Genomic DNA, 57,671 nt, shown 5'->3' with positions numbered 1-57,671 from the left:
CGGGTTCAGACTTAGATGATACTATTGATATTCTAGAAGACGTTGGAAATAAAGGAGAAACTAAATGGATAAAACTCAAATTTCGAAAGACATTAGAGGTGCGATAAAAAGTGGCCAAACGGATACGGTAAGAGATTTACTCGAGAAAGAACCAGAAATGTTAACATGGGTAACTCCCTTTGGTACATGGTTACATATCGCAGCAGCTCATGGGCATGTAGAAATAATAGAATATCTTATTAATGCCGGGATCGATACTAATGCACAGGGTGGAACTTTTTCTACAAATGCCCTTGAAAGAGCAGCTACAAAAGGGCATTTAGATATTGCCGAATATCTCATTAAACAGAATGTTGAGATAGATACTAGTGAACCAGATAGAAATCCACTGTTTGCTGCAATATATGGTGGTCATTTTGAGATTGTTAAATTGTTAGTTGAGAATAATATAGATATATCTATAAAATACTCTGGTGACAACATGAAAGATATGGATGCTTATACATTTGCCATTGAAAGAGGGCAAACAGAAATTGCTGAGTATTTAAAGGAGAAAATGGATCTAAAGCGGTCTTCAAGTGAGTGTATGAAAAATTAATGAAAGCCAAAAGGGTGTAATAGTCAAAATTAGGCGGAAAACTGGATAGCACACATTTGTGCTGCATCAGGTTTAAGAGGAGGGTTTTGAATTTTTGGGTAACAATTATAAAGATCAAATAGAAAATAAATTAAACACCTTAAATATTAAAAAACAAGCAGTCTTTACTTTAAGTTGGAGAGAAAATCTGATTAAGAAAATAGAAACTATGTATGATATTAACATTCCAAAAGATTATAGGGAGTTTCTTCTTAACTATGATGAAACTTTTTTTGAAAATGAGGTAACATATAAACCGATTGAGACATCACCTTGGACAACTAAGGAGGGTACTCAAGTATTTGAAGGTTTTTATGGATTATCTAGTGAAAATAATTTATTCGACCAAATCGAAAGTTATTTAAATCGGATGCCAGATTGTATGATTCCAATTGGAAAAAGCCCGGGAGGAAATTTAATTTGCATAGGAGTAAAGGAAAGCTTCATGGGTAAAGTTTACTTCTGGGACCATAAAAATGAACGTGAAGCTAAAATAATGGTAAGAATAGAAGTTGCTTCAGGTGATGTTAACTCATATTGGGAAAATATACATCTTTTATCGGAAACATTCTTAGGTTTTTTAAGTGGATTAGAAATAATTAATGAAACTGAGAATATTGATGTTGATGAAGTAGAGCTGTGGCTAGATGATGAATTATTAGATGATTAAATTGTTCGCATTAAATTGGTTAACAGTATTATTATGTTTACCTTTTCGCTGGATAGCACCAACCATATAATTGAAAGGACTTTTAAAAATTCAAGATTAGTAGGTGATTTTGGTGAAATATTCAGCTTTACAGGAATTTATTAAGCGGTATGGAAAAGATGATGATTTTACAGGTGGAGTAAGTGATGAAAAAGTTAGAGAAACTGAACTAAAACTACAGGTCTCATTACCGGAAAGTTACAAGTGGTTTTTAAGAAACTATGGTTTTGGTGGACTCTTTGGAGTGAGAATAATTGGATATGGTTATACGGGTCCAGCAGTAGTAGATGCTACCAGAGGTCATCAAAAGTATTATGATTTAATAGATGGACTTGTGGTTATAGAAGATATTGATGAATTTGCCTATTGCCTCGATACTAATAAAATGAAAAATGGAGAATGTCCAGTTATTATGTGGGATAACCAAGAGGGATATGGTTTTACCGCAGCTGATAATTTCCCAGACTATTTGATCGAAAGTCTTGAAGAGGCAAAAGAAAACTGGGATGAAGATGAAGAAGATTGGTGAAAAATGGTATAAATAGGTTGTTGATCTAGCTTTGTTATAAAGTAAGAAATGAACTGAGAGATTACTAGGAGAGATATAATGCGATTTAAATATGAAGAACTTAGTTCCGCACCATTACTAATCAATTCGATTTATGAAGGTGGTTCCAAAAGGAATCCCGCTGCGGATGATCCGCTAACAAAATTATTTAAAGTTGAAGGATATATAAAAAGTGTCGGAAATAGAGGGGGATTCAGGAAATCAAACAAAGAAATTGATGGAAAGTCTACAAGTGAAATAGCGTATGTTGTAATTTTCACTACAGGAAAAGAAGAGGAATGGCCTGATACATTTTATGAAGAAACAGGAACTTTTATTTATTATGGGGATAATCGAGTCCCAGGAGATTATCTGAAGACTAAACAAAATGGAAACATGCTCCTTAAAGATATCTTTGAAAAAGCCTACAGTTCTCCTGAATCAAGGAAAGATATCCCTCCTATATTCGTTTTTAAATCTACAGGTGTTGGTTTTAATGTGGAATTTTTAGGAGTAGCAGTCCCTGGAATCAAAGGAAAGGCACTTAGTGATGTACTTGAATTAACCACGGGTGGAGAAGGAACGAATCAGTTCCAAAATTATAAAGCGCATTTCACCATGATAAACATTGGACCAGAAGGTGTGAGTAGAAAGTGGTTAGCGGAATTAAAAGGAAAAAATATAAGCACTAATCATTATGCACCGAAGGAATGGAATAATTTCATTGAAAATGGACCTGAACGTTTAACTCCTTTAGATAGTAAGAATAAGAAAACAATCGATAATACGTACGATGTTACATTGCCAAGTGAAAAGCAATATCTTCGTAAAGTAAGATTGACGCAAGGAAAATTTCGGGAAAATTTACTGAATAATTCTCCTGTATGTAAAGTATGCGGAATGAACATGCCACAATTATTGATTGCAAGTCATATAAAGCCGTGGAGATACTGCAACGATTATGAACGCATAGATTCTCATAACGGCCTCCTATTATGCCCTACCCACGATGCTGCGTTTGATGGTGGATATATAAGCTTTGATGATGAGGGAAACATGGTTATTTCTCATCTAGTAAGCAGTTTGAATAGTGAGTTGCTAAGACTGAATATCGACAATAAAATCGAACTCGATCCAATGCAATTGGAATATATGAAATGGCACAGAGACGAAGTATTTAAGAAGAAATAAAATAGGAAATCTTCTATAAGCTTATATAGGTATTTCAACTGTATCCAATCTATTTTTTCTATTAGTCAGTAATCTTGTATATGTTTTCTCATCTTGCCCTTTTATATAAGGAAAGTTCACGTGTTTTTTAATAGCATCTATATCCTTTGACCAAGCCCCCTCTTAAATAAGAAGGGGTTATTTGTCCATAATAAATGTTAAAAATGAGTTTGGAAATTAAAACGCTATTGTGTCACCTTGCTTTTGAAGGACTAAAAGTTCACGTCAACTATAATTGGTGGTTAGAAGTAAAAAATGACTACTATAAATAAGCCTTTAGACATATTGGTTGAAGCTATGAAACATTTATTTCTAATTGGGAAGAAGTATTATTTTAAAAAAAGTATTAAGTATCTGATAAAAAAATTTTCTTATATTGATGTTCGGTATAAAAGCAATAGGATGTTTTATTGAAATTTTAAGGGTTTGCTTACAATTATCTACTTTTTTGCTATAATGATAAATGGAAAAATAGGAAAAAATGACTAAAGAAGGTGAAAGTTTTGGCTGGACTATTTATTTCTACCTTTATGAGAAAAAAGAAAGGCAGCAATGCGGAAGAAATCGTATGGGATGCCCTTAAAGCTGCTTTCAATGATAGAGAATGTATAGGTTATTGGAACTATCCCATCTTCTCGGACGATTTCTCTGGAAGGAAGGAACCAGACGTCTTGCTGTTAGATAAGAAATTAGGGGTAACGATTATCGAAGTAAAAGGAATCACGATTGATCAAATCGTTGGAATACAAGGACATAAATGGATTTATCAAAATTTTTATACGGAAGAAGGAAATCCGTACCAGCAGGCTGAAGATCAAATGCATAGTTTGATGGATTGGGTTAATGAAAAAGAAGGATTAGCGAACAAGCTTTCAAAGAGGATTTTGGTATCCCTTCCATATATAACTAAGGAAGAGTGGGCGGAACGTGGCTTTAATCGTCTTCCAAGCAATCCCCCCATCTTATTCAAGGAGGACCTTTCCAATGAGAAAGGCCTACTCGAGAAAGTAACATCTGCTTTCCTTTACCGGACCGGCATCCCACTAAAGGATAACGAATGGACGGGCCTAACGGAATTGATTCATGGAGAGAAGTTACCTGGGAGTCCTGAGGTGGAGGAGGGACCGAAATATTCACTTTTATACATCGCTTCCACAGAGATGAAGCTCCTTCAGGATATGCGATTATTTGAACCGCTTTTAGAAAAAGGAGTTAAAGTGATTATTCTTTCTTGTTTTAAAAAGAAATCAGAATGGTTCCCTAGCCCGTTCTATCAAAAATTCGAAAAAACACTTTTGTTTCAATATGTCTCGTCCGATGATCCTTATGAATTGGAAGAACCAATTAAGGTTGTCGATGGAATCGGAGTTGATGAGGCATTTATGAGTGAGTGGCTGGATAAATTTCCACACTTTAATAAAGGACAATATAAGGTTGAGCATTCACCAGTAGAGGCAAATTTAGCCATTTCTGCTGGTGCGGGTACAGGGAAAACCACGGTCATGATACAGCGTATCATGTATTTACTTGCGATGGTTCCAGGGGTTTCCCTGAAGGATATTGTGATGATTACTTTTACGAGAGAGTCTGCTCAGGAGATGAAGCATCGCTTGAAGCAAGAATTGGTACTCAGGCAACAGGTAACTAGACAGCCAAGATACCTGCAGTATGCTGAGGAACTGCGAGAAATGAACATCAGCACCATACATTCATTTGCGAAGTCGCTGATTCAGGAACTTGGTTTCATCCATGGTTTTGGTCGCAATGTACAGCTTAAAGGCTATAAGGTCAAACGTAGGGAAATCATCAGTGCGATTTTAAATGAATTTGTAGCTGGCAGACCTATTGAAAAGCTGGGGCTTGGAAATTTCCAACATTATGAACTTGTGAAAATCGTGGAGTCTTTCTGGGATGAAATGGAAAGAAAAGGGCTTAGTGAAAAACAAATTTCCGGCTTGGAGTGGCGGGAGGGCGACTTCCCAGATGAACCTTTTGAAAAGCTAAATGACCTGTTTACTTATGCATTCCCACGTTGTGAAGAAATCTTTAATCAAGTGAAAAAGCGTGAAAACGCTATTACAATCGGCGATCTTGTGCGGAAAATTAATGAAATCAGTTCGGAAAATCCTGAAACGCTAAAAGAACTACCATATCAGTTTAAATACTTGTTTGTTGATGAATTTCAGGACAGCGATGATGTTCAAATCAAGCTTGTTGCCCAAATTAATAAGATGATCAAAGCAAAATTATTTGTTGTTGGAGACATCAAACAGTCAATCTATCGTTTCAGGGGGGCGGATTATACGGCTTTTACTCAACTGAAGGAAAATGTTGACGAACCATTCATCGATGAACCGCTTCGAATCAATTACCGGACCTCCAAGACACTGTTGGAAAAACTGCATCGCTATTTTAAAAATTGGGGTAAGCGAGGCGAGTTGACATACAAAGAAAAAGATCACTTGATTGGAAATGAAGATTCGACCTTTGGAATGAATGAATTCCGTGTGAGAAAGTACAATAAATGGGCTGATGAGCTAAAAGGCAAAGTACTGAATGAAGTGGAGAATGCTCAAGAGCTCATAAAAAATCAGATACATGAATCAAAGCAAAGGAAGATTTCTTTGCTTGTTAGGACGAACAACCAAGCGAAGCGTGTATATGAATGGCTGGATGAGCACGGCATTGCAGCGGAAATGAATGTAGGAGGGACCTTTTATAATAGCGAGGCGGTTAAGGACTTTTATCGTTTAGTAGGCGCTCTACTCTATCCGAATGATGCGAAAAGTGTACTGAATGCATTGGCCACTCCATTCTTTAAAAACGAGGTGCTGGTAGACGAATTGGTGCAATTCAAGGGGGATAATAATCAAATCCTAAGGTATTTACGAGAGAATACTTGGTTTCAAAAAGATTTTGAAATCCATGTCCAGCAATTAAGGGTCAAGCCTGTATTTGCAGTGATTCGGAATTTCATGACCCCGGATGTTTTTCAGACTCTATATTCTAAAAAACTCGTATTATTCGAGGGAATGCCATCAGAGAGAGAAAGAGAGAAGGCGAAATTTGATGTTCGGAAATATCAATCCAACCTGAATCATTTGATGAATCTGCTTCACCAGCAATTTGACAGTACGAATGCGACACTTTACGCTCTTCACTCGTGGCTGGGAATCAACATAAAAAGCAATCGTGAAGAAGATGAACCTCGCGTCGAAACTATGGACGCAAAGGACGTAGTCGAAATCGTCACCGTGCACAAATCAAAAGGTTTGGAATATCATACGGTCATTATGCCTTTCACAGAGCAACCTTTCCATTTTGAATGGGATGAAATTTTATTTGATGATGAAAAGAAAACGGTCGGCTGGTTTGTGAAGAATCATAAACTTGAAAACAGTTTTTATGAGGGTTTTAATGATGCTGAAACAATGGAAATTGTCAAAGAGGAAACGCGATTGCTATATGTCGCGATGACAAGGTCCCGGGAAAGACTGGTTATTTTCCTACCAAGTAAACAAATGGATGATACCTGGTCCATGCAATTGGACATGGGGTATTAGGAGGGGAGTTCAGCTAAGTATGAATTGTAAAGTGATGACCTATAGCAATCCTAAAAAACTTGATCAATTTGATGGTTTTAAGCCCTATACCGATGTCCTTCATGTATGTGCAACCAAAAACATGAGGGATGGGGTGTATGAAAGATATCAAAAAGATCAGGACGAGCCGTTTATCACAGCACCTATTGTGAGTTCAATTCAATTGATTGAGTGTTTGCTAGGCGATTGGTACAGCTCTGAAGTTAAACTTAAACAATATTTACATCTATCAGATATCATCCAAAATGAAGGTATATTAGAAGGCAACTACCTTTCATCCTTTCGGCGCAATCAAATCGAGGTGCTTGAAACCATAAGAATGATGGAATTATCAGGAGTGACACCTGCTGATTTAGACTCAAAAGAGCTCATACTTTCGCCGAAGGAGGAAGTATTTTTAACTATTTGGAGAAATTTTGAAAAGAACGCATCCATCAAGGAAGTAAGAAAGCTTTCTACTTTTGGTCTGAAGAGCACATTAAATAATCGTTGGAACAAAATTATCAAAGAGATAATTGAGAATTCCTATACAGAGGATGAGACCGTTTTTAATAAGATTAACCATTCGGTCAGTTATGAAAGGATTGTCCTGCATGGATTCTACTTTATGACACCAGAACAGCAACGAGTATTTTCATTATTAAAAAATGCCGGAGTGAACATCGTCTTTTTGAATCTTTATGATGACCGTTATCCAGAAACGTTTTCTTTTATTGGAAAATTCATAAATGGTAGACATGGCTGGATAGATAAAAACCAGTGGGAAATTGAGAAGTGCACGAGACTAGAAAGAACCATAGCCGATAAGTTCATAAGTGATTTTGATGGAGAACTAGTCGAAAACTATCAAAAACCGGAATATTTAAAGGTCAAGGATTTTCAGGATTTCTATGACTTCCTTCAAGATTATGAAAGCAATCTTGAAAAATCAAAAACCGAGGTTCATAAAACATATCTTGCTCCAAATGCAGATTCCTTGAATGATCGTTTACAGGAATATTATCCAGAGCTATTCAAAGCTAAAAGGCATTTTCTTGGGTTTCCGATTGGGCAGTATCTTTATCAACTCCATCAAATGTGGAGTGAGGAAGAGGAGAGCCTTATTTTGACGGAGAATGGTCTCTTTGAATGCTTTGCCTCGGGGTGGTTGCATGATAAGGAAACGAGGAACAATGCGAAGGATTACACAAAGGTTCTTCAAGATGTACTTCCATTTTTCAAAGGGTGCGTAACAAAAGAATCATGGACTAAAAGAGTAAAACATTTGCTCACTATACTTGAAAATGTTGTTCCAATATTTCAACAGGAAGAAGATGATTCTTTTCAAAAAAGGATGTCTAGTCCATTTGCGATGTTTTCCCAGTTTGCAACAGCAAAAGAGGATGTTCTTCAAATATCGCGTTTTATAGACTTGATTCTTAAAGTTTCGGACGACCTGTTTGGCGCTGGAAATAAGAGGATATCACTTTCTGATCATTTTACGAAACTTCGTCAATTGCTCGAAGCATCCAATCCGTACCTTGAGCATGAAATTTCAAATGAAGAAAGAGTCTTGATTGCTCAGCTTAGGAAAACACTACAAACAACTCCCGATATCGGAGCTTTTCATGTCAATGATATTAGTACTGCTATTAGTCTGTATTTATCGGGGCATTTAAAAAAGGATCATCAAGATGAAGAGTTAATTCGGCCTTTCATTGAAATTGATGGGGAAGCTTTCAAGAAAAATGGTATCACTCATGTGACAGGACTTGATGAAAACAGTCTTCCTTATTCTGAGTTCAAACTTCCATGGCCATTAAGTGACCAGGTCTTTCATGATGTCGCTAAAAGAAATATCCCCCTGTCTTTTCTGGTTTTACGGAATGACTGTGTGAAGGAGATTACGAGATACTTGGTTTATAATCTTCTTCAATTCTCTGAGAAACTTGAATTGTCGTGGATGGTTCAATTGGAGGATAAAAAGAACCTGGATAAGGCTATCTATTTGAGCCAGCTGAACTTGGAACCAAACAGTGAGGATGTAGTTATGCAAGATGAATTGCTTGATGTAAAGTTTGAGAGGGAAATCACGAAGCAGGAGTTGGATTCCTTTTTGGCTTATCCGATTGATGCTTTAGCAGAATTCATGTTCTGCCCGCGGAGATTTTATTATAGTTATTTATCAGGCAGTTCCGGGCCATTTCAAAATGAATTTGTCCATGAATTTCTTTTTGGCAACCTCTTGAAATCAATCGGTGCTTTGTTGCCGAATCTCAGTGATGAAAAAATCAAGGAAGAAGTGTTTAAATTTTTCCCATATTGGGATGAATTCAAATTGAATTTGATTGCCGAAGGAAATCTAAAGTACCGTTATTGGGCGAAAAAGAACTATGGGGGATATACGCCATACGGAATAGAAGAAAAGTTTAGTGATTTGCGCAAGTTGTTTCTCTTTCCTGTTCTTCAAAATAGTAAGGCTGACGAAGAAAGCAAAGCGGTTGCAGCCGAAATCGGACATCTTTATAACCAGCCTGGCATCGTCATTCCAACTTTGAGAACGGAATTCGAAAGACAACTGCAAGAATTTCCAATCCAAATGGAAGCAACCCCGAGTGGTAAATGCCGCTATTGCCCGCATACCCAAATTTGTCCTGAGGCATTTCATCCAATCGATGATGCAGAAAGGAAGCGGACTAAATGACGACCACAATATGGGGAATCCTGGCCAAAGAGTGGCGTATTCGTAAACAGAAAATCGATAGAGCAAAGCTTGAAGAGAATCTCGGTGAAAATCTGGCCATCGTAAAAAAAACAATAGAAAAAAGCAATCCCGTCCCGTCTGCATTGGACGATATCTATGCAGATGATGAAGATGATGATGAAGATTGGTAAAAAGGGAGAGAAGATCATGACTGCAGTTGCAATCGAACACCAGTTAACGGATAAACAGGAGGAAGTCGTCAATTATGAAGGCGAGGAATTATTACTAAAGGGGATCGCCGGGAGCGGTAAAACAACTGTGCTACTTAGGAAAGCACGGAAAATGATTGAAAAGGATCCATCCGTTAGGATTGGCCTTTTTACCTATAATAAAACGTTAAGTCAATATGCTAAGAAGATTGCTGAGCAAATTGGACCGAATAATTTATTTGTCTATACCTTTCATGGCTGGGCATATGGAGCATTGCGTGATGCATTGAAAAGAAGTAGGTTGATTGTTACAAGCACAAGAGATCAAAAGGAATACTTGAAAAATGCCATGGCTATTATTAGAAAGGAATCCAAGCATCGTTTTGTCATTGAAGAGAAATTCGGTGAATTCTTAGGCGAGGAGATTTCATGGATTAAAGGGAAAGGGATTAAGAATCTAATAGAATACCAAACTGTATCACGTGCCGGACGAGGCAGTTCAATTAGGGTGACGAAACTGGATCGAAAGGTTATTTATGGTATTTTCGAAGAGTACGAGAGGGTGAAGAGAAACGCAAGAAAAATGGATTATGATGACTTTGCGTTGACGTTACTGGAAAATAAGGAAAAGATAAAGGATACATTTAAGTTTGATCAAGTCATGATTGATGAAGGTCAGGATTTACAACAAGTACAGCTGATGCTGTTACGGTCCATTGCCAAAAAAGGATTTGTTGTTGCCGCGGATAAGGGGCAGAAGATTTACAAGACGTCTTTTTCATGGAAAGAAATTGGTATTAATATACTTGGAGGAAGAACGAAAATTTTACAAAACTCCTTCCGGTCGACGAAACAGATTATTCAAATGGCTCATAGTCTGCAATTACATGATTCTATTGTCAAGGACGAGGAATATGTTGCCACAATTTTACCGGAATACACCGGTCCTGTGCCAGATGTATTTCAATGTGATTCAAAAGAAAAACAAGATGCCGCAATTGTAACCACAATAAAAACCTTTTTGCAGGAGAATCCTGATAAAACTATTGGAGTTCTTTCAAGGGGCTGGAAAAGTATCAATAGGCTTTACTATGGATTGCAAGCTGAATCGATTCCACATGAGTTTATTAAAAAGGAACAAGGTGATGTCCATACTCCCGGGGTTAAACTTACAACTTTCCACTCCGCAAAGGGTTTGGAATTTGATTACGTTATTATCTTAGATTTATTTGAGGATAATGGTGATAAAGAACTTCAGGATGAGGAATACATGGAAGTCGAACGCCGTCTTCTCTATGTATCGATTACACGTGCCAAAACGTATTTACAGCTCTATTATTATGACCAACCCTCCTCACTGCTGAAGGAGATTGATTCTAATTTATACATAAAGCATAAAATTTAAGGAACTAATAGGTTGGACTGGGATAATAAGGAATCATGATTCTTTCTTTTATAAGCAATGCCCCGGAAACTTGCCGGGGTTTTATGTTTGGATAAAAGACAGAAATGATTAGTATACAAATGAATCTATGACATATTTAAATAATCCTTTTTATCCCAGATAAATCTTCAATAAAAATTGCTTACAAATTAAACCTTGAACAGTTTTGCAAAACGTATGGATAAAAAAGAGAAAAATGAGAAATCCTCATCACTCCATTTTTTTAAAACATTTTCTGTATGAACTTTTACTTGTTTTTAAAGCGATTTGTAAAAGAAATGAATTTTAGTCTATCTATATTATGAAACCCAATGGATGTACAATTTATCCAAGAGTTGAGAACTATTTAAATTGCTTAATGATATCTACTCCTTTCGAAATATGAATAAGAAATAGTAAATATCATTTCTTATTGAACTAATTGTGCGTGTGCTTAAATTTCTTTAAAGCCGCTTTTACTTTATTATACTGAGGGAGTACAAGAGTTTGGTTCAACAATTGGCCAATTTATTAATGAAAATGTTGTTATTTTTAAAACTGAAATGGTACATTAAGATTAGCAAACCACATTTTGGACTTTCAATTAAAGTCGTGCAAAAGTTCTTTTTTTCACAGGCGATCAAGTCCTTATCACGGACGCTTATTTATTGGCATCATATAGTGCCTTTGATACGAGATGCTTGTATAATTTAGATAAAAAGAAATGAAAAGAGAACCATTAAATCAGGATGTTTAAAGGTTAATCATCAAATTTTTGGCAGTGTAAAAGATAAATAAACTGATGAAAATAAATGGAAATAGGAGAAGAAAATGAAACTGAAGATTCATTCCCATAATTTCGCTGAGAATATTCTATCTCAAGAGCCATTTAAACAAACATACGATGAGCTAATGAATATTTGCAAACAAGCCCCAATTCCTATATATAAAAATAAATCCGCGAATCAAAAGAAACTGGATGTAATTCAACAAATTATAGATTCATATTTAAATCTAAGACTAAAATCCGATGGCTGGAACCATGATGAGCATTTTCCTGTAAATGATAAGGAATATTTAACGATTGACTATAAAAAAAATGTTTCAAAAGAGGAACAAGACTATAATATTCATCTTGAAGTTGAATTTGGAAACGTAGCCAGCACTTATCGGAACTATTTTAAACTCCAATTTTTAAATTATAAAAAAAGTAATAATATTGGTGTGTTAATATTACCAACGGAAAGTTTGTCAAAGCGCATAGACAGTGGAATTGCAACCTATGAAAAAACTGTGGGTGAACTGGAATCGGCTAATGGTATTTTTAATTTCCCGATTTTAGTGATAGGTTTAGACTATAATGAAGATGATGAACTACCACTGAATACAGGTGAGCTTACATTGAAAGAACTCCAAAGCAAATCCAATATTAAGCATGAAATGTTTGTTAGGGATTTTATTAAGAATATTAAAGCATGAATAATTAATGGATGAGGTCATGCTAATTAAATAGTGGAAAATTATGGCGACTGACCTTTGGTTGGTTGCTTTTTTTTGTCTTAATCAAAAATTGGGTATACATTAAAGCATTTATTCTTGAATTATTCAAATGGAATTCGTATGACAAATTAATCTGGATTGTACAACAAACTTAAACTTTGGAAAACAAATGGATTATTACTCTAGGACCATTGTAAACCGTTTGCTATAATTAAACATGAAACTATAAGTATATAGTTTCATGTTTAATTTTTTCAAGGTAGAAAATGATCAGTGTTCATTTTTTGAATATATATTTTTATAGGCTTTTAAAAAATCTATAGACATACTGAGGTGTTTTAGTAATTGCAGAATAATAATTTTGGATTTTTAGAGGGGAAGTTTCCGAAATTAGCGGAAATTGGTCGGCAGATTGAAGATGTCTTTTATAATGATCCACAAACGGTTTTAATAAAAGGAAGAATATTTTCTGAAGAGCTATTGAAAGAAATTGCTAAGCAACATGAAGAGATTGAAAATATAAGCTACTTAAAATTGGTGGAACGGATCCAGCTTCTAGAGAAAGAGGAGATTTTAACAAAGGATATTGCAAGATCCTTCGATACAATTCGTTATTTAGGGAATAAAGGAACACATGAATTCATTGATAATGATTTGGAAAATGCCTTCAAGATGCATAAACGGTTGTTTGAAGTATCAGTTTGGTTCATGGAACTATATGGGGATTATTCATTTGTTGCACAAAAATATAAATATCCTCAACCGAAGAGTGATTTGGATATATTTAGTGAACTTGAGGAAAAGACCTCAAGCTTAGAGAAAAAATTGGAATTAATATTGACAGCATCCAAAGCTGCTGCTGCGACAGTTGAAACTGAGAGCGAAGTCCCTGTAAATCGGGAAAGTACGCCACAGCCTAATCTCGTATATGAGAAAGAAATAAGTGACCAATTTGAATTCACTCTTAAAGAAGGAGAAAGTTATTTACTTAAAGAGCTATCGAAACTTAAGGAGTCTTCGCAAGAGGCCATCGAGAATTCAAATCAATTTAGTGGTTTTAAAGAATATTTACATGTGAAAAGGTCGATTCAAGATGATTTGGAGCAGGCATTGAATAGGTCAGTAAGTAGGAATCAGGCTCAGTTGATTTTCTTGTGTGGAAGTGTTGGTGATGGAAAATCCCATTTGCTGGCATATTTGAAAAATAAATATCCTGACTTGGTAAATCAGTTCATGATTCATAACGATGCCACCGAGAGTTTTGATCCGCAAAAGAGTTCTTTGGATACATTGGCTGAAATTTTGAAGCCTTTCAGTGATGAAAAAATTGAAGGTGCCCAAGATAAATTGATTTTGGCCATTAATCTGGGAGTCCTGAATAACTTCATGGAATCAACTTATGCGTTGGAAAACTTCAAAATATTATCTGAATTCATTAAAGCGGCCAATGTCTTTGAAACTTCAACCATTACGGAAAACAAAGAGAATGACAACTTTCATTTAATCAGTTTTAGCGATTATCAACCCTTTGAATTAACGGCAAGTGAATCTGTTTCGGAATATTATTCAACCCTTTTAGAGCGTTTAGTGAATAACACGGAGGAAAATCCTTTCTACCGCGCGTACTTAAGGGATAAGGAAAGGATAAAAGGTTTCTTTATCACTAACTATGAATTACTGATGTTGCCGGAAATTAGGAAAGGAATAGTGGATTTGCTAATTCAGGCTATCATCAAGCATAAAATGATCATTTCAACACGATCTTTACTCAATTTCATTCATGATATCATGGTGCCGGCTAATCAGGAAGTGGATTATATTAATTCTGATGCTGTTCAAAAGACGGAAGGTCTACTTCCTTACCTTCTTTTCGAAGGAAAGGATCGCTCTCATTTGTTGTCAGTGATTTCAGCATTGGACCCAATTCATAAGCGTACGGATGTAGTCGATCAAATATTGATTGAATTGAATAATTCATTGGATATCAAGGATACCTTTCATAAGTATATTGACCTGTCTTCCCTTGGAGATTGGGCAAAGGAAATAGAGGGTGTTGGAGCATTCCATGAATTAACGGATGCCTCTCGTCATCTGTATAATAAGGCGTTAATCCGCTTGGCCTATTTTTTATCCAATGAAGTCAAGAAGGTCTTTGTGGACAGCGACTACAAGGAATATCTTTCATATTTATATCATTTTAATATAGGGGATAGGAATGGTTTGAGAAGGATAACGAATTTATTGAAAGAATCCATTTTCCTTTGGAACGGTACACCAAAGAATGATTATGTATATATAGATAAATCGAATGAAAACATTCAAGTGGCACAATCATTAATGATCAAACCTTATTTTGAACATTTGGAAAGTGGTGCCGATGGTGTATTAAATAGGTTTCATTTGACGATTCGTTTAGCTTTTGGTGATGAATCAAGGAGAAATCCTTTCTTTATGGAAATCGATTATCCATTATATGAAATGCTGGTTAAGTTGTCAAAAGGATATCGTCCCAATAAGAAGGATAAAGAGGATTGCATTCAATATGTTGAATTTATAGATAAAATCATGCAGCACGGAAATAGGGAAAAGGAGTTATTATTCGTAAACCTTCAATCCAATAAAGCGTTTAAATTGATTTATGATGATGACTACGAAGAATTTACGTTCAGAAGGGATTAAGTGATGGTTGAGCAGAAAAATTTACAAGAATTAAGGGATTCCTTATCTATCAAGCCTGATAATGCAGGACTTAAACATACAATCAATCGTAAGAGTACCTTTTTGCCATTTACCACAAGAGGTACGGAGCGACCTAAATTCCGTAAGGGATTTGAAGGCGTTTTAGGTGAGTTTACCCGTAATATTTCATCAAATCATTTGAAGGAAAAGTTGAATCTTGAGGATTTAATTAAAAATATTAGCAAGGTAGTCGATGTTTCAGAAGAAGATAAACCATTCTTTGAACAAATACTTCGCCTATTTTTACATGATAAAAAGGGGAATATAAAAGTGTTCCATCCTCACGTTTTTCAATACTTGCCCTTTAATGAAGGGCCGGAAATGAAAGGGGAACAGGAGATAGCAAAATTTTTGTCCGATGTCTTGATTGAAGCGGATAAAGAATTCGGGAAAATGTTTGAAAAGAATTCATCTGATGATTTAGTGGCGAAGCTAGTATTGCATCAACTTTCCGGGGTTGAGAAGACTGATGCTAAAATTAAGTATTCAAGCAAACTTCCATACATTTCGAAGATGTTTAAAGAGGATTTCTTGTTCTTGGTGCAACATGAGGATTACTTTAAAAGTCATTATGAAATATTCTTAAGCTATTATTACTTTTTGTATATTACCCAATTGACTTTAAAGATGTCTCAAAAAGGAAAAGGAAAACTCGATTCAAACAATGAAGTTTTTTACACTTTAGATTGGGAAGCAACGAGTAAAAATCGTAAAAGCTATGGTTATGGTTATCAGATGATAAAGGAAGCCGCACGTACTCTATTGATTGATATCAATAATTTAGAGCATTTGAATTTCCTGATGGGAACGGATGATTCCCAGAGTTATTCTGAACTGCAGCTGACATATGAACAGTTACCTTCTGAAGAAAAAGAGGTGCTATTGGGCCTGCTTAATCAATGGATAGTGGAGTATCGCTTTCATCTAGCTCTACCCGAACAAAACTTACCTGAGAATTTAACATATGAAGATCTGGTTGCAAAGTTATATTCAAGCATTGAAGAGGCATACGAAAAGCCGACGATGCAAGGTCCACGAAATCGGTATAGTTTGTCAATTGAAGAAATCGGAAAAAAGTTCTTCCTGAAAACAAGGGGTTCATTAGGTTACATGTTGAATGTTAGCCAGGATTTATTATTGTTGTTAACTGCACTTAGTTTAAAAAAAGAACGAAAGTCATTAAAGCAGGTTTTCCTTGATTTGGAACTCCGAGGCATATATTTAGATAGATATTCCCGGGAAGAAATCGTTAGATTATATGATAAATTGAATTTGTTAGACAAAAAGAGTGATAGTGGGGATGCCCAATATGTTAAACCAATTTTATAAATACCTATCAGAGAAATTAATCAATTATTTTAATCAAGTCACTTTACAAGGTGGAGAACGCTTTTATCTTCAATTTGATAATGAGGAACAAGTTAAAGCGTTTTACAAGTTCCTGGAATCTGATGAAACATCAGGCATTTTTAGATATCAGCATCATCAAGGCTCCCCGTATACAACTTTTTCGCTTAAATCCGGAAGAGTGAAAATCGTCGTTGCGGCAACTTCCGAAAATGTGACCCCCGATTTCTTGGTAACACTTCGGAATCAAGTGGGGGAACAGAAGGGAATTTGGTCAGGAACTGCATTACTGAGCATTTGTCATGAAACACTGGACAGTATAAGGGGTGGAAGTAGTGACTTACAAAAAGAAGGGATGCCTTTCAATGTAAAGTCAATATTAAGGACTTTGAAAGAAGAAATCGAAAAGAATAAGTTCCTAGCAGCCGATCAAAAAGAGTTGTTGAAATTTCACCTTAACAAGAAATTGGAAGAATCTTTTATTCAATCATCATTATGGGATTATGAAGAGATACTAGGCTTCCTATCACAAGGACAGATAAAAAAAGAAGACTATTCCCATTTAGGACTTTTCTATGACGGGAAATTGGATCAGTATCCTCAAAGCCAAATGAAAAAAAGATTGGAAGAAAACTATGCTTTATTCGAAAAAGTGCAACATATACATGAATATGAAAACCTTCAAAACCAGTTGGAAAAAATATTTGATGATAAAGGTGTCCAAGCCTTACGCAAGGAAAGTTGGAATGAACTAGACTATGGATTTGTGAAGGAATCAGCCGAAAATGTAGTAACTGGACGGACTCTTGGTTATATTGAAAGTCCGAAAAAGAAATCCAGTGAAGGGTTATTCTATTGGGAAAAGCCTCACAAAGATACCAAGGTTGGCCAAAGAAAGCGGCATTTGATTGTTTTTAATACAACAAAAGAAAGCCAAGTAAATCTTACCTTTGAATTTGATGAGCGTCTAAAAAAAGAATTCATCCATAAAAAATCCGAAAACTTGTGTAGTGTATCAGGGAAAAAGCTAGTGATCTCCCTAGCTCATGAACCTAATAGCACCACTTTCCACCAAGTCGTCTATACACATAACAATCAATCGAAATCCAAGTATGATTTCAATATTGCCATTGTTGAATGCGACCAGGATTTCTTGGGGGAAATTAAAACGCTATATGAAGTCAATAGTAAAACCAAAAAGATTATTTTAAATAAAAAAGACGAAATGATTACCTTTGGAGATAAAGATTCTGGTAGGAATGAAATATTCGTTGAAGAAGAAAACCAAGTCATCATGGAATCGGATCAAGGGATTGAAATTTCAAATGCCTCTTCAGCTTGGAATGATGATAACTTACATTTCCAGATACAAAAAAATGGAGCCCTAATTCCATTCAATATAAAGGAAGAAATTTCTAGGATAACTCCCATTACGGGAAGCAGAATATGGAAACTAAAAAGGGAGCAGTTAGAGGATTTCCATTATGATGTCGAAAATAATAAGCTAAAACAAAACACACGTGAGTTTTCGGCACGTGAGGAGATAAAAATATATTTGTTGGATGAAAAAGAGTGGGTGGGTAAAGGACTTTTTCATGCGAAGCGAGAGGTGACTGGGCTCGAAGGTTTTAGTCTGGACTTAAACGTGGAAATTGAACAGGCTTATAACGAATTGCTTGGGTATTATAAATCGCAAAACTTATTACCTAGTCTTTCATATATGAACGAAGAGCTTTTCGATTTATCCTTAAAGTACGTAAATTCTTTCATCGAATTGATTTCGGGAATTCAGGAGAATGTAATTTTGGCGGAACGATCCAAGAACTTATTTAAACTTGGAACGATCATAGAGGAAGATAAAATTTCATTTACACCTTTACACCCTTTGAATGTAGCATACCAATTGGAAATCAATAAAAGGTTGAAGAATGAGCCAATAGAATTGCATATTTTGGATAGGCTGCATCCCAATAATTTACTTCCATATATTTATGGGGAGGATAAAGAGATCTATCGCCCTATAAATCAAAAAGATGCTCCAGAATGGATGATTTATGAGCCGATGCAAAAAGTGGCAATAGGCGAATCAAATGCGTTTCTAGCTAATGTAGTGGAGGAGAAATTAAATCAATTCGTACAGCACTTCCCTTTTCTATTTTTAAAACAATCAAAATCGCCCATTCAAATAAATGTAATTAACATCAGTAATGATCATGAGGTAGTTAGAGGACTCATCAATTTCATCAAAAAGCAAATTGATAAAAAAGGTGCATCTGAAATCGTTCCGATTGAAGTTGCCCTTTATGATGATAAAGGTTCCGTCAGTGCCTTCGAAAAGTTTTCCATGAATGATAATGTGGAAGAATTTGAAGCAACTTTCAATGTATCATTAACAACCAAAAAATTGGATGCAGTCGATGTTTTAAGGTTGATTCGGGAAAATGTGCTCTATTATAAACCATTGAATGTAAATGAATATGGCTATGCCCATATTTCCTTTTATAAAATGATATCGAACGATTCACCAGCTAAAAATAAAATCCAGGATATAGATACGGGCTTGTCATTGAAAGGGCTTCTTTCATCCATATCATTCTTGGAAACGGAGAAGGATTATCGTACTGGTTTTGGATTGAAGAACGCTGAACATCAAACCAATGAACTTATCTCTATTGCCATATGTTTGAATGAGTTAGCCAGCAACCTGGATAGCGGAGGTACCAACCCTTATCGTAAGGATGAAACAATCGTTACAAGAACAGCCAATTATGATGAAGATATACTAAATCAATTGTATGATACATCTTATTGGGTGACTTTTATCGAACCTAATGTCGATTTGAACTTTTTCCAAAGTGCATCCCGGAACCTATTGGTAATTCATTATAGTGATCAATATTCGTCCTCCACACAATATGATGCAATCACCGTAACGGATAAATCAGCACAATATAAATTAATAATCGAGCAATATCTAGCTGGTCAGGAAATCAATGCTCAGCCAAGTCAAATTGAAACGGCAATTCGTGGGTTCAATAGCTTAAATGGTGAGTGGCTACTCCGGATAATTGGCAGTAAAGGACACTTTTCCCGAGAAAAGTTAAGTATCATTTCAGCGATACGTTATATCCTCAGTACTTTGGATCACGAAAACATTCTTTGGGTGCCTATATCATTGGAGGAAGTATTGCGTATTGCAGGAGCAGTAAGGTTAACGAAAAGTGAAGGTGTATTTTCTGCGAAAAACCTTAATGTCAAAGGTATGCATAGTGATGATTTGCTTTTAATCGGCATTGAAACCAGAGGTGAGGATACCTTTGTGCATTATTATCCAGTAGAAGTGAAAATAGGTTTTAATCAAGAATCGACCATTGTTAAAGCGAAAGAGCAAATTAACAAAACTCAACAATTGTTTAAAACGCAATTAGCCAAATATAATGAGGATGACCAAGCTTTATTCAAAAATGAATTCTTTAGGAACTTCTTCATCCAATTGTTATTGTCTAATGCTGAGAAATTGATCGATAATGATATCTGGCCCGAAAAGGATTACTCCCGAATCCATTCCCTGAAAGAAAAATTGTTGAATGATGATTATCAATTAAGTAATCATCTTCAACCGTTTATCGGAAAAGGAGCGGTGTTATCCTTTAAGAAGGAACAAACATGGAGATCGGTTAGACTGGATGATGATATTTTGGTCGTCGATTTAACTGAGGATGATGGATATTCAGGTGTGATCACTGAGATTGAAACCCTTAAAACGAATATAAGAACCGAAAAAACAGACATTAAATCAGAAAGTTTACTGTTCCATAAATATCGATTTAAGATAGCGGATTCCACTGATCCACTGCCCAACGGTGTTACAGGGAAAACTGGTTTAGAAACACCAAAAGCAAAACCAAAACCAGAACCAGAACTAGAACCAGAACTAGAACCAGTTATCGTAGACCCAACTTTTCCAAACATTCCTGAGTTGAAGGATGTTAGAGTTCTTTTAGGAACTGTAGAAGGGTCCTCGAAAAAAGTGTACTGGGAATACGGTCATCGGGAACTAGCAAATCGCCATATTTTGATTTCTGGGAAGTCAGGACAGGGAAAAAGTTATTTCATTCAATGCTTATTATTGGAATTATCGAGAAGCGGGATTTCCAACATCATTTTTGATTATACGGATGGATTTAAAAATTCTAAACTTGAACCACAATTCAAAGAGCAATTAAGTGGTAGTTTGGAACAATTCCTGGTTGCAAGGGATAAGTTCCCGATCAACCCTTTCAAGCGTAATCAAAAGGAACTTGATGAGGATGAATACATGGATGAGGATAACACGGACATTGCTGAACGAATTAAAGGTGTGTTCTCGTCGGTATACAAAGATTTGGGAATCCAACAGCAAAATGCCATTTATGAAGCGGTACTTCGCGGGTTGGATAAGTATGGGGACAGCATGAATTTAGAACTGCTTTTAGTGGAACTTGGAGAGGACAATACAGGTCCAGCCAAAACTGCGCGGTCCCAAATCAAGCCACTTATAGATAAAAATCCATTCAAGAGCGATGGTGAATATAATTGGCAAGAAATTTTATCTCAAAAAGGTAAAGTGTTCATAGTTCAGCTAACAGGCTATAATCGGGATGTTCAGATGATGATTACTGAATTCATTTTGTGGGATTTATGGAATTATCAATTAAATCATGGAGATAAGACGAAACCTTTGGCTGTCATTTTAGACGAAGCCCAAAATTTGGATCATCGTGAAAAGTCTCCAAGCGCTAAAATTTTGTCGGAAGGAAGAAAGTTTGGGTGGTCAGGTTGGTATGCCACTCAATCATTCAGAGGACAGTTTACCATCGATGAAATTTCCAGGTTGCAAGGTTCGAGTCAAAAAGTTAATTTTATGCCACCTGAAAATGAAATTAGTTCAATAGCCGCCAATCTTGCTCAAGATAGTCATGCAAGAAAAGAATGGGAACGCAAATTATCCACATTAAAAAAAGGGCAATGTGTCGTTTCGGGACCTATGCTTCAGGACGATGGTACATTGAAACATAGTATGCCGATTGTAATTGATATAAGTTCATTGGATGAAAGATTGGAATGAAATACAGAAGGCTCCTGTTTTCTAGGAGCCTTTTAATATTTTTATTTTGTCTATCGTCCTGATATCATTTACATGGTATCTTTTCTTAAGTAATGCTGAGGCATTTATATTATTTTAATTGTCTATAGTATGGGATTTAAAAATGGAATCATTAATTCTTTTACTATTACTTCTTTACACTTTAAAATGATAGAGATAGGATGTATAATATTAAACTATTATATTCAGTAGCAAAAAAAAAAATTTTATAAAATATTTAAGGTAATCCTTGATTCTTTAGGGGATTATCATTCATTATAGGTATAAAAGCCGAAAGGATGTTCGGTCATGATAAATGCAATTGAATTGTTTGCGGGGGTCGGGGGGTTTCGCCGTGGCCTAGAAGCTGCAAAAGGATTTGATGTGGTTTGGGGTAACCAATGGGAACCATCAAAAAAATCACAGGATGCTTTTGAATGTTATGCAAGACGGTTCAAAAAAGGCGTTCACTCCAACGAAGATATTACAACAGTTGACGAAAAGATGTTTGTAAATAAAGGGATTGAATTAATTGTAGGCGGATTTCCCTGTCAAGATTATTCAGTTGCCAGGGGCCTTTCCGGAGAAAAGGGAATCCAAGGTAAAAAAGGGGTGCTTTTCTGGGAAATAATGAGGCTAGTGGATGGAATCAGGCCAAAGTATATCTTGCTGGAAAATGTGGACAGATTATTGAAGTCACCATCGAAACAGCGGGGAAGGGACTTTTCCATCATGCTGGCAAGCTTCAGGGATAAGAATTATTCGGTTGAGTGGAGAGTCGTCAATGCCGCGGAGTATGGACAAGCCCAGAGGCGACGCAGGGTCTTCATTTTTGCAATCAGGAACGATACGCCGTATGCCATAAGCAGATTTAACGAAGGTGAAGCCGTCATGCTGCATGAGCGAGGTTTCTTCGCAAATGCATTCCCGGTGAAGTTGGAAATTTCCACAAAGCATAAGCCCGATTGTTTCATGATGGAAGAAGATCTTTTGGAAATATCGGATTCATTCTCGAAGACTTATTTGAATGCAGGGATAATGAGAAATGGCAAGGTTTATACTGAGCAACTGGTTCCCATTGAGGAGAAACCACGTATGTTAGGTGAAATCTTACAGTCAGGTGTCGATGAAAAGTATTATTTGAACGCAAATGCAATCGAGAAGTTTAAAGATTTTAAAGGGCCGAAAAAGATTGAGAGGGTCGCTGCGACTGGACATAAATATACCTTCTCCGAAGGTGGGATGGCTTTCCCGGATCCTTTGGATAAGCCTGGCCGTACGATGCTGACAAGTGAAGGTACAGTGAATCGGAGTAGCCATGTGGTTGAAGATCCTGAAACGAAAAGGATGCGCATCCTGACCCCGGTAGAATGTGAACGATTGAATGGATTCCCTGATTATTGGACGGAAGGAATGTCCGAACGGATGAGGTACTTCTGTATGGGAAATGCTTTGGTTGTCGGACTGATCGAAAGAATGGCCAAGCGAATTCTCGAAATCGAGGAAGAAGATGTGGAAGCCATTAAGGTGAATCCACAACAATTACAACTTAGTATATATTAAATTTTAAATGGTTCCTGGCTAATGGTCAGGGACCATTTTTATTGTGCCACATCTTCCTTGGCATTATCGATGAAAGTGGTGATTTTTTCGATGGTATTATCAAAATCCTTCCTTACCTCATGCTCCCAGATTCGTAAGATATGCCAATTTCCATCTGTATAATAATTTGTGATTTCTAAATCGCGTTCCTGGTTTCTCTCAAGCTTCTTCACCCAGAAATCTATATTGCTCTTTGGCATTTTTCCATGTATCGGGCAAAAGTGCCAAAAGCACGAATCGATGAATATGACGACCTTATACTTTTTGATGGCGATGTCTGGTGTTCCCATCATTCCCCTGACATTCCTCCTGAATCTATACCCCCTGTGCCATAGTTCATGTGAAACGAACGTTTCCAGCTTCGAAACGGCTTTAATGGATGACATGATTTTACTCCGGGTTTCTTTCGTCTCTGGTAATCGTGCTTTATTTGCCATTTGAAGAATCCCCTTTCAGCAAAGAAGTGTTGTCCTTTATTCCTTTACTTTATTAGTACCAATCCTTCCGATTTATAAACATCATTAATGTTTATATAACTTGATTCACTTACAATTTAAGGTAAAAGAAGAAATAACCTGTATATAAAATTTGATTCATATATAATGGTATATATGCACTATTTTGGAGTTTAATTAAGGGGGGGACCCATTGGTAGAAGATATAGAATATTCCTATGTTTATTATGTGGACCATAAAGAGGCGGGGGAACAGAAACTTTTCCTATACAGACTTCTGAAGAGGGGAATAAAAGTATTTTTATTCACGAACGGAATGATAGACTTTGCTGATTATTGCGAAATTGGTAAATACAAAAAGGCGAAGTTATACCAGGAGATGATTTGTATTGGGCATCCCATTCAGAAAGCAATCCAGATTAAGGATGGTCAAGGACTCGATCACCTTGATTCAATTATAGCTACCTATCCAGATTTTAATGTGGAACAATATCGAATTGAACATGCACCCCATGAGAAAAACATAATGGCGAAGGCTGGCGCCGGCACGGGAAAAACGACGGTCATGATTGACAGAATACTCTATTTGTTATTGAAAGCGAAAGTTGACCCTGCTGAGATTGTCATGATTACTTTCACCAAGGATGCCGCACATAATATGTATACAAAATTAAGAGAGAATCTTTTTAAGCGGTACCACCTGACAGGCCAACTGGAATTGTTAACTGTGATAGAGAATTTAAATAAGGTCCGAATTCAGACTATCGATTCATTCTGTAAATCTCTTTTGAAGGAAATCGGTTCATTAAGGGGCTTCGGGTTGAATGTACGATTACGCAGTTTCAAAATGGATAAGAAGAAGTGGATTGAAGAGGAATTGGATTCCTATCTCAAGGCAGAATTGGCGAATGGAGAAGAGAGCATACAAGTTCTAATCTCTCCACTGAAAGTATATGAGTTGGTCGATACCCTTCTTAGCTTTTGGGAAAAATTCGAACAAAAAGGTTTTTCCACAGATGAAATCCTTCATGAAGTGGAGTTTGGAGAAGCGGATGGACCCCATCAGAAGATTAATGACCTGATTCAGACTGTTATAAGGAATGTGGAACGAAGGTTTGCTATCGAGAAAGAAACGTTGAATGCTGTGACTGTCAATGACCTGACACGGCAAATCGATCAAATAAGGCATGACCACGGTATGGAGGCTTTTCAGAACTTGTCCAATCCGATTTCGTACCTATTCGTGGATGAATTCCAGGATAGCGATGATGTACAAATTCGACTGATAGGCACAATTCAGGAAGCATTTTCGGCAACCTTATTTGTGGTGGGAGATGTCAAACAGTCCATTTATCGGTTCAGGGGTGCAAACCATACTGCATTCACCAGGTTGAAGGAAAAGCTGGATGAACGCGGAGTGGAAATCGATGATTCGGAATACGCGTTGACGAAAAACTACCGGACAACTAAACCTCTTCTAGGGCAAATGGGTGAATACTTTACACAATGGGGTGAAAAAGGCTTCCTGAAATATGGAATGGAAGGCGACATTCTGCAGGGAGTGAAGGACGACAATCGGGAAGAACCACTTACTATAGAGCGCAGAAGAGAAGATACGAAGGAGAACATGAAAACATATATCATGCCATTTGTTAAGGAAAGGTTCAAAATACTGAAAGAATCAAATAGCCAGAAACCAAGCGAGGATAAAGGGAAGATGGCTATATTGACAAGGACCATCGAAGAGGCAAGATTAATGGATAAATGGTGCAGGGAATTAGATTTGATGGCAAAACTTGAAGTCGGAGGCGGTTTTTTCACTTCGAAACCTGTGAGACAATTTTTCTCGCTTGTCTTAGCCCTTCTATATCCGGATAACGGTAAATACTTAGCGAACCTAGTTTATGGACCATATGGACAGGCCCAAAAATATATCTTGCATAAGGTCATCTCAGTAGAAGGTCATGACCAGGATGCGATTAGTGCCATTAAGGGGGCCACTAATTTCCCCTTTGAAGATTATGCTAGTCGGCTAGCTTCCCAGCCTGTTCTTTCTGTTCTCAGGTCGGTCATTTTGGAGAGAAAACCTTATGATTGGGTATTTTCCAGGAAGGTAGATGAATTGAGGGATAAAGCTTCCTATGAATACACGGATGATTATATTTTTCAGGAGGCTGCTGGGTATACGAATAATTATGAGCTTGCAATAGGTAAGCTATTTGAAATGTTGCATCAAAAATTTTCTGAAGATTTCGTTTCCCTTTATCAGATAGCTTCATGGCTGCAAGTGCAGATAGCAACTAACCGTGAGGAAGAAGATTTAATGTTGACGGATGGAAAAGTCATGGATTACATTCATATCTTGACTGTCCATCGAGCGAAAGGACTTGAATTCGATACGGTCATTATACCGTTCACGGAAAGGCTTTTCACCACTTCTTTCAGTAATATCATTTTTGATGAAGCAAGGAAAGAGATAGGCTGGAAAATCAACAAGCCTGGGTATGGATTGAAGGAAAATAGTAATTTCCAATCCATGAATAACCTTGAAGACCGAGAGTCGATTCAGGAGGAAACCAGATTGCTTTATGTTGCAATGACAAGGGCAAAGAAAGAACTGGTCATCATCAGGAATATGAAAAATGATTCCTTTAACTGGACTTGGTCGAAGCTTTTAACTCAAAATTAGATAGGATGATAGATGTGAGTGATACAGTTCGTGTAGTTACATATGAAAATCCATACACTTTTCATTTACTGCCTGACTTTCAGCCCTATATGGATACTGTACATATTTGTGCTTCGAGCTCTCTGGCACAAGGAGTGAAAAGGAAGAACCGAATACTTCATGCGTATTCCATTGGGGAGCTCATGAAGAAGTTTTATCCAAGATGGAATGATACAGAACATCGTTTCAACCAATATTCGCTACTGTCTGACCTTTTGCGTGACTGGGAAGGTGAAGAGAACTCAAAAGTCATCCGTTCATTTAAACGCAATAAACTAAATCTGCTTATCACGATGAGGAATCTGACGGAAATTGGGTTAAGGCCGGATGATATCCTTGATTTTTCAAAAAAGATAGAAGAGAAGCTTTTCTGTGATGTCTGGGAGAAAATGATTCCTGGCTTTACCCCGTATATGGTAGACTCCGAGCGGAATTTGAAAGATTATGAAACTATCTTTCAGGTTTTTTTAAATGAAGATTTGCCGATCAGGAACAAAACGATCGTGCTCCATGGTTTCTATTATATATCGCCAGGACAGCATTTCGTCTTTTCAAAATGGAAGGAAGCGGGGTTCGAACTTGTATTCATTAATCTATACAATGAACAGTTTCCAGAAATCTTTTCTTTTCTGGATGAGAATTTTTCCGAAAAGTATGGATGGGCTAAACGAGATAATTGGACCTTGACGACAGATCCATCGACATTACGGAGTGAACGATTCGCCTCGGTTTTACAAGGGAATGTATTGGATGGAAAGTTCGAAGGCATCCATGAAAAATCATATGAATACATGATAGAATTTGTCGGGGATCTGGAGGATGGCGTACATTATGTTTCTCCGAGCAATGATCAGCTACAGGAACGGATTCGTGAATTTAGGCCAGAGGCTTATGAAGGAGAAAGTCATTTTCTGTCTTATCCCATCGGACAGTACCTGCTCCATTTACATTCGATTAGTAATGAGGATAAAGGTGATTATTTTTTGAACGATAAAATCCTAATGGAGTGTTTTTCCTCGGGCTGGCTCAATTATGGGACAGACAATGCCCGAGATTATACGGAGCAACTGAATGCCATCCTCCCTTATTTCAGAAATTGCGAGACCATCGATGAATGGCGCGACCAGATGTTGAGATTGCAGGCTGCCAAAAAATCTTCTTCCCGTTCGATAAGGAAGAATCAATTGAAGAAAACGGATCATTTCAAGGCGGTCAGAATCAATCCTGTATTGAGGTTCTCTTTCTTTTCCGTCACCCTGAAGGATTTAAATGTTATTAAAGGGTTCATGGAAAAGCTTATTTCTGATGCCAAATGGTTAGTGAACATCGAAAATGATCGGATTACCATCAAGACCCATTTTGACAGGGTCAAAAAGCTTCTGGATGAATCGGGTGTGAAGAATTCATTTCTAGGTTCAGTGGAAAGGGATTTGGTTAATCAGTTAGAAGGAATGCTGATGAGGCCAGTAGAAGATGGACGAACATATCATGTCAGCGATCTTGCTGAAGCCATCGTCGTCTATCTAAAGAATGGATTCGAGTTAGAATTGGAGAAAGAAAACGAAATGAACGACCAGAAAGTATCCATTCAAAGACTCGAACAATTGGATGGCCTAATCCTGTTGAATGAGGGAAAGGGGTTGCACCTTTGCGGAATGGATGAAAAGCACTTTCCAGAAGATAGTTCGCCTATGCCATGGCCGCTGTCGGAACAATTGATACAGCGATTGAATCGTCCAGCGACTGATATGTACTTATATAGAAAGGGCAATCAAGGGGCCTTTGCGAAATACCTGTTTTACTTGGCGTTATGTTATGAGGGGCAAATTTCAATTTCATGGATTAAAAATTGGGATATCCATGAGCAGTTGGAGAGGTCGGTTTATGTTCAGCTTTTAGGGTTGGAGAAAGAGGCGAATGCTGGGAAGAATAATTATCAATATATGCCGATTAACATTCAACCAAATGATATTGAGATGGCGACCGTGCAAAATAAGCTTCTGAGTTTTCCAAGGGAAGAATTCGTAGAGATGTATTTATGCCAGCGCCGATTCTACTATAGTTCCGTCGTGAATGGCTATTCTAGTTACCGATCTCCCTTTCACCAAGAGTTTCTGGTTGGGAACCTGGTGAAAATTTATGCTGCTAGCGGACAGCACAAGTCGGAAATCATAGAGATTCTCGAAGGGTTGTTTCCCTATTTGACCCGCATACGTCTCCGATTCATCGTCGAGGAAAATCTGAAGGAGTATCTTGTACAAGGAATGAGAAAATATGGGCTAGGACGTAGACTATATTATGAAAATCTTGAATATCCGATGAGCACTATGTATTTTCAGTTTCTAACACATCATGGAGCTTTTCAAAACGAAAGGTGGAAGGGCTCATTCGAATTGATGAATAACAGGAAGGTCAATAAACAGGACATGGATCAATTCATTTCTCCGAAGGATGGCCTTCTGGTTGAAGCGGCACCTTCAGAGTTATGCAAGCTCTGCCCCCATAATGAATATTGTGAGGATGCTCTATATTCGGTGGATATTTCAAAAAAAGGGTTTGATGACATTGAGTGAGTTGTTATTCGACAAGGGAACATATGAATTAAAAATAAACAAAGCTTTCGACTTACTTGAAAAGGCGATGGAGAAGGTGCCTTCCATCGAAGAGGACATTTCAGAAAAAACTGAACGATTTCTGCAGAACATCGAGTTAAGCGAGGAACAGCAAAAAGTGGCTAAAATGAATTCGACCCACCTTCTGGTAAAAGGATCTGCTGGAAGTGGGAAGAGCATCACTCTCCTGACAAGAATGATGCAGAAAATGTCGGAAGATTTCGGAAAACGATTCTTGTTTGTATCTTTCAGTCAGGAATTGGTTAAGGATGCGGGAAACAGGTTTTTTAAATCAAAATATCATGACGCGCTGCAGAAACACGGTCATGAAGTCCAATTCATGACCTTTCATGAACTAGCGTATCGATTATTAAAATCGATGGGAATCGAGGTTAAATTATTTCAAACATCCCACAGGAACCTGAATCATAAAGATAATAACACAAAAGGGATGATGCTAAGGATATTGAACCTTCTCGATACGGAAGAGTTCGAAGGTTACCCTTCCATTCACACGATAAAGAAGACAAAAAATACTGCATTTTTAATGGACGAATTCGCTTGGATGAAGGGGAATGGCTTCATCTCAAAAGATGATTATCTTACCTGTGAGCGTAAAGGGCGTGGAAAGCTGCCGAACCTTTCTGCCAAACAACGGATTACTATTTACCGCCTATTTGAGATTTATAGGGAGGAACAACAGAAAGATTTTAAAAATAGGATTGACCGGGAAGATTATGCCCTCTTAATCATGGAGAATCTTCACAAGTTGCTTAATTCGGAGAAGTTCGATCATATTTTCATAGATGAAGTGCAGGATCTTCAACCAATGCAGCTGAGATTATTGGTTGCCATTAATAAGGGAACATTGACTTTGAGTGGGGATGAAAGGCAGCGAATCTATAAAAACAGTCCCTTTTCCTATCAATCACTTGGCATAAAAGTACAAAGTGGGAACAACGTCGTATTGAAGCGTAATTGGCGGTCAACTTACCAAATCATGAAACTGGCAAACTCGTTGAATTTTAATCAATCGGATGAAGATTCCAAGTATGACGACGAGAAATATTTTCCAAGGCAGGGAGAAAAGCCACTGATTAGGGCCTTTAAATCCTATAAGGATATGCTAACCCAGGTTGGCAAACAAATCATGGACATTCGCAAGAGTAAACCGGATTCAACTTTCGCGATCATCCATCGTCAGAATGACATCCAAAAGGAACGAGATATGAAGACATTTTTTGGACGGTTTTTTAGTACAAACACTTATATCAAGAAGATAAACGTAAATAATGCGACGAGGCATGTAGAGGAACCGAAAATCTACTATCTTGAAGCTAAGGCTACAAAGGGATTGGAGTTCGACTATGTCTTTATACTGGACTTCAGCATCTTCTACTACCCGCATAAAGACGAAATAGACGATTTGGAAAAAATAAAACAATTTCGTTCCGAGGCCTTCCTTTCCGATAAAAAGGAAATTGAAGAAAAAGAAAAGCGAATCTTATATGTTTCTTTGACGAGGACGAAACAAGAGGCTTTTCTCTATTTCGTAGCTAGTGAGGATCCGGAAAAACGTATATCAACCTTTGTTAAGGATTTTTCAACAAAAGATTATATTGCTAAGGGATTTAGTAAGACTAAGGTATAAGTGGAAAAGGTGGTTAGAATATGTTCCCTTATGCTCTTCATTCCCTTATTTAATGATAGATTTGAAATATATATAAGAGTAGGAATCGAGTCAATGGGGGAAATATAAAATGAATCATTTTATAGATTAAGAGTATTGGTCTAACAGAGAGTTTTAATAATGGAGATGAACGACATGCTTGGTCAAAAGAGGAGATATTATTCTGTGGAAGCTCTCCAGCTTAACTTTGAAATCAAACAGAATACCAGTGGGATTTGTTTAATATGACCAAGGATATTTGTGAGTATCGACTTCATTATCACTTTGCGCGGAAGGCTAAATAAAAGAATCCGTCCTCAAAAAAGAGACATTCCCAAAAGGAATGTCTCCAACTCCTTATTGTTGGTTTTAATAAATGGTGTAGTAAACCGTATTCCTAGCATAAAAAGGTACTGCAGCTTAATGACCATCTCCTAACTTAGTCTTATATTTTTATTTTTTTTCGGATTGTAGGCCTAGTGCCTTCAGCAGTTAGGTTCTACAAAATGAAAAACATTTATTTGAAAAAACTTCGAAACTTCATTTCACATTAATATGGGAGCAAATTTTTGTGGATCCTAAGGGGAGTGTGGTTGCAGGCAAAATGAGGGGAGAAGCAACTATTTTTCTTGAAGGAGGTTCCTTAATTTATTAATTGCTAGTTTGTGGTTTTTAGAAACTGCCTGCTGCGAAACGTTCATTATTACTGCTATCTCTTTAAATGCCAAATTATCAACATATTTTAACTTTAGTGTTTTCTTTTGAGTATTGGTTAATTGGGAAAGAGCGTTGGCGATTTCCTTATCTGAGGTAATATCTTCGATGGTTTCGGCATCTTCATTATAAATCTTTTCATATCCTTCTTCTTTAACTTCAATCGTGTTTAACAAGGGGATAGACTTATCATTTTCAGCATTTAGAATGATAGGAAAATTTTTATTTTGATTGTTAATACTTATATCGTATTTAACTGCTGTAAAATGTATAGTTTTGGATATGAGCGATACAAAACGAATATAAAATAAATGTTTTTTGAATTCTTCATCTAATTTATTCTTATTTTTGATTGAAGGAGTACATATGGCTTTTTTATACAGTGCATAATTTTTTTCTTCTTTTAAAAAGGATTTTATAATCTTACTATTTATAAACTTTCTATTGTTATCTTCAAACTCGAAAAGTTGATTGCTGCAACAATCAGATTTAATCATTATCATCACCTCCTTTTTGTGGATAATACTGTTCTATTTTATTAGAGATTTTTGATGTCCGTTGAACTAAATCAATCAGAAAATCTCTGTCTTCATTGGAGAGTGAGTTGTCATCTAAACATTTTGTGATAAATGTTTGTGTATTTCTTACTTCGCAAAAACACTTGAAAATATTAGGATTCATTTCCTCTCACCTCGAATATTATTTCCTAATTCCACAATAGCTTTTTCAAGCTTTTCCAACTTTTTTTCGAACCTAATAAAAAGATATAAGGCAACAAAGATTGGAAATCCGAAATTACCAATTATATTAACAAGGGTCGTGTAAGTTTCCATATAAGATCCCCTCCATTTTATTTCTTTTTGTAATATTTAGTTTGAAACTCAAAAAATCCTGGAGTTTTATCAACGTCGTATCTATTAATGATTTTAATAATCAAAATAACTAATTCTTGAGTTAAATCTTCTCTTTCTTGTTGTTTTGTTTGAAATAATGATTTTAGAATCTTAGGTTGAAATAAAAAGATAACCGGCTCTAAGTTATGAGGTTTAGACTTAGCTTCACTCACCAATTCATATAAATCTTTATTCATTTTATATCCTCCTTAACATCTATAACATTGTTTGTCATTTAGTTAAATAATACTTTAATTGGTTATTTGCTCCTATTTTTTAAAAAGAAATAATTGGAGCATATGTTTGTTAATGTTCCTTTTTTAACCTAGGGATAATAGGATAGTTTACAGCTCAAATGGGTAGTAATCGGGATTTGAAAATATAACTATCCACATTGCCATTGTTTCCAGCAGCACAACCAGAATATTAGAATTTTCCCCCTTCTCTTCTTAAAGTCCGAAAGTCACAAATAAAACAACCATTTTAGTGATTTTCTTAATTTAGTTTTTTAGTATTTTAAAACTAGAAAAAGAGACTGTCTAAACTAGACAGTCTCTGAAAATTATTTTGGACATTCTTTTGGTCTTGCAGCACCTGGAACACACATTCTGCAGGTCCATGCAGCACCTACAACTGCAACTGCACATACTGCACATACAATACAAGAAAGTGGATTTAGACAGGTACAGCACGCACCAAGACAACTTCCATATATTATTAAACAACTATTCCAAGTAGAACATCCTAATTGTTTGTTCATACATGCTGCCCATGATAGAGAACAAGAACCTGCCTGGATTGTTACGATTTCTCCATTTTCATGAACAAATATTCTTTCATTACCAATTAAAATAACTGGTTTCATATTACTTTCATCAATAGATAGCATACCAACTAAATTTTCCTTTTGGTATAAAGGAATAGAAAACATACTTAGGGAGTCTGAAAGTACTTTACCTTCTTTATCTTCTAAATACTTGGTGTTCTGAATTACATACTCTTCATCATTGTTTAGAGTATAACCATCTTTAGTAATGTGCTTTGATAGTTTGTTAAATTCCTCATTTGAATTAGCAAGTTTACGAAGATCTGCTAATAGCTTATCATCTGTCGTTTTAGTTGCAACGTTATAAAGGTAGGACCCATTTACTTCGGTGTAATGTACTTCACCATCTAATCCTTCGTGTGTTTTCACAGGAATAGTAAATTGCTTACCAATCGTACTTTCCATTTTTGCAACTTTGCCTTCATTTAACACAGAATAATCAATTTCGTTTGCCTGCAACTTACCAAAGTCAGCTGCAAGATTAAATTGGGAGGTTACTTTTTCCTGGATTTTCTCTTTAAACGATTGTTTTTCTAGCGCATTTAAAGATAATGGTTTAATGATTGTCATTTAAAATCCTCCTTATAATTTTTTACCTTACAATTCTATAAGGGAGGATTTACTAACTTTTTTACAACCTATATGAAATTTTATTTGGATTAGTGTACAAAGCGTTGCACAATTTGAGAAATCATAAAAACCAACAAACTTGAAATAATAGCTCCGACCAAAATATTATAGCCTGAAATGAAATCATTATAGAATCCAATTGTTCCAATCAATAAAAAAATCAGAATAAAAACATATGATATAGAGAGAGAAACTAAAATTTTACGAAAAACACGTTGATCTGCAACAACGTAACTATCGTTCCAATTATCGTTTTTTTTCTTGACTAAGAAATTAATTACTTGATAACCCATAACAAGAGAAGCTATCCCCCACATAATCCAGAAATTACTTCCTGTTTCATCTACAAAAATTGAATAACATGAATATCCAAAGCCTAAGAACAAGCACATATAACCAACTAAAAGCATCCACTTTTTCAAACGCATAAAGGTCCCTCCTGAATTTAATCTGTTTTTTCTTCTAAAAAGAATAATTTATCGATTGGTTCATTTAATACAGCAGAGAGCATTAAAACAATTCCTATTGAGGGTTCATATTTTTGTTTTTCCAAAGCAACAATGGTTTGTCTGTGTACACCTATTCGATCCGAAAGTTCTTCTTGAGTAAAATCATGTAATCTTCGAAAATATCTCACGTTGTTTTTTACTTTTCCTCTTTTCAAATTCTCCACCTCTTATGTATAGTATTATATACAAAATGGATTGAAAATAATACATTTTAAAGAATAAAAGGAATTGAATTGGAGATAAAGAGAAAAAAATAGAGTATATAATAGTTGGTTTAAAGTGTTAGACAAGAAGATAAAAATAATAAGCAGGTCGTGCCAGACCTATATCATCAAAAGAAAGAGACATCCCACCCGGGATGTCTCTTCTCTTCATAAACTTATCACACTCATCATCCCTTCATGCGTAGCTTCCTCTATCGTCCGTGGTCCCAGGCAATCCCCAATCTGTTTCACAATAGGTGCATTGCCTTTCATTTCTTCGAATAGTTCTGTGTTGGGTATGCGGCCAAGGGAGAGGACGATGGAGTCCCAATTGGTTAGTTCTTGTTTTTGTTGGGTGAATAGGTTCCGGATGATGACGTGATTTTCTTTGATTGCCCCGATGTCGTAGTGGGGTAGGAGTGTGACGTTTAGGTTGTATAGTTTTTTTAGGTATTCGTTCCTGAGATATTGGTGGACGGTTTCACCGATGTGCAGTCGTGATGATATGAGTGTGACTTGGTGGCCTTTTTCGGCTAGGTAGATGGCTGCTTCCATGCCGGGCCAGTCACCGCCAAAGTCGAATACGAGTACGTTTTCCCCGACTTTTTTGGTTGAGCTGTAGAGGTCATCGCTCATGATGATGCGCGGGTCATCGATTCCTTCGATGGCTGGTGTATAGGGCCTTGAGCCGGTTGCACAGATGATGGCGTCCGGGTTCGTTTCGGATATTTCCTGGGCGGTGGCTGTTTTGCCTAATTGCACATTTATATTACTTCTCATTAGTTTCCGGGAGTAGTTATCGAGCATCGATTCCGCGAGTTCGTGCCTCATGGGTGCTTTGCGCATGGTGCGGAGCAGTCCGCCGATTGATTTGCTTTGATCAATCAGTGTAACGGAATGACCTAGTGAATCCGCGGTTATGGCTGCTTGTAATCCGCCGGGTCCTGCGCCGATGACGAGGACATTTTGTTTGCTTCTCTTTTTCTTTAATTCTGGCAATATCCATGCCTCTTTACCTGTTGTTGGGTTTTGGACACAGCCAATCGGCAGTCCTTTATGATAGTGACCGATACAGGCTTGTAAACAGCCGATGCATGCATCGATAGCCTGCAGGTCGCCGCTTTTTGCTTTGTTGGGCATGTCTGGGTCGACGATTAAGGCCCTGGTCATTCCGACGACATCGGCTTTTCCGGTTGATACGATCTGCTCCGCTTCAACGGGGTCGACGATTCGATTGCCAACAAAGACCGGTACGGCTCCTGCCATCCTGATTTTGAATCCATGTGGAGATAGGTATGCGTGCTTTATCGGTGATGGCGGCACGATATGGGTTGATCCCTCGAAGGTACTTGAATCTCCGGCTGTGACATTGATGAAATCCAATCGGACTTTTTCCGCGAGATATTCGACGATTTGCACGGAATCCTTCATCGTAGTCCCGTCCATCGTCAGTTCATCTGAGCTCATGCGAATGCCGACGGTAAAGTCTTCCCCGACTCTTTCCCATACCTTCTCCAATATTTCCACGATGAATCGCATCCGATTTTCGAATGATCCGCCATAGAGATCCGTACGTTTATTTGTATGCTGTGACCAAAACTGGGCAGGAAGATATCCGTGTGAACAGCAAATTTCGACTCCATCCAGTCCGCCTTCCTTTGCCAGCTGTGCTGAATGGGCGAACCCTTCAATCACGCCTTCAATATCCTCTAAGCTCATTGGTTTTGGCATCACGCCAAAGCGCAGGCTGGGAACGGCGGATGGCGCCCATGCCGCATTTCGGTAGTCGCTCGATACGACTTCTCGTCCGCCATGGAATAGCTGCGAGAAAACCTTCGTTCCATACTTATGGAGCGTTTCGGAAAGCTCTTTGTAGGCATCGACAATTCTTTGGTCATAGCCTGCGATCGTTTTGGATGTAAGCATGCCGGATGGATGTACCGATGCCGCTTCAAGGATGATCAATCCGACGCCCCCTTTAGCACGGGCTTCATGATAGGCGACCATATCCGAAGTGGGAATTCCGTCCGTGACATGATTTGTTTGATGTGCTGTACTTAAGATCCGGTTTTTTAATTCAGTAGCACCGATCGTTAATTGGGTAAACAGATTCTTGAATTGAGCCATATCCATGACCACTCCCTAATGTTAGATAGAATGAGAGCATAGAGGGCATCCGCCTCTACCTATCCCTATACAGGTTCAATATGCAATAACCATGCCGTTTGGGGGAATGTGGTTTCATAATCGTTTTTTTACTTGGATAAAGAGGGTATGGCTCATGGATATAGTATTTTATATATAGATAACTGAACTTTTTTTGGAAAGTGGTGATTCATAAAAGGTTCAGTTCTGAATTTGTTGATTTAGAGACATTCGTCGCTTATGAAAATGATACTTATTTCTTTTCGTATAAAAAAGTGAAACAAAATCGGTTCGAAATCAAATATGGGGTGATGTGATGGAAGTAAAAAAGGAATCACTAATTGTGTTTTCCGATATTTCTATTTTGGATGTAAAATCCTTGCTGAAAATTAATTCCTCACCATTTATTGTCATGAAAAATCACTTGGAGATCCTCGGCATATTGGAGGAAGGTTTCTTTTTGAAGAGATTGGATAGCGATGGTCAAAATCAGGAAATCACGGCTTATCTTAATACATCGTTTGTCGTCGTTGATGATTTAGATAAGCTAAGTGAAGAGGATATGAGCACCTATGATTTTGTGATTCAACATGGCGATAACCAATATAGATGCCATCCGATTTCCGAAGTCAGGGAAATGCTGCTTAAAAAGAAGATGAAGAGCTTAATCAGTCTAAATGAATCACTGCAGAAAGAGCTGGAGGTGACAAGAAAGAAGGTAAAAGAGCTAACGCAAATCCTGGATTCCAGCTATGATGAAATTTTCGTGACGGATGCGAATGGGGATACGTTATTCGTGAGTGAAGCGTGCAAGAAGCTTACAGGGCTGCCGCCGGAGGCCTTTATTAATAAGAACATTAATGAGTTGGTTGAAAAGGGACTGATCGTCAATTCGGTTACATTAAAAACGATGAAAACGAAAGCGATCCATTCGGCGGAGCAAACCTATCCGCATGGATTGACTGTATTCAGCACAGCGAAGCCGATTTTTGATGAGGAGGGGAACTTGTATAGAATCGTTTCGAACTCCAGGGATATCACGGAATTGGTTGAGATGAAGAGTCAATTGAACAGAGTGAACCTTAGGAACCAGCGGGCCCAGCATGAAAATTCGAGAACCGTTTCGTTCAATAACTTCATTACAAATTCGGATAAGATGGTAAAGGTTTTTGAGTTAGCTGAAAAAGTCGCTCCGATGGATTCATCGATCTTCATCCATGGAGAAACCGGAGTCGGAAAAGGGGTTTTAGCAAGGGTCATTCACGATCTCAGCGGCAGAAAGGATAAGAATTTCATTCAAGTGAATTGCGGCGCGATTCCATCGGCTTTAATTGAGTCCGAGCTATTTGGCTACGAAAGCGGCGCATTTACGGGAGCTAATAAGCACGGGAAAATGGGGCTTGTTGAGAGTGCTGATGGCGGCACGTTGTTTCTTGATGAAATCGGGGAAATGCCGCTCGACATTCAAGTGAAAATCCTGCATTTGGTCCAGGACAGAACATTCATGAAGGTGGGAGGAACGAAGGAGAAAAAGGTGAATATCCGCATCATATCCGCTACGAATAAAGACTTGAAGCAAATGATCAAGAACAATCAGTTCCGCGAAGATCTATATTATCGGCTGCATGTCGTTCCCATGGAAATACCGCAGCTGCGTGAGCGGAAGGAAGATATCTTATTATTAACCGATTATTTTCTGAAGAAATTCAATGAAAAATACGGTCAATCCATCACGATTGATGATCATTCCAAGTTAATTCTGCAGCTGCAGGATTACCCGGGCAATGTTCGGGAGTTGGAAAATGTAATAGAACAAATCGTCGTGACGGCCAGGAAGCCTATCGTAACGATAGAGGATTTGCCTTCCGATTTAACCTACAAAGATACGGCACTAGTCAATTTAACAGGAATCATTCCCTTGAAAAAAGCGTTAGAGGAAACGGAAAAGCAATTATTGTCACAGGCCCTTTCCACCTATAAATCAACCAGAAAAATGGCCAAGGCCCTGGAGGTCAGCCAAACGACGATCATGCGCAAACTTGGCAAATACCAATTTACCTATCAGGACGATTAATAATAAATTAACCTCCGTTGAAATCTGAATATTCAAAAACTTGGTATGGATATTGCATATTTAATGATTGATTATTTCTATTTTGATAAGGGGGTCAAGAAATGGGTGAGCTGATTTTCTCTTTAAGCTATGGAGGTTCCTTAATTGTCATGGGGTGGATCACGAAGGTTTTCCTAGTAAGAATGAAAAGAAATCAAGAAGAAATAAAAGCAAAAGATCCGATTGAAAAGGTGGGGATGTAAGTGGCCTTTCTCCTTGGTATTATCATATCCTTTTGTGTATACGTCTCGATTGGCATCTTTTTATTCAGGAAAGTGAAAAGCTCAGAGGAATACTATGTTTCTGGACGAAGCGGAAACACATTGATGATTACGGGTACGCTTGTTGCCTCTTTCCTAAGTACGGTATCCTTCATGGGAGAAGCGGGATTTTCCTATGAAGGGTATCCGATCCTGCTGCTTATCCTCGTTATTTTTAATGCAAGCGGCTATATATTCGGAGTGTTCCTGTTTGGCAGGTATTTAAGAAGAAGCAAATCATTGACCGTTCCTGAATTTTTTGGTAACCGCTTTCATTCTAAGAAGGTAAGGCTGGCGGCTGCGATCACGACGATTCTTGGAATCGCTGCATACTTGGTTGCCGTTACTCAAGGGGCAGCCGTGTTATTGGCCGAGGTTTCGGGTGTTTCCTATCCAATGGCCCTAGTGATCATGTGGGTCGTGTATTCATCCTTCACCATTCTTTCAGGTGCGAAGGGAGTCATGGTCAATGATACGGTGATGTTCTTTTTATTCTCGATCGCAACGTATCTTAGTTTTCCTTATATCATCAAATCCGCAGGCGGGTTTCCTGATGCCGTTACGAAAGCGGCAAACCTGGCTGAACGACCTGATTTATTAAGCTGGCATGGCATTACCGGACCTGCCGCAACGATGGGCACTCCTTGGGAAGCATTGGCCTGGGCCGTCATCATGGGCTTGGTCTGGGGCATTGTCATTGCGGTGAGTCCATGGCAAAGCAGCCGATATTTAATGGCAAAAAATGAACACGTAGCCATCCGGGCCGGCGTTTGGGCAACGATATCCATTTTGACCGTCTATTTATTCCTTCATATCAGCATATCGACAATCACCACCATTAAAGCGGATATCGCTCCGACGGAAAAGGTATTCATTTGGGCAGCGATGAATATTGTCCCGACATGGCTTGGAGTCATCATCGTCAGCGGCATCATGGCTGCGGCCTTATCATCCTGTTCGAGCTTCCTGCAGATTATAGGAAGCAGCATTACACGGGATATCATGGAACAATCACGGAAAAAGGAATACACAGATCATCATCTATTACGGGCCAGCCGCATATCCATGGTCGTGATCAGCTTGATCATTCTATTGATTGGCTTGTTCCAGCCGCCTGCCGTCATGTGGATCGGCTACTTTGCGGCTACACTATTTGCGGCATCATGGGGACCGATTGCCATATCAAGCGTATTCTCAAAGAAGGTAACGAAAGAAGGCGCCTTTTGGAGCATCGTATTCGGCTTCGTTGGCGTCATTCTCGGAGAGAGTCTCGGCATGTTCGGAATCAGCCTTCCCGTTTACCTTAATCCTGTCATCATTGGTTTAATCTTAAGCATAGGCGCACTTATCATTGGCTCCAAGTATGGAACGATCACCATCGAAGAAAGGGAGTTTCAAGCAAATATCCTTCAAACCCCGATTGAAATAGACGAGCAAAAAGAAATGAACATCACCCGCAGATACCCAGCCTATTTAATGATCAGCGGCGTCATGATCATCATGGTTACACTAGTGTTTTATTATTGGCCGATCAATATGAATTGAATGAGATGGCAGGGGGAATCCCCTGTCGTTTTTTTTGTAACTAGCTAAATTTAAAACTATGTATCACTATGACTATTTTCCCTCACCTTCTAAAGAAGAGTCTGAACATAACGATATCGCAGATGATATTTCTCAAACAAACAAAAACGACAATAAACAAACAGTGATACTTGAAATCGAATCGAAATAATATTTAAAAAGAGCGACTGCATTAATTAGCAATCGCTCTTTTATTTTTTTACCTAGTTCTATAGTAATTTTCAGCTGTGTATATAGGCCAGCTCCAAAACACTTCACCTTGTGAAATAATGTAGCGGTCTAAAAAGATTTCAAAATTAAGATTTAGAGATGAAAGTTCTGTGAATTCCATAATACTAAGGTAATTTGGATTCCCACCCTTTAGTTTTTCGGTATCAAGTATTAGATAACAATCATTCAACAGATGTGCAATCGGAATCCCATGTTCACTTAAATATTCAATTTCTTGATACTCTTTTATTTCGTCCAAACTAAATATCTCAAGACCGCCTCCTATGTTAATACCGTCGTCATCGACTGATTCATATATTTTTGCCCCATTATGTAGGGTTAATAATGCCTTGTAGTCTTCAGGAAGCTTGATATCGTGTTCACTTTCAAACATTTCAACTTCAGTTGTCTTTATTGGAGCGTTAAAAGAACATGAAACGGTATAGACTTCCCCTTCCTCTGATATTGTCTTCATTTGTTCGTTGTTATCCAACAATTTTTTAAGTCCAGATAGGGTGTTATGTACAAAATGACTCAATTCACTAATCCCCTCCATTATTAATTTTGAAGCCCGCCAGAGTTACTGTTTGTTGATGGAGTCATCTTGGCAATGGAAATAAATTAGACATCGAATTTGTTCCGCCATAGTTTAATGGCGATTCATGATGTATATCATTTCGATGTGGAACATGCTTTATTGAAACAGAAATCAAAAGTAAAATCATTCAATGGTTTCAGTAGTTGTTTTTCCTTCAGTTGGAGCGTATTTATAGAATGTCATTCCCGCTGACCCAAGAAGAATGATGACTACTAGAACACCAGTAACCCACATGATGATTTTCTTTTTCATATTTTTCACTCCTTAGATGTTATCTTTTCATTGCTCTTGCCTACTTAATTATTAATAATATCATGCAAAACTTGATTGTCAGATAATTACTTTTTAGGGAGTGGAATTTTGAAATCAAAACAAGAAAGAACAGCCGACGTCAGCTGTCCTCTTCAGTCTCCCCGTTACCTTCATGATCGTGCCTACCAACCTCTGATAAAAAACCTCCAGAGTTATTAATCATCCATTATATAAAACAAAAAATCATTGACTGATGGAAATTTCCTGGTTAGAATAGGGGCAAGATTTGAAAGGAGCGATAAACGTGGCATTTTTACAACTATACTGATATACACACATATTATGGAAAAAACCACTTTTTATAAGGGGTTATTTGCTGTGTGTATAGGATGGATATGTTGTAGGAGTTTTGTCGTTCTACCGGATATCTATGCCGATTTTTCAGTACACAGAGCCCTTCTGTGTACTTTTTTGTTTTGGAGGGATTTTTTACATGATGATGTTACTTTTCTATTGATGCGAGTTTGGGAGTTGAGCTCATATGGATTAGATAATCATTCAGCGGTGACTATAAAATAGGGGGAATGTAAATTGCAATTTCTATTATTCTTTTGATGCGGGCTTGAAATAGAAGCTCGTATCGATCCAAGCTATCGATACGAAATCACAAATTTCGGAGGTAGCGAATATGGAACAAATATGTTTTGAATTAGAAAATGTCGAAGTGACTTATTTAGATAAAGAGATATTGAAGATTGATCGATTGGCTGTACATCAATTTGACCGCATCGGCATCGTCGGGAAAAATGGTACAGGAAAAAGTACGTTATTGAAGTTACTTGCTGGAGAAATTCAACCGACAAGCGGAAAAGTAAAGGGTTACGTTGATCGCGGCTATTTTGAGCAAGTTGAAGCGCCTGCTGTTGCTGAAGCTGATCCAGCGTTACTGGGGAAATTAACAGTTCCGCGAAATTCAGAATCGCTAAGCGGCGGTGAGCAAACGAGGCTGAAGCTTGCCCAATTGTTTACCCACTATAATGAAGCGTTGCTAATCGATGAGCCGACAACCCACTTGGATCATGACGGCCTTTCGTTTTTACTTGATGAGTTACGTTATTACTATGGGGGGGCGCTTGTCTTGATTAGTCATGACAGGGCTATACTGGATGAACTCGTCACGACAATCTGGGAAGTGCATGAAGGCGAGGTACATGTATATTCAGGGAATTACAGCGAGTACATGGCACAGAAGCAGTTAAAACGTGAACAACAGACGCAGGCTCATGAAAAATTCATTAAAGAAAAGAGCCGGCTTGAAAAAGCGGCACAGGAAAAAATGAAAAAAGCTGAAAAAATCGCTCAAGCTGGAAGGTTGTCAAAAAAAGAGGCGAATGCAAAACCGAATAAAACGTTTATGACGAAATCGAAAGGCACAAGCCAAAAAGCCGCACAACGTGCAGCGAAGGCAATGGAGCATCGAGTGGAAAAACTTCAGGAAGTGGAAGCGGTACAAGAGGAAAGGCAAATCGTATTTCGCCAGTCAAAGCAATTGGAATTGCATAATAAGTTCCCGATAATGGCAGACCGGCTGACTCTTCAAGTGGAGGGGAACGTATTATTGGATGAGGTGAGTTTCCAGCTGCCGCTCGGTAAAAAAATAGCCATCACAGGCAGCAACGGCAGCGGTAAAAGTACTTTGCTGCACCATATTGCGAATAATGGTGCCGGTTTAACGGTTTCTCCAAAAGTAAAAATGGGTTACTTCCGTCAAATGAGCTATAGATTTGCAAAAGATGAAACGGTACTGCAATTCCTGGGGAACCGCTCGGAATATGATGAAGGATTTTTAAGAAGCGTCCTGCATTCGATGCAGTTTACCGGGACGGATATACTGAAAAGCGTTCAGTCCTTAAGTGGCGGAGAAGCGATTCGCCTCCAGCTTTGTCAGTTGTTTCAAGGGGAATACAACATTCTGCTATTGGATGAACCGACTAATTTTCTGGATATCACTGCCATTGAAGCATTGGAACGATTCATGGCTGGATATGAAGGCACGATCATATTTGTATCCCATGATCAAGCATTCATAAAGCAGATTGCCGATATTCAGTATAAAATACAGGCGAAAAAATTGGTTCAAGTGTGATTTTTACGTTTATGGAAAAATAAGCCGATGGAACAATTCCGTCGGCTTATTAATATAAGAGTAAATAAACACATTAAGGATGGATCGAAACCAATGTCCCGATTGGAACAATTCTTGATAATTCCTCCACGTCCCGATTATGCATGCGAATACAGCCTTTTGAGACGGCTTTACCAATTGAGCTGGGATCGTTCGTTCCATGAATGCCGTAGTGCTCCTTGGATAGACTCATCCACATCGTACCGAATGGGCCTCCGGGGTTGGGGGCTTTATTAATGATGATGAATTTTCCTACCGGTGTACCGAACAGCATTCTTCCAACGGCGATCGGATATTGCTTTTGCAATACTCCATTTTTTAGCAGCCTTAGCTTACGATTGTTAACGGACACATCGATCTGAAATGGAATGGTATCAGGAGGGGGAAAACCAGGGATCATAATGGGTTGGCCAGGATAAATGACATTTGGATTTATGGTCGGGTTAGCAGCGATGATTGCCGATAGCGGTTTCCGGTAGTCCCTGGATATCTGTGTCAGTGTTTCACCTGGTTTAACTGTATGAATCAGTCTGAACACCTCCATAGGTTATAGTTGTCATGTTTCATTCTATGTGAATTTTTAAAAGTGTTTCGTAACTCGCTGTTATCTGTTTTTAATGAAACTAATATGTTAAGTAACTAAGCCGAAAAGAAACCGAAATGTTCTTTTGATAAAATAAGTTTTTAGCGAGATGGATTTTTTGTTAGTTAAAGAGGGGGAATAAGGGTGGAGGAACATGTGAAAAAGGCTTTAATCGAATGGAATGAAGAAATCAGTGATGTGTTAAATGGGATAGAAAAAGAGTATGAAGAAGTTAAGCGTGACCTTCAGGTTTATTCCTATAAATTCAATATTACCAAACAGGTTGTACAATCCACTATAAATGATGAAATTATTCGAAACATCCGCGAGCTCTATCATAAACCTTTTGAGCAAAAATTGAATGAATTGAAAGAATCGATAAAAGAGCTGGAAGAAAAGAGAAAGGTTTTTCAAATGTTTGTCGATAAAATCGAAAAGGTTAGTGAAAGAGAAGAAGGAAAACCGCAAATATCAGTCATATAAGGCAGCGAAGGGCAGGATACTCATAAGTACTCTACTATTCTATACCCAAAAACTAGGCAGCGAATATACCTGCTTTTTTTTGCTGGAATTTGTAAAAAGCGTCCCTTGTTTACCCCAACATCAACCCGGGTACACTATCCTATAAAAAGGAAATGGGGGAATTCTATGTGGAATGCGGTCTTTTGGGGAGGGGTTTCGGGTTCTGCCGTCCTGCTTGGCGCACTTGCCGCTATCCTCATTCCGATCAAGAAAAACATCATTGGCTATATTATGGCCTTTGGTACGGGTGTATTGATTGGTGCCGCGGCATATGAGCTGCTTGCTGATTCGGTGAGTGATGGAGGAATCTGGGCGACGGGGATCGGATTCATAGCAGGGGCCGCCGTGTTTACCGCCTTGGATTTCCTTATTTCCAAAAAAGGTGCGGATAAAAGGAAACGGTCCAATAATAGCTCTTCGAAGGAAGCGGGCCTAGCCATTTTCATCGGGACGGTGATGGATGCCATACCGGAGTCGATCATGATTGGCGCAAGCTTAATAAGCGGCGGCTCGGTAAGCTGGCTATTGGTCATTGCCATCTTCATCAGTAATATTCCGGAGGGGCTCTCAAGTACAACAGGTCTGCTCAAAAGTGATTACTCCAAGAAGAAAATCATGCTGCTGTGGTTTTCCGTCCTGATCATTTCGGCACTCTCCTCGATGTCGGGCTATCTATTCCTCGATCATGCCCCGGACTATGTCCTGGCAGCGATGGCAGCCTTTGCAGGCGGCGGAATCATCGCCATGATCGCCTCAACGATGATGCCTGAAGCATTTGAAGACGGAGGGCCGATCACGGGCATATTCACCGCTGCGGGCCTGCTTATCTCTTTAGTTCTGGATTCGATGTAAGATTGTCCCCTTGGAAGGAAGGGGGGCAATTTTTTTTGTGAATTCTATCATAGAAGGAAATGTACAAGGAATCTATCTCGAAAAAGAATTGTTGGTGTTAAAATATCATTTCAAATCATACACTCTTCATATAGATTTTAGACATTGAGGAGCTGTTGGAAATGAACTTCGAGATGCAAATAGCGAATATGTTAGCTGATAATTTAAAAGGTTTCATTACATTCGTCCGGGAAAATCATGAAAATGAAAACAATTGCTTTTGTTTAAATAAAGATAAATTGTATCAATTGAAGCTTCTTGTTGAGGAGTTTAAGTTTCAAGTATTGGCCGATGAACTTAAACGGATCAACCGGTTTACCTGGGATGAAAACTATACGCACTTATTAGTTGATAGATTCAGAAAAGGGATGGCAATCATTGAAGAGTACGTTGAAAATAACTACAGCGATTTATTCATTTTCACCGCTAGACTTTACACGTTGAATAGCCTCAGCTTAACCTTTTGCAAGGAGGAAGAATCAATAGTCAGCTAATTTGGGCACCCGCGAAAAAAAGAAGAGCACATATTATGTGCTCTTCTTTTTTTTCATTATAGGGATAGTTGACCAAAAAGATTCTAATTCTATATGCTCCGAGCCCGATCTTATTTGCTTGGCATCGAAGAGATATATTTTTTGACCACTTCATACACATATTCTTGATTGGCTGCTGCTGTATTAGGGTTATATTTACCGCCATTCACTTTATTATTGGATAGCACCCGTATACCTAAGAAGGGCACATCGTAAGCTTTGGCGATTTGTGCTGCCGAAGCTCCTTCCATTTCTTCAACAGATGTACCATATTTCGTATGGAACCATTTAATCCGATCCACTTCATTATTCCAAACGTCTGCAGAACCGATAGTACCATCGACAACCTTACCTTTTGTGTAAGTATCCTTAACTGCATGAGCAGCTGCGAGTAAATCCTTATCTCCTTCGTAGAAGCGTGGTTTTTCAGCGTTAGGATCTTCTCCTGCACTTCCTTCAGAAGCCATTAGGTCCATTGGTTTCCATATGGTTGGATCGATTCCTTCGTTTACAGCTTTATCGGCCGTTTTTAATGAACCTAGGTTTACCGTTCTTTCTCCTAAAACAATATCAAAAACGTTTAAGCTTGGATCATGTCCGCCTGATGTCCCTTGATTGATGATGGCAATAGGGTTAAATCTTTCAATGGCCACTGCTGTAGCGGCAGCCGTATTTTCCATCCCTTTACCTGTTTTTGCAACGATTACAGGATAATTGTCTAAAGTTCCTATGTAAAATACAAAATCCCCTGATTTTTCTTCTTTAACATTTTTTAACCTTTTCGCGAAATTTTCAGCTTCGATTGGCATTGGACCTTGAACCATAATAGGCCTTTGAGTCTTTTTTTCGACCGCTTCATTTTTGGAAGCAGAACTGCAAGCTGCAATCACTGACACGAAAAGTAAAGTAATGATTCCTAATAGAGTGTACTTTTTTAACATGTTTTTTCTCTCCTTAAAAACAAAGTATCCGATTGTTTGAAACACTCGAAGTTGTGGTCAAAGAAAAAGGTCCAGAACGGCAGAAAGAATGCTGCCTTCTAGACCTACGATAGTCAAAGTATAGATGATCAAGCAAAAATGAAGCGATTGCTAAATCATTAGCTGCTCAAAAAGCGGGCGACCGAATACTTTAACTCGTAGTCTAGTTCTTTAAACTGGGAACCAGGTAGAAACGCTCAGACCATATTTCCGAGCATATACGAGTAATTACGATTATTACTTTGCTAATATAACAAACAAATGAGAGAAAATCAATGAAAAAGTGAACATTAAAATATAAATATAATATAATGTTCGTGTTTTTAGGGGTGTGGTTCGATGGAAAAGCTATTTTTTACAAGGTAAATGGGTTTTAGTGGGATTTGGACACAATCATAATGTGGGTGATTTTCGAATCGTATAATTTAAAGGCCAAGTCAGAGATAGAAGATTCGGAAGTGTCTCAACCCGAACATAACTTTAAAACATGACTATAGTTTAGGTGTAAATCTGATAGTTGATTTCCACTCCAGTTACTCGCTTTCCGCGGGCGGTCGTGAAGCCTCCTCGGCTTGCGCCTGCGGGGTCTCCCCTAGACGCGCTTTTCCCGCAGGAGTCTCGAACACCCGCTCCAATCAACTGGAACGTATTTTAAATGAAAAAACTATGGGCAAACTACTTTTCTTCTAATTTGGCTATAGTCTGGAGGGGGCGGAATGGCTTTTTAATAGTTTTTTTATGGCTTCCTCAATGGATGGAAGAAATTTGCGACACTCCGCCGAATAACTGGCTGGCCGAGACCCCACAGACGCTTGCGTCGAGGAGGCTTTGCAGACAGTCGGCGGAAAGGGAGCGGATTTCTGAAATCAACTGGAACGTTTTTAAAATAAAAAACTATAGTCAAACTGACTATTCATCTAGTTTGACTATAGTCTGGAGAGGGGGGGAATGGCCTCATCCCGAACCATATAGGGATGAGGCCAAAAAGCTTCTAATTCTTTATTAAAATAGTTAACCTTTTAAAGGTACTTTCCCTATGAAAGTATTCATTTGAATATCATAATGATTTTCAATATCCCTCCCAAGCCTGTTTGTAAGTTGGGTTAGCTTTTGTACTATATAGCTTAATTCAAAAACATTGTATAATTTATTCACTTCCCAAATGGATGCTAGTCTTGCGCTATTTCCAAAGGGAAGTAAAGAAATTATTGCTTCATCTTCATCAAATTCCAAAGAATAATATTTGAATTCTTGTACGTCTCTACCTTTTTTGTTTGTTTGTACCCATTTTAGTAAATAGAGATAAAATTCTAACAATGCAATATCCGCTTGGAAATATATATCATTATTTATTTTAATTGTAAGAATCCCCTCAACCCTTAATGCAACGGCAGGAGAATGCCTTAAATCAAAGGGAATAGAGTCTTTATCAGTTGTAAACTGATATTCAAATTCTACGCTATTGGATAACTTTTCCATATTTCCCCATCTTACTATATCACAATTTTTATTTTCTTTTCACCTTTAGTACCTATCTTTTATTCACTGTAATGACCAATGATAACTTATCATTATCATTTACAGAAATACTTATATTCTTGATTGCAAACTTTCTTTTATCCATTGATTTAAAAGCGTAATTTCACCCGTATCCGTATTAATATACATATTAGAAGTAATTTCTAGTCCTTCTGACTATAAATGAGAAGATATAGAAATTTATTTTTCTGAGTATTATGACATTAACGTTTATAAAGAATCTTTATCTACACCGAGCTCTTTTCCTGTTACTATCTTCTGTTGTTTCTTTAGAAATATATAGCATTATATTGTATTTTATTAATTGTCCAAACTATAATATTAATTTGGTCTAAATGAAGTAGTCACTCCTGGTAAAACGCTAAAGCGAGATTTATTTAATGCATATGCTGTACCTGTAAGAGTTGCATATCCACCGTTATTTTTATTCATTGTTACACCACCGCTAATAGTTGAACCTAAAGCTCCCATGCCACCTACAGGTGCATCTCTCTTAAAACCAGAATGGTATCTTAATTTTACAATACCTTTAAAATTATACGGCCATGCTGTAGCGGGTTTAACAGACCAATATACACTTCTACCTGTATCACTTGCTACAATACTAGCTCGTCCTCCAGGACCAGTAGCTGATGAATACGACATAGGATTATTCTCATTTATAACAACACTATTAGGATGATTAAAAATAACATTAGATATTTCTGTATCATTTCCAAAACTTCTAACTGTAATTTCATCGTCCATATAGATAATTTCACCTGTTTGAGCTAATTCTTCTAATTCTTGATCATCTTTTTGGCTGGAAAATGTTGGGGTGGCTGATACTAAAGAAAACAACATGAAAACTATTAGTAAAACGATCTTTTTCACAAAGTTTACCTCCTCTTCTATAATGTGTATTTTAGTTATATAATAAATAAAATATGAGGTGGTTAATTTGAAACAAAATCATGATTATTATCAAAATCTATTAAAAAGACTTTGTAAAGCTGATAATATTTCTCCTCGAAAACCTAGGTTTGAAAATATTGAAGATCTAGTAATTATTCATGTTAAAAATCATTTGAAAGAAGGGGTAGATTTAGAATGTTTTAAAATTTTAAATCTTATTTATCAAACAGTCGTGCCTTTAGGTATAAAATTCAATCAACAGTTATATTTATATCCAAATGGAGATAGATTAGATAGAGTAGCGATAACCTTTAACAAAAATGATTATATACTTTTAAATAAAAAACTAGAAAAAGGAGAGATATGAATAATCAATACATATTGGAGATGGCCTCCCTATAAGTGGGCTATTTTTTTTGGTCTTCCTCATTGTTTTAGATATGTCGGCTTGGTAAAATGCCAGCACCGCCAAAATTCGAAATACTACCCGAACCCTGCTGTAGAAAAGCCTTTTTATTCAACATTCTTCCCCTCCCCCCCCGATAATGTTTTTTTCTAGAAACAAAGGATATATTTACTATGTTACATTAAAACAATTAAAAACAAAAGAGATTTATAGTTAATAATACCTAGATGGTGTTAATTGATATTTAGGATTATATGCAAAAACTCCTACGGAAAAATCCATAGGAGTATGAGGTAAGGTTTTCTGATTTTTGGAAATCCTGTCCATATTCAAAAATATGCTTCGTACTCTTTCGGTGATCATGAATAGGGAGAAGGGATAATTGTGGCTATTAGAATTTTTGTCTCTGCTGAACCAATGCAACCTATTAGAAACTCAAGACATCCAATTATGAGCTGGAAATCGAGTGCCTGGGGTGGACCGCATCGTTCAAAGAAATAGAAAGAACCTTTGATCATTCCTATTCTCCAAAACGAGAAAGAATTCCAGAATCTCTAACATGGGTGACGGAAGTTCGTAAAAAAATGCGGTGTACAAAGCGCTATCAGCGCTTATCATCATCAACCAAAGTTATCACGACATTTCCTTTTTTATGTCCTAGCTCTACGTATTTATGAGCTTCGGGAATCTGTTCCAGCGGGTAGCGTTTATCAATGACCGATATTAATTCTCCAGTTTCGATTAGCTCTTTGAGAAATAGTAAATCTTCCGTACGTTCCTTTGCTATTCCCTGTCCTTCAACGGACACGTATCGCCCGTTCAGGGTCAGTGCTTTTTTGCATGTGGCTTTCGAGTTTTTCCCGACTGCATCAAAAATGATATCATATCGCTCTTGTCTTTCCGTAAAATCCTCTTCCGTATAATCAATTACTTTATCGGCTCCCAAAGCTTTCACCAATTCAAAATTAGCGGCACTGCATACTCCGGTAACTTCTGTTCCAAAGTATTTGGCCAGCTGTACCGCGGAAGTGCCCACCGAACCGGATGCGCCATAGATGAGGACTTTTTGTCCGTCCTGGATATTGGCTTTTCTGAAAAAATGCAGAGCTGTCGTTCCACCAAAAGAAACGGCGGCAGCTTCTTCATAGGTCATATTGGCAGGCTTCATTGCGATTGGGCCGTCTTCAGGTAAGCATGTGTATTCGGCATGGGCCCCGAAATTCATTCCAGTCATGGCAAAAATCCGGTCGCCTTTTTTGAATTTCGTCACATTCCTCCCCGTGTCTTCTATCTCCCCGGACAACTCCACTCCGAGTATCGGTTTTCGCGGTTTTCTAAGGCCCAGGAAGATTCGCATCGGCAGCCATAATAAGAAAGGGCTATTGAAACTTCGGACTCTTACGTCCCCAGAAGCCACTGTTGCCGCGTGAACCTTTACCAGTATTTCGTTGTCCTTTGGGCTTGGTTTAACTACCTCTTTGAGTTCCAGTACATCGGGTGAACCGTATTTCGTGCATACCATTGCTTTCATCGCAAGTCTCCTTAGTTTTTGATACAATCTTTTAATACTATGATGGAAGCTGTAAGATAAAACTAACGTAACTGAAGTAACTTCTGATGAAATGTTGAAAAGCAGTGATTATTCATGGGGATTCCTTGAGGCAATCAAGAGTACGTTCATTCGGATAATGCCGCGAAGCCTTTGGCTTTGCTGAGAAACGGCAAAAGGAGATTAAAGTATGACCATTAATGAAAGACCAAGAAGAATAGTTTTAGATTTAGCAGTTACATTAGATGGATTTATTGAAGGGCCGAATGGAGAAATCGACTGGTGCATTATGGACTCTGAAATGGGGTTCATTGATTTCTTGAATCAAATCGATACTATTTTTTATGGAAGAAAAAGCTATGATTTATGGGGGCAATATACGCCAGAAAATGAGGTATCCGATACTGAGAAAGAAATGTGGAATATCGTTCATGGCAAAGAAAAATTCATGTTTTCTAAAACGAAAAAAAGCACTGATAATAACGTAACGATCATAAATGATGATATTGTTGAAGAAGTAAATAAAATAAAGAATACGCCTGGTAAAGACATCTGGCTTTATGGAGGGTCAAGTCTTATTACATCTTTTATAAGATTGGGGCTGGTTGATGAATTCAGGTTATCTGTTCACCCGGTTATTTTAGGGGAAGGAAAACCTTTGTTTATAGACATAAAGGAGAGATTGAACCTAACACTGGTTAATACAAAAAGCTTTTCCTCTGGCGTTGTTCAACTATGCTATCATCTTAATGAAGAGTAATGGTTAAGCAATTTCCAGATTTATTTAACCATAAACAAAAAAACGCTGTTCTTCCTTTTGGAAGTAGCAGCGTTTTTTTTGTTACTTTAATGTCAAATTTACAAGCTGACTCCCTCATTCAGCATCTTCAATAATTCTTTCAAGGCGAAGGAATGGTAGGCATCTTTTTTGGTGATGACTCCGAGCTTCCAGTGGAGGTTGGAGTTTTTTAACGGGATGATTTTAACATTTTCGTTGGTTTGCTTTTGATAAATCGATCTGGGCAGGAGGGTGATGCCCAGTTTGGATGAAACGAGTTCGATGATCAAGTCCCATTGTGAGCTTTGGTATGAGATGTCAGGGGTGAATCCGTCTTTTTCACATGCCTGGATAATGTAATCATGTAAAGTGAAGTCTTCCGAAAAAAGGATGAATTTCTCATCTTTCAATTCAGTTAAGGTGACGGCTGAATGGCGGGCAAGTCTGTGCTCTTCATGAAGAAATAAAACGAATTCGTCCTCGATGAAGCTGTAAATATTGAAATTAGCTTCACTGGCAGGCAATACGACGATCCCGAGGTCGATTTCGCCTTCTTCGACAAGCTTGCCGATCAGCTTTGCGCCAAGCTCGACCAGCTCGAGGGAAACCTTCGGATAACGTTCTTGAAAGCTGCGGGCAATTTCCGGGAAAAACAGGGTGCCGATCAGCGGTGGGATGCCGATTTTCACAACGCCTGTTGTAACGTCCCTGAGGTCATCCAGGAGTACGTTCAATTCGGATAATGCCGCAAAGGCTTTTTGGCCTTGCTGATACACGATTTGTCCGGCATCGGTCAGGCGCAGGTGTCTCGTCGAGCGGTCGAAGAGTTCCACATTCAGCTCTTCCTCGAGTTTTTTGACGGCTTTACTTAAGGAAGGCTGTGTTAAATAAGAATTCGCGGCGGCATTCGTAAAGCTTTTATGGAGGGCCACTTCCATGAATGATTTTAAATCTCGTAATTCCATATCTGTCTCCTGTTTATTCGCAGTTCGAATAGAATGTATTCTTTTTATTCATTTTACTTATAAATAAAGTGGATGTAAACTATATGAGGATAAAAAATCAAGTATATATCACCCTATTTTTTTAAAATATTCTTTACTGCAGAAGTATGAGGAGAAAGGGCTTTAGTATGAGCTATATTTATGATGGTTTATGTTAATGAATATATTTCCATCCTATCAATCAGCCTATTCACCCTTCTCGGAAATGCGGACAAGGTAGGTTTATGAAGTTATTTTAGGATAACAAAAAGAGGGTATCTTTTAGGGTTGAAGCTGTAAGGCGGATTTTGAAGTCTGCAGCATAAGGGATTTACACATCAAGGGGGAAGCATGATGGAAAGCAAAACGATTTACATCACCTTGGAAAGAGGTGATTTCGAGTGTTAAGTATAATTGTAGGCTTAGTATTGCTGATGGCTTTGGCCTATTTGGGATGGTCCATCATTTGGGTGGCCCCGCTGGTGGCTGGAGTCGTAGCATTGATGAGCGGATTGGATGTATTTGATACGTATACCGGAACGTATATGACCGGATTGGTCGGGTTCGTTCAGAAGTGGTTCCCAATCTTCCTGCTGGGAGCGATTTTCGGAAAGCTGATGGAAGAAACGGGTGCAGCGAAATCCGTTGCCAAGAAGGTAACGCAGATCATTGGTAAAAAGAGGGCGATTCTTGGGGTACTGATCGCTTCCGCTTTATTGACATATGGCGGAGTCAGTTTATTTGTGGTCGTGTTTGCCGTTTATCCGATCGCACTTGCGTTGTTTAAAGAAGCAAACGTTACAAGAAGGCTGCTTGTTCCGACTTTTGCGCTTGGGGCATTCACCTTCACGATGACGGCCATACCGGGTACACCGCAAATCCAAAACCTGATACCGATGGAGTATTTCCATACAACACCTACTTCAGGCATGATCATCGGGATCGTCACTTCATTGATAATGGCAGTTGGCGGGTATTTCTGGTTATCCTACAGAGAAAGATCTCTTTCTGCTAAAGGAGAAGGATTCATCGAAGCGGATGATCCGGTTACCGGTTCAGAGCAAGATGAAAAAGTACCGAATTGGTTATTGTCTTTAGTTCCGCTTCTTATTGTTGTGCTATTGCTTAACGTTGTGAAATTGGAACCCATTTATGCTTTATTATTAGGGGTTCTGAGCATTATGGTCATCAATATCAAGGATTACAAAAAGTTCATTTTCTCTGTTAATGAGGGAGCGAAAGGGTCAGTGATGGCCATCCTGAATACTAGTGCCGCTGTTGGATTCGGGGCTGTCATTGCGGTTATACCTGCATTCGATAACATCACTTCTTGGCTGCTTAATATTTCGAGCAATCCGCTAGTTGCCGAATCTCTTGCCGTACAAATCATGGCCATCATCACGGGTTCCGCTTCAGGCGGTATGGGTATTGCGCTTAATGCACTTGGCGATACTTTTTACAGCTTGTCACAATCGACGGGAATCAGCCCGGATGTATTCCACAGAATGGCGGCAGTCGCTTCAGGTGCATCGATTTTTCCTAATAATGGTGCTCTATTGACCCTATTGGCGGTTACAGGATTGACTCATAAAGAAACATATAAAGATGTATTCGTGGTTGCGTTCATCATCCCGACCATTGCCATGATCGTCGGCATCATAATGGGTGCCATCGGTATCGTTTAATAAATATCGATACAAAAATTAGTCTAACTCTAGGAGGAATTCATAATGGTTGAAAATAAAGTCGTTATTATTACAGGTTCTGCTCGCGGGATTGGATTTGAAATTGGTAAGCATTTCGCTGAAAGTGGAGCTAAAGTGGTTCTTTCCGACATTAATGAAGAATCGGTGAAAGATGCTGCGGAATCATTGAAAAAACTTGGTTTCGATTCAATTGGAGTCAAAGCCGATGTTACAAAAGAAGAAGATATCGTAAATATGGTGAAGGAAGCTAAAGAAACATACGGTTCGGTTGACATCGTGATTAACAATGCCGGGCTCCAGCATGTATCGCCAATCGAAGATTTCCCGACGGCTAAATACGAATTGATGATAAAAATCATGCTGACAGCGCCGTTCATTCTAACGAAAGCCGTATTCCCGATCATGAAAGAACAAGGTTTCGGCCGCATCATTAACGTTTCGTCCATTAACGGTGTTATCGGATTTGCTGGTAAAGCGGCTTACAACAGTGCAAAACACGGAGTGATCGGTTTAACGAAAGTTGCTGCATTGGAAGGTGCAGAGCACGGCATTACGGTTAATGCTTTATGCCCTGGATATGTCGATACTCCGCTTGTTCGCGGACAAATGGCAGATCTGGCGAAAACACGTAATGTTCCGATTGAAGATGTATTGGCAGAAGTCCTTCTTCCATTAGTGCCTCAAAAACGTTTATTGAATGTTAGTGAAATCGCTGATTATGCATTGTTCCTGGCAAGTGATAAAGCGAAAAGCGTAACAGGTCAAGCTGTTGTCATTGACGGCGGCTATACAGCTCAATAATACCTATTTATAAGAAAAATAAAGGGTGAACCTATCTGACAATTTTAATCTGGCAGAGAGGTTCACTTTTGGCGTATTTTTGACTGGTTTGGGGAAATTATTCAAACTTGGAATAAATGTTAGGGGGATCTTCATGGACTTAATGATTATATTGCTGGCGCTGGTGCTATTGATGTTTGCAGCCTACCGCGGTTATTCTGTCATTTTATTTGCACCTATCTTTGCACTTTTACCGGTTTTCTTCATTGACCCGGGTAATGTTTTGCCGTTCTATTCCGGTGTATTCATGGAAAAGATGGTCATTTTCATCAAAAACTATTTTCCCGTCTTTTTATTAGGGGCCATTTTCGGGAAAATCATCGAAATGTCGGGAATCGCCGAATCGATTGCGAAGACGATCGTCCGCTTGATCGGTGCCAAACAGGCGATGCTGACGATCGTCCTTTTGGGTGCGATATTAACCTATAGCGGCGTAAGTTTATTTGTTGCGGTTTTCGCCATTTATCCTTTTGCCGTTCAATTGTTCAAGCAAGCCGACATACCTAAAAGGCTTATGCCGGCCACCATCGCACTGGGGGCATTCACGTTCACGATGGATGCATTGCCGGGAACTCCGCAAATTCAAAATGTCATTCCCACGTCCTTCTTTGGTACAAACATTTATGCAGCTCCGATCCTTGGAATCATAGGGGCCATTTTTGTCTTATCGGTCGGATTGGCGTACTTGGAAAGCAGAAAGAGACGAGCCAAAAAAGCGGGAGAAGGATATTATGGGTTTGCAGAGGAAAATGCCGCTGATCCTGAACAGGAAAAAGGGGAGCACGTCCCTGATTTACATTCAAACCAATCAGGATTACGGCAGATTTTAGCATTCGTTCCGCTTGGGTTGGTTGCCATCATGAATAATTATCTGTCTAAAGCCATACCGAAATGGTATCCGGATGGATTTGATTTTTCCGCAATGGGATTAGAAGATTATTCTGTTGATGTAGCGGCCAATGCGGCAATCTGGTCGGTGGAGATTGCACTGGTCGTCGGGATCATCACAGCCCTTGCCTATGATTGGAAACGAGTGACGAAAAACATGAAAGAAGGACTGAACAACAGTATTGGCGGCTCACTGCTTGCCGTCATGAACACTGGTTCGGAATATGGATTCGGCGGAGTCATCGCAGCCCTTCCAGGTTTTGTGAAAATCAGTGATGGAATATCCGGTGTGTTCTCGAATCCGCTTGTAAACGGTGCTGTCACCACTAGTGCACTTGCAGGCATAACAGGGTCGGCCTCCGGGGGAATGGGAATTGCATTAAGCGCAATGGCTGATAAATACAATCAAGCAATCGCCGCGGCCAATATCTCACCTGAAGTGATGCACCGTGTAGTCGCAATGGCATCAGGCGGCATGGATACACTTCCGCATAACGGAGCCGTCATCACCCTGCTTGCCGTCACAGGATTAACGCATAGGCAATCATATGGCAGCATATTCATGATCACCATCATAAAATCATTGGCTGTATTTGTCATCATTGCCCTCTATACCTGGTTTGGCATTATATAAAATGGT

At 38.3% G+C, this 57,671-nt stretch carries 44 protein-coding genes and 1 riboswitch; of the genes, 28 read left to right on the top strand and 16 right to left on the bottom strand.

Annotated features, from left to right (window positions below):
• Nucleotides 1-64 precede the first annotated feature (64 nt).
• The 13 genes from MKX49_RS19670 to dcm all read left to right on the top strand — a co-directional run bounded on the left by MKX49_RS19670 (nucleotide 65) and on the right by dcm (nucleotide 23,314).
• Entirely contained in the window at nucleotides 65-598 is a 534-nt protein-coding gene (locus MKX49_RS19670; RefSeq protein WP_340877445.1) for an ankyrin repeat domain-containing protein, read from the top strand.
• Between the two features lie 94 nt (nucleotides 599-692).
• Nucleotides 693-1,307 (top strand): SMI1/KNR4 family protein, encoded by a 615-nt coding sequence (locus tag MKX49_RS19665; protein WP_340877444.1) that lies wholly within the window; start codon nucleotides 693-695, stop codon nucleotides 1,305-1,307.
• A gap of 112 nt (nucleotides 1,308-1,419) precedes the next feature.
• Nucleotides 1,420-1,875 (top strand): SMI1/KNR4 family protein, encoded by a 456-nt coding sequence (locus MKX49_RS19660; RefSeq protein ID WP_340877443.1) that lies wholly within the window; start codon nucleotides 1,420-1,422, stop codon nucleotides 1,873-1,875.
• A gap of 78 nt (nucleotides 1,876-1,953) precedes the next feature.
• On the top strand, nucleotides 1,954-3,084 hold the full coding sequence (locus MKX49_RS19655) for an HNH endonuclease (RefSeq protein ID WP_330501570.1): 1,131 nt from the start codon (nucleotides 1,954-1,956) through the stop codon (nucleotides 3,082-3,084).
• A gap of 542 nt (nucleotides 3,085-3,626) precedes the next feature.
• Nucleotides 3,627-6,686 carry a UvrD-helicase domain-containing protein gene (locus MKX49_RS19650; RefSeq protein ID WP_340877441.1) on the top strand — a complete coding sequence of 1,020 codons (3,060 nt, stop codon included), beginning with the start codon at nucleotides 3,627-3,629 and terminating at the stop codon, nucleotides 6,684-6,686.
• A 19-nt stretch (nucleotides 6,687-6,705) separates the two neighbouring features.
• Nucleotides 6,706-9,408, top strand: a complete 2,703-nt coding sequence (locus MKX49_RS19645) for a hypothetical protein (protein WP_340877440.1) — start codon at nucleotides 6,706-6,708, stop codon at nucleotides 9,406-9,408.
• Nucleotides 9,405-9,599, top strand: a complete 195-nt coding sequence (locus MKX49_RS19640; RefSeq protein WP_330501567.1) for a hypothetical protein — start codon at nucleotides 9,405-9,407, stop codon at nucleotides 9,597-9,599. The genes MKX49_RS19645 and MKX49_RS19640 overlap by 4 nt, the downstream gene beginning before the upstream one ends.
• A 16-nt stretch (nucleotides 9,600-9,615) precedes the next feature.
• Entirely contained in the window at nucleotides 9,616-11,022 is a 1,407-nt protein-coding gene (locus MKX49_RS19635; protein WP_330501566.1) for an ATP-dependent helicase, read from the top strand.
• An 849-nt stretch (nucleotides 11,023-11,871) separates the two neighbouring features.
• Complete coding sequence (locus MKX49_RS19630; RefSeq protein ID WP_330501565.1) at nucleotides 11,872-12,519, top strand: BglII/BstYI family type II restriction endonuclease; 648 nt, start codon at nucleotides 11,872-11,874, stop codon at nucleotides 12,517-12,519.
• A 366-nt stretch (nucleotides 12,520-12,885) separates the two neighbouring features.
• Entirely contained in the window at nucleotides 12,886-15,219 is a 2,334-nt protein-coding gene (gene dptF, locus MKX49_RS19625) for a DNA phosphorothioation-dependent restriction protein DptF (RefSeq protein ID WP_340877437.1), read from the top strand.
• 3 nt (nucleotides 15,220-15,222) lie between these two features.
• The gene (dptG, locus tag MKX49_RS19620) at nucleotides 15,223-16,608 is read left to right on the top strand and encodes a DNA phosphorothioation-dependent restriction protein DptG (RefSeq protein WP_340877436.1); all 1,386 of its coding nucleotides are present in this window, start codon (nucleotides 15,223-15,225) and stop codon (nucleotides 16,606-16,608) included.
• Complete coding sequence (dptH, locus tag MKX49_RS19615; protein ID WP_340877435.1) at nucleotides 16,589-21,733, top strand: DNA phosphorothioation-dependent restriction protein DptH; 5,145 nt, start codon at nucleotides 16,589-16,591, stop codon at nucleotides 21,731-21,733. The genes dptG and dptH overlap by 20 nt, the downstream gene beginning before the upstream one ends.
• Nucleotides 21,734-22,060: 327 nt before the next feature.
• Entirely contained in the window at nucleotides 22,061-23,314 is a 1,254-nt protein-coding gene (dcm, locus tag MKX49_RS19610) for a DNA (cytosine-5-)-methyltransferase (RefSeq protein ID WP_340877434.1), read from the top strand.
• A gap of 38 nt (nucleotides 23,315-23,352) precedes the next feature.
• Here the strand turns inward: dcm and MKX49_RS19605 are convergent, their stop codons facing one another.
• On the bottom strand, nucleotides 23,353-23,790 hold the full coding sequence (locus tag MKX49_RS19605; RefSeq protein WP_340877433.1) for a very short patch repair endonuclease: 438 nt from the start codon (nucleotides 23,788-23,790) through the stop codon (nucleotides 23,353-23,355).
• Between the two features lie 211 nt (nucleotides 23,791-24,001).
• Between MKX49_RS19605 and MKX49_RS19600 the strand changes: the two genes are divergently transcribed.
• Genes MKX49_RS19600 through MKX49_RS19590 form a run of 3 tightly spaced genes read left to right on the top strand, consistent with a single transcriptional unit; the run spans nucleotide 24,002 to nucleotide 30,799 of the window.
• Complete coding sequence (locus MKX49_RS19600; RefSeq protein WP_340877432.1) at nucleotides 24,002-26,497, top strand: UvrD-helicase domain-containing protein; 2,496 nt, start codon at nucleotides 24,002-24,004, stop codon at nucleotides 26,495-26,497.
• A 14-nt stretch (nucleotides 26,498-26,511) separates the two neighbouring features.
• Entirely contained in the window at nucleotides 26,512-29,109 is a 2,598-nt protein-coding gene (locus MKX49_RS19595; protein WP_340877431.1) for a hypothetical protein, read from the top strand.
• On the top strand, nucleotides 29,102-30,799 hold the full coding sequence (locus tag MKX49_RS19590; protein ID WP_340877430.1) for a UvrD-helicase domain-containing protein: 1,698 nt from the start codon (nucleotides 29,102-29,104) through the stop codon (nucleotides 30,797-30,799). Before MKX49_RS19595 ends, MKX49_RS19590 begins: the two co-directional genes overlap by 8 nt.
• A gap of 638 nt (nucleotides 30,800-31,437) precedes the next feature.
• Here MKX49_RS19590 and MKX49_RS19585 read toward each other — a convergent pair.
• From MKX49_RS19585 to MKX49_RS19555, 7 genes are all read right to left on the bottom strand, one after another.
• Complete coding sequence (locus MKX49_RS19585) at nucleotides 31,438-32,028, bottom strand: sigma-70 family RNA polymerase sigma factor (RefSeq protein WP_340877429.1); 591 nt, start codon at nucleotides 32,026-32,028, stop codon at nucleotides 31,438-31,440.
• Nucleotides 32,029-32,208: 180 nt separating this feature from the next.
• Complete coding sequence (locus tag MKX49_RS19580; protein WP_072273495.1) at nucleotides 32,209-32,364, bottom strand: YvrJ family protein; 156 nt, start codon at nucleotides 32,362-32,364, stop codon at nucleotides 32,209-32,211.
• A 17-nt stretch (nucleotides 32,365-32,381) separates the two neighbouring features.
• Entirely contained in the window at nucleotides 32,382-32,621 is a 240-nt protein-coding gene (locus MKX49_RS19575) for a hypothetical protein (RefSeq protein WP_340877428.1), read from the bottom strand.
• Nucleotides 32,622-32,986: 365 nt separating this feature from the next.
• The gene (locus MKX49_RS19570; protein ID WP_340877427.1) at nucleotides 32,987-33,820 is read right to left on the bottom strand and encodes a hypothetical protein; all 834 of its coding nucleotides are present in this window, start codon (nucleotides 33,818-33,820) and stop codon (nucleotides 32,987-32,989) included.
• Between the two features lie 89 nt (nucleotides 33,821-33,909).
• Nucleotides 33,910-34,308, bottom strand: coding sequence for a hypothetical protein (locus tag MKX49_RS19565; RefSeq protein WP_098937317.1), 399 nt, complete (start codon nucleotides 34,306-34,308; stop codon nucleotides 33,910-33,912).
• A 17-nt stretch (nucleotides 34,309-34,325) separates the two neighbouring features.
• A complete protein-coding gene (locus tag MKX49_RS19560; protein WP_226990532.1) occupies nucleotides 34,326-34,553 on the bottom strand; it encodes a helix-turn-helix transcriptional regulator in 228 nt (75 codons plus the stop codon).
• 207 nt (nucleotides 34,554-34,760) lie between these two features.
• Entirely contained in the window at nucleotides 34,761-36,719 is a 1,959-nt protein-coding gene (locus MKX49_RS19555; protein ID WP_340877425.1) for an oxidoreductase, read from the bottom strand.
• Nucleotides 36,720-37,053: 334 nt separating this feature from the next.
• On the opposite strand from MKX49_RS19555, the gene MKX49_RS19550 reads away from it, so the two are divergent.
• From MKX49_RS19550 to MKX49_RS19540, 3 genes are all read left to right on the top strand, one after another.
• Nucleotides 37,054-38,811 (top strand): sigma-54 interaction domain-containing protein, encoded by a 1,758-nt coding sequence (locus tag MKX49_RS19550; protein ID WP_340877424.1) that lies wholly within the window; start codon nucleotides 37,054-37,056, stop codon nucleotides 38,809-38,811.
• Nucleotides 38,812-38,912: 101 nt separating this feature from the next.
• The gene (locus MKX49_RS19545; RefSeq protein WP_153246165.1) at nucleotides 38,913-39,053 is read left to right on the top strand and encodes a hypothetical protein; all 141 of its coding nucleotides are present in this window, start codon (nucleotides 38,913-38,915) and stop codon (nucleotides 39,051-39,053) included.
• Complete coding sequence (locus MKX49_RS19540; RefSeq protein WP_106026166.1) at nucleotides 39,054-40,655, top strand: sodium:solute symporter family protein; 1,602 nt, start codon at nucleotides 39,054-39,056, stop codon at nucleotides 40,653-40,655.
• A gap of 238 nt (nucleotides 40,656-40,893) precedes the next feature.
• Here MKX49_RS19540 and MKX49_RS19535 read toward each other — a convergent pair whose 3' ends face one another.
• Together MKX49_RS19535 and MKX49_RS19530 are read right to left on the bottom strand one after the other, a co-directional pair.
• Nucleotides 40,894-41,442, bottom strand: a complete 549-nt coding sequence (locus MKX49_RS19535; protein ID WP_340877422.1) for an SMI1/KNR4 family protein — start codon at nucleotides 41,440-41,442, stop codon at nucleotides 40,894-40,896.
• Nucleotides 41,443-41,625: 183 nt separating this feature from the next.
• Nucleotides 41,626-41,754 carry a hypothetical protein gene (locus tag MKX49_RS19530; RefSeq protein WP_268750812.1) on the bottom strand — a complete coding sequence of 43 codons (129 nt, stop codon included), beginning with the start codon at nucleotides 41,752-41,754 and terminating at the stop codon, nucleotides 41,626-41,628.
• A 688-nt stretch (nucleotides 41,755-42,442) separates the two neighbouring features.
• Here MKX49_RS19530 and MKX49_RS19525 point away from each other — a divergent pair.
• Complete coding sequence (locus tag MKX49_RS19525; RefSeq protein WP_340877421.1) at nucleotides 42,443-43,900, top strand: Msr family ABC-F type ribosomal protection protein; 1,458 nt, start codon at nucleotides 42,443-42,445, stop codon at nucleotides 43,898-43,900.
• Nucleotides 43,901-43,973: 73 nt separating this feature from the next.
• Here MKX49_RS19525 and MKX49_RS19520 read toward each other — a convergent pair whose 3' ends face one another.
• Nucleotides 43,974-44,468: a L,D-transpeptidase family protein gene (locus MKX49_RS19520; protein ID WP_340878577.1), complete on the bottom strand. Its 495-nt coding sequence runs from the start codon at nucleotides 44,466-44,468 to the stop codon at nucleotides 43,974-43,976.
• Between the two features lie 198 nt (nucleotides 44,469-44,666).
• Here MKX49_RS19520 and MKX49_RS19515 point away from each other — a divergent pair, with 198 nt between their 5' ends.
• The 3 genes from MKX49_RS19515 to MKX49_RS19505 all read left to right on the top strand — a co-directional run bounded on the left by MKX49_RS19515 (nucleotide 44,667) and on the right by MKX49_RS19505 (nucleotide 46,429).
• Nucleotides 44,667-45,005 (top strand): hypothetical protein, encoded by a 339-nt coding sequence (locus tag MKX49_RS19515; RefSeq protein ID WP_034309801.1) that lies wholly within the window; start codon nucleotides 44,667-44,669, stop codon nucleotides 45,003-45,005.
• 165 nt (nucleotides 45,006-45,170) lie between these two features.
• Nucleotides 45,171-45,896 carry a ZIP family metal transporter gene (locus tag MKX49_RS19510; RefSeq protein WP_252267569.1) on the top strand — a complete coding sequence of 242 codons (726 nt, stop codon included), beginning with the start codon at nucleotides 45,171-45,173 and terminating at the stop codon, nucleotides 45,894-45,896.
• A gap of 161 nt (nucleotides 45,897-46,057) precedes the next feature.
• Complete coding sequence (locus MKX49_RS19505; RefSeq protein ID WP_034309797.1) at nucleotides 46,058-46,429, top strand: hypothetical protein; 372 nt, start codon at nucleotides 46,058-46,060, stop codon at nucleotides 46,427-46,429.
• Nucleotides 46,430-46,539: 110 nt separating this feature from the next.
• Here MKX49_RS19505 and MKX49_RS19500 read toward each other — a convergent pair whose 3' ends face one another.
• The 3 genes from MKX49_RS19500 to MKX49_RS19490 all read right to left on the bottom strand — a co-directional run bounded on the left by MKX49_RS19500 (nucleotide 46,540) and on the right by MKX49_RS19490 (nucleotide 49,860).
• A complete protein-coding gene (locus tag MKX49_RS19500) occupies nucleotides 46,540-47,409 on the bottom strand; it encodes a 5'-methylthioadenosine/S-adenosylhomocysteine nucleosidase (protein WP_340877420.1) in 870 nt (289 codons plus the stop codon).
• 178 nt (nucleotides 47,410-47,587) lie between these two features.
• Nucleotides 47,588-47,692, bottom strand: a riboswitch (purine riboswitch).
• A 767-nt stretch (nucleotides 47,693-48,459) separates the two neighbouring features.
• Nucleotides 48,460-48,927: a DUF7878 domain-containing protein gene (locus MKX49_RS19495; protein ID WP_340877419.1), complete on the bottom strand. Its 468-nt coding sequence runs from the start codon at nucleotides 48,925-48,927 to the stop codon at nucleotides 48,460-48,462.
• A gap of 381 nt (nucleotides 48,928-49,308) precedes the next feature.
• Nucleotides 49,309-49,860 (bottom strand): hypothetical protein, encoded by a 552-nt coding sequence (locus MKX49_RS19490; protein WP_340877418.1) that lies wholly within the window; start codon nucleotides 49,858-49,860, stop codon nucleotides 49,309-49,311.
• A 67-nt stretch (nucleotides 49,861-49,927) separates the two neighbouring features.
• Here MKX49_RS19490 and MKX49_RS19485 point away from each other — a divergent pair, with 67 nt between their 5' ends.
• Nucleotides 49,928-50,248, top strand: coding sequence for a hypothetical protein (locus MKX49_RS19485; protein ID WP_251543176.1), 321 nt, complete (start codon nucleotides 49,928-49,930; stop codon nucleotides 50,246-50,248).
• Between the two features lie 643 nt (nucleotides 50,249-50,891).
• On the opposite strand, the gene MKX49_RS19480 is transcribed toward MKX49_RS19485, so the two are convergent.
• Complete coding sequence (locus MKX49_RS19480) at nucleotides 50,892-51,818, bottom strand: NAD(P)-dependent alcohol dehydrogenase (RefSeq protein ID WP_340877417.1); 927 nt, start codon at nucleotides 51,816-51,818, stop codon at nucleotides 50,892-50,894.
• Nucleotides 51,819-52,026: 208 nt separating this feature from the next.
• Between MKX49_RS19480 and MKX49_RS19475 the strand changes: the two genes are divergently transcribed.
• On the top strand, nucleotides 52,027-52,596 hold the full coding sequence (locus tag MKX49_RS19475; protein WP_336866154.1) for a dihydrofolate reductase family protein: 570 nt from the start codon (nucleotides 52,027-52,029) through the stop codon (nucleotides 52,594-52,596).
• A gap of 98 nt (nucleotides 52,597-52,694) precedes the next feature.
• On the opposite strand, the gene MKX49_RS19470 is transcribed toward MKX49_RS19475, so the two are convergent.
• Nucleotides 52,695-53,579 (bottom strand): LysR family transcriptional regulator, encoded by an 885-nt coding sequence (locus MKX49_RS19470; protein WP_251543182.1) that lies wholly within the window; start codon nucleotides 53,577-53,579, stop codon nucleotides 52,695-52,697.
• Between the two features lie 419 nt (nucleotides 53,580-53,998).
• Here MKX49_RS19470 and MKX49_RS19465 point away from each other — a divergent pair, with 419 nt between their 5' ends.
• The 3 genes from MKX49_RS19465 (at nucleotide 53,999) to MKX49_RS19455 (ending at nucleotide 57,665) form a co-directional block, all read left to right on the top strand.
• Nucleotides 53,999-55,282: a GntP family permease gene (locus MKX49_RS19465; protein WP_340877414.1), complete on the top strand. Its 1,284-nt coding sequence runs from the start codon at nucleotides 53,999-54,001 to the stop codon at nucleotides 55,280-55,282.
• A 45-nt stretch (nucleotides 55,283-55,327) separates the two neighbouring features.
• A complete protein-coding gene (locus tag MKX49_RS19460; protein WP_340877413.1) occupies nucleotides 55,328-56,104 on the top strand; it encodes a 3-hydroxybutyrate dehydrogenase in 777 nt (258 codons plus the stop codon).
• A 133-nt stretch (nucleotides 56,105-56,237) separates the two neighbouring features.
• Nucleotides 56,238-57,665: a GntP family permease gene (locus tag MKX49_RS19455; protein ID WP_340877412.1), complete on the top strand. Its 1,428-nt coding sequence runs from the start codon at nucleotides 56,238-56,240 to the stop codon at nucleotides 57,663-57,665.
• The last annotated feature ends 6 nt before the right edge of the window (nucleotides 57,666-57,671 follow it).

The organism is Peribacillus sp. FSL M8-0224, assembly GCF_038003055.1.
Taxonomy (GTDB): Bacteria; Bacillota; Bacilli; order Bacillales; family DSM-1321; genus Peribacillus; species Peribacillus frigoritolerans.
Note: the sequence above shows the minus strand (reverse complement) of the source record. Positions and strands in the feature narration are given on the sequence as shown.

What these genes read in the sequence shown, in the direction of transcription:
- MKX49_RS19670 (WP_340877445.1), top strand. Translation starts at nt 65, where the DNA reads ATGGATAAAACTCAAATTTCGAAAGACATTAGAGGTGCGATAAAAAGT.
- MKX49_RS19655 (WP_330501570.1), top strand. Translation starts at nt 1,954, where the DNA reads ATGCGATTTAAATATGAAGAACTTAGTTCCGCACCATTACTAATCAAT.
- MKX49_RS19645 (WP_340877440.1), top strand. Translation starts at nt 6,706, where the DNA reads ATGAATTGTAAAGTGATGACCTATAGCAATCCTAAAAAACTTGATCAA.
- MKX49_RS19640 (WP_330501567.1), top strand. Translation starts at nt 9,405, where the DNA reads ATGACGACCACAATATGGGGAATCCTGGCCAAAGAGTGGCGTATTCGT.
- MKX49_RS19635 (WP_330501566.1), top strand. Translation starts at nt 9,616, where the DNA reads ATGACTGCAGTTGCAATCGAACACCAGTTAACGGATAAACAGGAGGAA.
- MKX49_RS19630 (WP_330501565.1), top strand. Translation starts at nt 11,872, where the DNA reads ATGAAACTGAAGATTCATTCCCATAATTTCGCTGAGAATATTCTATCT.
- dptG (WP_340877436.1), top strand. Translation starts at nt 15,223, where the DNA reads ATGGTTGAGCAGAAAAATTTACAAGAATTAAGGGATTCCTTATCTATC.
- dptH (WP_340877435.1), top strand. Translation starts at nt 16,589, where the DNA reads ATGTTAAACCAATTTTATAAATACCTATCAGAGAAATTAATCAATTAT.
- dcm (WP_340877434.1), top strand. Translation starts at nt 22,061, where the DNA reads ATGATAAATGCAATTGAATTGTTTGCGGGGGTCGGGGGGTTTCGCCGT.
- MKX49_RS19605 (WP_340877433.1), bottom strand. Translation starts at nt 23,790, where the DNA reads ATGGCAAATAAAGCACGATTACCAGAGACGAAAGAAACCCGGAGTAAA.
- MKX49_RS19585 (WP_340877429.1), bottom strand. Translation starts at nt 32,028, where the DNA reads ATGATTAAATCTGATTGTTGCAGCAATCAACTTTTCGAGTTTGAAGAT.
- MKX49_RS19580 (WP_072273495.1), bottom strand. Translation starts at nt 32,364, where the DNA reads ATGGAAACTTACACGACCCTTGTTAATATAATTGGTAATTTCGGATTT.
- MKX49_RS19575 (WP_340877428.1), bottom strand. Translation starts at nt 32,621, where the DNA reads ATGAATAAAGATTTATATGAATTGGTGAGTGAAGCTAAGTCTAAACCT.
- MKX49_RS19570 (WP_340877427.1), bottom strand. Translation starts at nt 33,820, where the DNA reads ATGACAATCATTAAACCATTATCTTTAAATGCGCTAGAAAAACAATCG.
- MKX49_RS19565 (WP_098937317.1), bottom strand. Translation starts at nt 34,308, where the DNA reads ATGCGTTTGAAAAAGTGGATGCTTTTAGTTGGTTATATGTGCTTGTTC.
- MKX49_RS19555 (WP_340877425.1), bottom strand. Translation starts at nt 36,719, where the DNA reads ATGGCTCAATTCAAGAATCTGTTTACCCAATTAACGATCGGTGCTACT.
- MKX49_RS19550 (WP_340877424.1), top strand. Translation starts at nt 37,054, where the DNA reads ATGGAAGTAAAAAAGGAATCACTAATTGTGTTTTCCGATATTTCTATT.
- MKX49_RS19545 (WP_153246165.1), top strand. Translation starts at nt 38,913, where the DNA reads ATGGGTGAGCTGATTTTCTCTTTAAGCTATGGAGGTTCCTTAATTGTC.
- MKX49_RS19530 (WP_268750812.1), bottom strand. Translation starts at nt 41,754, where the DNA reads ATGAAAAAGAAAATCATCATGTGGGTTACTGGTGTTCTAGTAGTCATC.
- MKX49_RS19525 (WP_340877421.1), top strand. Translation starts at nt 42,443, where the DNA reads ATGGAACAAATATGTTTTGAATTAGAAAATGTCGAAGTGACTTATTTA.
- MKX49_RS19510 (WP_252267569.1), top strand. Translation starts at nt 45,171, where the DNA reads ATGTGGAATGCGGTCTTTTGGGGAGGGGTTTCGGGTTCTGCCGTCCTG.
- MKX49_RS19505 (WP_034309797.1), top strand. Translation starts at nt 46,058, where the DNA reads ATGAACTTCGAGATGCAAATAGCGAATATGTTAGCTGATAATTTAAAA.
- MKX49_RS19500 (WP_340877420.1), bottom strand. Translation starts at nt 47,409, where the DNA reads ATGTTAAAAAAGTACACTCTATTAGGAATCATTACTTTACTTTTCGTG.
- MKX49_RS19495 (WP_340877419.1), bottom strand. Translation starts at nt 48,927, where the DNA reads ATGGAAAAGTTATCCAATAGCGTAGAATTTGAATATCAGTTTACAACT.
- MKX49_RS19480 (WP_340877417.1), bottom strand. Translation starts at nt 51,818, where the DNA reads ATGAAAGCAATGGTATGCACGAAATACGGTTCACCCGATGTACTGGAA.
- MKX49_RS19475 (WP_336866154.1), top strand. Translation starts at nt 52,027, where the DNA reads ATGACCATTAATGAAAGACCAAGAAGAATAGTTTTAGATTTAGCAGTT.
- MKX49_RS19470 (WP_251543182.1), bottom strand. Translation starts at nt 53,579, where the DNA reads ATGGAATTACGAGATTTAAAATCATTCATGGAAGTGGCCCTCCATAAA.
- MKX49_RS19460 (WP_340877413.1), top strand. Translation starts at nt 55,328, where the DNA reads ATGGTTGAAAATAAAGTCGTTATTATTACAGGTTCTGCTCGCGGGATT.
- MKX49_RS19455 (WP_340877412.1), top strand. Translation starts at nt 56,238, where the DNA reads ATGGACTTAATGATTATATTGCTGGCGCTGGTGCTATTGATGTTTGCA.